Annotated in this window: 56 protein-coding genes and 1 other annotated feature (2 of these 57 cut by a window edge); of the genes, 5 read left to right on the top strand and 51 right to left on the bottom strand. The window is 32.5% G+C overall.

Annotated features, from left to right (window positions below; translation table 11 throughout):
* The 22 genes from B5D14_RS09070 to B5D14_RS08965 all read right to left on the bottom strand — a co-directional run.
* A protein-coding gene (locus B5D14_RS09070; RefSeq protein WP_425351963.1) for a pseudouridine synthase crosses the window boundary here: on the bottom strand, positions 1 to 385 show its 5' portion. It extends 311 nt beyond the left edge of the window; 385 of the gene's 696 nt are visible here — the first part of the coding sequence; it begins with the start codon at positions 383 to 385; its stop codon lies off the left edge, out of view.
* Positions 386 to 387: 2 nt separating this feature from the next.
* Positions 388 to 2,022: an oligosaccharide flippase family protein gene (locus B5D14_RS09065; RefSeq protein ID WP_078712311.1), complete on the bottom strand. Its 1,635-nt coding sequence runs from the start codon at positions 2,020 to 2,022 to the stop codon at positions 388 to 390.
* 3 nt (positions 2,023 to 2,025) lie between these two features.
* Positions 2,026 to 2,544: a hypothetical protein gene (locus tag B5D14_RS09060; RefSeq protein ID WP_078712310.1), complete on the bottom strand. Its 519-nt coding sequence runs from the start codon at positions 2,542 to 2,544 to the stop codon at positions 2,026 to 2,028.
* Positions 2,545 to 2,670: 126 nt separating this feature from the next.
* Positions 2,671 to 3,915, bottom strand: coding sequence for a tyrosine--tRNA ligase (gene tyrS / locus B5D14_RS09055; RefSeq protein WP_078712309.1), 1,245 nt, complete (start codon positions 3,913 to 3,915; stop codon positions 2,671 to 2,673).
* 40 nt (positions 3,916 to 3,955) lie between these two features.
* Positions 3,956 to 4,152: a binding site (T-box leader), on the bottom strand.
* 33 nt (positions 4,153 to 4,185) lie between these two features.
* On the bottom strand, positions 4,186 to 5,175 hold the full coding sequence (locus B5D14_RS09050) for a LacI family DNA-binding transcriptional regulator (protein WP_078712308.1): 990 nt from the start codon (positions 5,173 to 5,175) through the stop codon (positions 4,186 to 4,188).
* Entirely contained in the window at positions 5,153 to 5,821 is a 669-nt protein-coding gene (locus tag B5D14_RS09045; RefSeq protein ID WP_078712307.1) for a hypothetical protein, read from the bottom strand. The genes B5D14_RS09050 and B5D14_RS09045 overlap by 23 nt, the downstream gene beginning before the upstream one ends.
* A gap of 10 nt (positions 5,822 to 5,831) precedes the next feature.
* Positions 5,832 to 6,215, bottom strand: a complete 384-nt coding sequence (locus B5D14_RS09040; protein ID WP_078712306.1) for a hypothetical protein — start codon at positions 6,213 to 6,215, stop codon at positions 5,832 to 5,834.
* Between the two features lie 46 nt (positions 6,216 to 6,261).
* Entirely contained in the window at positions 6,262 to 7,569 is a 1,308-nt protein-coding gene (gene murC / locus B5D14_RS09035) for a UDP-N-acetylmuramate--L-alanine ligase (protein ID WP_078712305.1), read from the bottom strand.
* 12 nt (positions 7,570 to 7,581) lie between these two features.
* A complete protein-coding gene (locus tag B5D14_RS09030; protein ID WP_078712304.1) occupies positions 7,582 to 8,322 on the bottom strand; it encodes a hypothetical protein in 741 nt (246 codons plus the stop codon).
* A 25-nt stretch (positions 8,323 to 8,347) separates the two neighbouring features.
* Positions 8,348 to 9,136, bottom strand: a complete 789-nt coding sequence (locus B5D14_RS09025; protein WP_078712303.1) for a hypothetical protein — start codon at positions 9,134 to 9,136, stop codon at positions 8,348 to 8,350.
* Between the two features lie 50 nt (positions 9,137 to 9,186).
* A complete protein-coding gene (gene trmB / locus B5D14_RS09020) occupies positions 9,187 to 9,825 on the bottom strand; it encodes a tRNA (guanosine(46)-N7)-methyltransferase TrmB (RefSeq protein WP_078712302.1) in 639 nt (212 codons plus the stop codon).
* Between the two features lie 43 nt (positions 9,826 to 9,868).
* On the bottom strand, positions 9,869 to 12,070 hold the full coding sequence (gene pnp, locus B5D14_RS09015; RefSeq protein ID WP_078712301.1) for a polyribonucleotide nucleotidyltransferase: 2,202 nt from the start codon (positions 12,068 to 12,070) through the stop codon (positions 9,869 to 9,871).
* Between the two features lie 153 nt (positions 12,071 to 12,223).
* On the bottom strand, positions 12,224 to 12,607 hold the full coding sequence (locus tag B5D14_RS09010; protein WP_078712300.1) for a desulfoferrodoxin family protein: 384 nt from the start codon (positions 12,605 to 12,607) through the stop codon (positions 12,224 to 12,226).
* A gap of 31 nt (positions 12,608 to 12,638) precedes the next feature.
* Entirely contained in the window at positions 12,639 to 12,899 is a 261-nt protein-coding gene (locus B5D14_RS09005) for a GIY-YIG nuclease family protein (protein ID WP_078712299.1), read from the bottom strand.
* A complete protein-coding gene (locus tag B5D14_RS09000) occupies positions 12,899 to 16,198 on the bottom strand; it encodes an FtsX-like permease family protein (RefSeq protein ID WP_078712298.1) in 3,300 nt (1,099 codons plus the stop codon). The genes B5D14_RS09005 and B5D14_RS09000 overlap by 1 nt, the downstream gene beginning before the upstream one ends.
* A gap of 1 nt (position 16,199) precedes the next feature.
* Complete coding sequence (locus B5D14_RS08995) at positions 16,200 to 16,901, bottom strand: ABC transporter ATP-binding protein (protein WP_078712297.1); 702 nt, start codon at positions 16,899 to 16,901, stop codon at positions 16,200 to 16,202.
* 7 nt (positions 16,902 to 16,908) lie between these two features.
* Positions 16,909 to 17,502 carry a TetR/AcrR family transcriptional regulator gene (locus B5D14_RS08990; protein WP_078712296.1) on the bottom strand — a complete coding sequence of 198 codons (594 nt, stop codon included), beginning with the start codon at positions 17,500 to 17,502 and terminating at the stop codon, positions 16,909 to 16,911.
* Between the two features lie 251 nt (positions 17,503 to 17,753).
* A complete protein-coding gene (locus tag B5D14_RS08985) occupies positions 17,754 to 18,149 on the bottom strand; it encodes a Fur family transcriptional regulator (RefSeq protein ID WP_078712295.1) in 396 nt (131 codons plus the stop codon).
* Between the two features lie 76 nt (positions 18,150 to 18,225).
* A complete protein-coding gene (locus B5D14_RS08980) occupies positions 18,226 to 19,731 on the bottom strand; it encodes a catalase (RefSeq protein ID WP_078712294.1) in 1,506 nt (501 codons plus the stop codon).
* Between the two features lie 176 nt (positions 19,732 to 19,907).
* Positions 19,908 to 20,174, bottom strand: coding sequence for a 30S ribosomal protein S15 (gene rpsO / locus B5D14_RS08975; RefSeq protein ID WP_078712293.1), 267 nt, complete (start codon positions 20,172 to 20,174; stop codon positions 19,908 to 19,910).
* Between the two features lie 189 nt (positions 20,175 to 20,363).
* The gene (locus B5D14_RS08970; RefSeq protein ID WP_078712292.1) at positions 20,364 to 21,902 is read right to left on the bottom strand and encodes an ATP-binding cassette domain-containing protein; all 1,539 of its coding nucleotides are present in this window, start codon (positions 21,900 to 21,902) and stop codon (positions 20,364 to 20,366) included.
* Positions 21,903 to 22,066: 164 nt separating this feature from the next.
* On the bottom strand, positions 22,067 to 22,399 hold the full coding sequence (locus B5D14_RS08965) for an antibiotic biosynthesis monooxygenase family protein (protein WP_078712291.1): 333 nt from the start codon (positions 22,397 to 22,399) through the stop codon (positions 22,067 to 22,069).
* A gap of 102 nt (positions 22,400 to 22,501) precedes the next feature.
* Between B5D14_RS08965 and B5D14_RS08960 the strand changes: the two genes are divergently transcribed.
* The gene (locus tag B5D14_RS08960) at positions 22,502 to 23,353 is read left to right on the top strand and encodes an NAD(P)-dependent oxidoreductase (RefSeq protein WP_078712290.1); all 852 of its coding nucleotides are present in this window, start codon (positions 22,502 to 22,504) and stop codon (positions 23,351 to 23,353) included.
* A gap of 13 nt (positions 23,354 to 23,366) precedes the next feature.
* On the opposite strand, the gene hemW is transcribed toward B5D14_RS08960, so the two are convergent.
* The 13 genes from hemW to fmt form a co-directional block, all read right to left on the bottom strand.
* Positions 23,367 to 24,461, bottom strand: a complete 1,095-nt coding sequence (gene hemW, locus B5D14_RS08955; RefSeq protein ID WP_078712289.1) for a radical SAM family heme chaperone HemW — start codon at positions 24,459 to 24,461, stop codon at positions 23,367 to 23,369.
* A 39-nt stretch (positions 24,462 to 24,500) separates the two neighbouring features.
* Positions 24,501 to 26,612, bottom strand: coding sequence for a serine racemase VanT catalytic subunit (vanT, locus tag B5D14_RS08950; RefSeq protein WP_159443770.1), 2,112 nt, complete (start codon positions 26,610 to 26,612; stop codon positions 24,501 to 24,503).
* Positions 26,596 to 27,345, bottom strand: a complete 750-nt coding sequence (locus B5D14_RS08945; protein WP_078712287.1) for a M15 family metallopeptidase — start codon at positions 27,343 to 27,345, stop codon at positions 26,596 to 26,598. The genes vanT and B5D14_RS08945 overlap by 17 nt, the downstream gene beginning before the upstream one ends.
* The gene (gene vanG / locus B5D14_RS08940; RefSeq protein WP_078712286.1) at positions 27,332 to 28,381 is read right to left on the bottom strand and encodes a D-alanine--D-serine ligase VanG; all 1,050 of its coding nucleotides are present in this window, start codon (positions 28,379 to 28,381) and stop codon (positions 27,332 to 27,334) included. Before vanG ends, B5D14_RS08945 begins: the two co-directional genes overlap by 14 nt.
* Entirely contained in the window at positions 28,378 to 29,202 is an 825-nt protein-coding gene (gene vanW / locus B5D14_RS08935; RefSeq protein ID WP_200804795.1) for a glycopeptide resistance accessory protein VanW, read from the bottom strand. The genes vanG and vanW overlap by 4 nt, the downstream gene beginning before the upstream one ends.
* A gap of 123 nt (positions 29,203 to 29,325) precedes the next feature.
* The gene (locus B5D14_RS08930) at positions 29,326 to 30,468 is read right to left on the bottom strand and encodes a sensor histidine kinase (protein WP_078712284.1); all 1,143 of its coding nucleotides are present in this window, start codon (positions 30,466 to 30,468) and stop codon (positions 29,326 to 29,328) included.
* Complete coding sequence (vanR, locus tag B5D14_RS08925) at positions 30,404 to 31,099, bottom strand: VanR-ABDEGLN family response regulator transcription factor (protein WP_078712283.1); 696 nt, start codon at positions 31,097 to 31,099, stop codon at positions 30,404 to 30,406. Before vanR ends, B5D14_RS08930 begins: the two co-directional genes overlap by 65 nt.
* A 104-nt stretch (positions 31,100 to 31,203) precedes the next feature.
* Positions 31,204 to 31,818, bottom strand: coding sequence for an ABC-2 transporter permease (locus tag B5D14_RS08920; RefSeq protein ID WP_078712282.1), 615 nt, complete (start codon positions 31,816 to 31,818; stop codon positions 31,204 to 31,206).
* A complete protein-coding gene (locus tag B5D14_RS08915; RefSeq protein WP_078712281.1) occupies positions 31,815 to 32,654 on the bottom strand; it encodes an ABC transporter ATP-binding protein in 840 nt (279 codons plus the stop codon). Before B5D14_RS08915 ends, B5D14_RS08920 begins: the two co-directional genes overlap by 4 nt.
* A 1-nt stretch (position 32,655) precedes the next feature.
* Positions 32,656 to 33,024: a GntR family transcriptional regulator gene (locus B5D14_RS08910; RefSeq protein WP_078712280.1), complete on the bottom strand. Its 369-nt coding sequence runs from the start codon at positions 33,022 to 33,024 to the stop codon at positions 32,656 to 32,658.
* Between the two features lie 89 nt (positions 33,025 to 33,113).
* A complete protein-coding gene (gene lepA, locus B5D14_RS08905; RefSeq protein ID WP_078712279.1) occupies positions 33,114 to 34,916 on the bottom strand; it encodes a translation elongation factor 4 in 1,803 nt (600 codons plus the stop codon).
* Between the two features lie 95 nt (positions 34,917 to 35,011).
* Positions 35,012 to 36,340 (bottom strand): dicarboxylate/amino acid:cation symporter, encoded by a 1,329-nt coding sequence (locus B5D14_RS08900; protein WP_078712278.1) that lies wholly within the window; start codon positions 36,338 to 36,340, stop codon positions 35,012 to 35,014.
* A gap of 159 nt (positions 36,341 to 36,499) precedes the next feature.
* On the bottom strand, positions 36,500 to 37,435 hold the full coding sequence (gene fmt / locus B5D14_RS08895) for a methionyl-tRNA formyltransferase (protein WP_200804793.1): 936 nt from the start codon (positions 37,433 to 37,435) through the stop codon (positions 36,500 to 36,502).
* 94 nt (positions 37,436 to 37,529) lie between these two features.
* Between fmt and rpsT the strand changes: the two genes are divergently transcribed.
* A complete protein-coding gene (gene rpsT / locus B5D14_RS08890; RefSeq protein WP_078712277.1) occupies positions 37,530 to 37,796 on the top strand; it encodes a 30S ribosomal protein S20 in 267 nt (88 codons plus the stop codon).
* Between the two features lie 106 nt (positions 37,797 to 37,902).
* On the opposite strand, the gene pyk is transcribed toward rpsT, so the two are convergent.
* The 10 genes from pyk to radC form a co-directional block, all read right to left on the bottom strand.
* Entirely contained in the window at positions 37,903 to 39,324 is a 1,422-nt protein-coding gene (gene pyk / locus B5D14_RS08885) for a pyruvate kinase (RefSeq protein ID WP_078712276.1), read from the bottom strand.
* A 14-nt stretch (positions 39,325 to 39,338) separates the two neighbouring features.
* On the bottom strand, positions 39,339 to 40,301 hold the full coding sequence (pfkA, locus tag B5D14_RS08880; protein WP_078712275.1) for a 6-phosphofructokinase: 963 nt from the start codon (positions 40,299 to 40,301) through the stop codon (positions 39,339 to 39,341).
* A 60-nt stretch (positions 40,302 to 40,361) separates the two neighbouring features.
* Positions 40,362 to 41,285 carry an ATP-binding protein gene (locus B5D14_RS08875; RefSeq protein WP_078712274.1) on the bottom strand — a complete coding sequence of 308 codons (924 nt, stop codon included), beginning with the start codon at positions 41,283 to 41,285 and terminating at the stop codon, positions 40,362 to 40,364.
* Between the two features lies 1 nt (position 41,286).
* The gene (locus B5D14_RS08870) at positions 41,287 to 42,489 is read right to left on the bottom strand and encodes a DnaD domain protein (protein WP_078712273.1); all 1,203 of its coding nucleotides are present in this window, start codon (positions 42,487 to 42,489) and stop codon (positions 41,287 to 41,289) included.
* Positions 42,473 to 43,066: a dephospho-CoA kinase gene (gene coaE / locus B5D14_RS08865; protein ID WP_078712272.1), complete on the bottom strand. Its 594-nt coding sequence runs from the start codon at positions 43,064 to 43,066 to the stop codon at positions 42,473 to 42,475. Before coaE ends, B5D14_RS08870 begins: the two co-directional genes overlap by 17 nt.
* Position 43,067: 1 nt before the next feature.
* Positions 43,068 to 43,883 carry a DNA-formamidopyrimidine glycosylase gene (gene mutM, locus B5D14_RS08860; protein ID WP_078712271.1) on the bottom strand — a complete coding sequence of 272 codons (816 nt, stop codon included), beginning with the start codon at positions 43,881 to 43,883 and terminating at the stop codon, positions 43,068 to 43,070.
* The gene (polA, locus tag B5D14_RS08855; protein ID WP_078712270.1) at positions 43,883 to 46,486 is read right to left on the bottom strand and encodes a DNA polymerase I; all 2,604 of its coding nucleotides are present in this window, start codon (positions 46,484 to 46,486) and stop codon (positions 43,883 to 43,885) included. Before polA ends, mutM begins: the two co-directional genes overlap by 1 nt.
* A gap of 73 nt (positions 46,487 to 46,559) precedes the next feature.
* Positions 46,560 to 47,627, bottom strand: coding sequence for a metal ABC transporter substrate-binding protein (locus B5D14_RS08850; RefSeq protein WP_078712269.1), 1,068 nt, complete (start codon positions 47,625 to 47,627; stop codon positions 46,560 to 46,562).
* A gap of 29 nt (positions 47,628 to 47,656) precedes the next feature.
* Positions 47,657 to 48,757: an AI-2E family transporter gene (locus B5D14_RS08845; RefSeq protein WP_078712268.1), complete on the bottom strand. Its 1,101-nt coding sequence runs from the start codon at positions 48,755 to 48,757 to the stop codon at positions 47,657 to 47,659.
* Positions 48,758 to 48,807: 50 nt separating this feature from the next.
* Complete coding sequence (gene radC, locus B5D14_RS08840; RefSeq protein WP_078712267.1) at positions 48,808 to 49,485, bottom strand: RadC family protein; 678 nt, start codon at positions 49,483 to 49,485, stop codon at positions 48,808 to 48,810.
* 147 nt (positions 49,486 to 49,632) lie between these two features.
* Here radC and B5D14_RS08835 point away from each other — a divergent pair, with 147 nt between their 5' ends.
* Positions 49,633 to 50,949, top strand: coding sequence for a class II D-tagatose-bisphosphate aldolase, non-catalytic subunit (locus tag B5D14_RS08835; RefSeq protein WP_078712266.1), 1,317 nt, complete (start codon positions 49,633 to 49,635; stop codon positions 50,947 to 50,949).
* Positions 50,950 to 50,986: 37 nt separating this feature from the next.
* On the opposite strand, the gene B5D14_RS08830 is transcribed toward B5D14_RS08835, so the two are convergent.
* The 4 genes from B5D14_RS08830 to agaV form a co-directional block, all read right to left on the bottom strand.
* Entirely contained in the window at positions 50,987 to 52,147 is a 1,161-nt protein-coding gene (locus B5D14_RS08830; RefSeq protein ID WP_078712265.1) for a winged helix-turn-helix domain-containing protein, read from the bottom strand.
* Positions 52,148 to 52,278: 131 nt separating this feature from the next.
* On the bottom strand, positions 52,279 to 53,112 hold the full coding sequence (locus tag B5D14_RS08825) for a PTS system mannose/fructose/sorbose family transporter subunit IID (protein WP_078712264.1): 834 nt from the start codon (positions 53,110 to 53,112) through the stop codon (positions 52,279 to 52,281).
* Positions 53,102 to 53,905, bottom strand: a complete 804-nt coding sequence (locus tag B5D14_RS08820; RefSeq protein ID WP_078712263.1) for a PTS mannose/fructose/sorbose/N-acetylgalactosamine transporter subunit IIC — start codon at positions 53,903 to 53,905, stop codon at positions 53,102 to 53,104. Before B5D14_RS08820 ends, B5D14_RS08825 begins: the two co-directional genes overlap by 11 nt.
* Before the next feature lie 24 nt (positions 53,906 to 53,929).
* Positions 53,930 to 54,406, bottom strand: coding sequence for a PTS N-acetylgalactosamine transporter subunit IIB (gene agaV / locus B5D14_RS08815; protein WP_078712262.1), 477 nt, complete (start codon positions 54,404 to 54,406; stop codon positions 53,930 to 53,932).
* Positions 54,407 to 54,614: 208 nt separating this feature from the next.
* Here agaV and B5D14_RS08810 point away from each other — a divergent pair, with 208 nt between their 5' ends.
* A complete protein-coding gene (locus tag B5D14_RS08810) occupies positions 54,615 to 55,781 on the top strand; it encodes a helix-turn-helix transcriptional regulator (RefSeq protein ID WP_078712261.1) in 1,167 nt (388 codons plus the stop codon).
* A gap of 25 nt (positions 55,782 to 55,806) precedes the next feature.
* Here the strand turns inward: B5D14_RS08810 and agaF are convergent, their stop codons facing one another.
* Both agaF and B5D14_RS08800 read right to left on the bottom strand, forming a co-directional pair.
* Positions 55,807 to 56,241: a PTS galactosamine/N-acetylgalactosamine transporter subunit IIA gene (gene agaF / locus B5D14_RS08805; protein ID WP_078712260.1), complete on the bottom strand. Its 435-nt coding sequence runs from the start codon at positions 56,239 to 56,241 to the stop codon at positions 55,807 to 55,809.
* A gap of 9 nt (positions 56,242 to 56,250) precedes the next feature.
* Positions 56,251 to 57,423 carry an SIS domain-containing protein gene (locus B5D14_RS08800; RefSeq protein WP_078712259.1) on the bottom strand — a complete coding sequence of 391 codons (1,173 nt, stop codon included), beginning with the start codon at positions 57,421 to 57,423 and terminating at the stop codon, positions 56,251 to 56,253.
* A gap of 154 nt (positions 57,424 to 57,577) precedes the next feature.
* On the opposite strand from B5D14_RS08800, the gene nagA reads away from it, so the two are divergent.
* Positions 57,578 to 57,671: the 5' portion of an N-acetylglucosamine-6-phosphate deacetylase gene (gene nagA / locus B5D14_RS08795; RefSeq protein ID WP_078712258.1), read on the top strand. Its footprint extends 1,046 nt past the window's final position; 94 of the gene's 1,140 nt are visible here — the first part of the coding sequence; it begins with the start codon at positions 57,578 to 57,580; the stop codon falls past the right edge of the window.

Genomic DNA, 57,671 nt, shown 5'->3' with positions numbered 1-57,671 from the left:
CAACATGTTTCTTTGGAGATAACAATTCATGTGCTAATTGACCATCATTGGTAATTAAACATAAACCCTCTGTATCAATATCAAGTCTTCCAACTGGGAAGAGCCCTTTTGTTGTATCCTGGATACAATTCAATACAGTTTCATGTAATCCATCTTCTGTTGCACTAATTACTCCCTGTGGCTTATTTAACATGATATAAACAAATTTTTGATAAACAATTTCAACTCCTTGAATCATTAGTTCATCCTTATTTTCATCAAACTTAGTATCTTCTTTTTTGCATACAATTCCATTGATACTTACTTCGCCACTTCTTATTATTTTCTTTACATCTTTTCTTGAACCATATCCTAGATGGGATAAGCATTTATCTAATCTCATCATTTCTATTTACCTTTCTTTAATATTTTCTTCATCACTTGCGTTAAATTTAATCCTAAAATCGCTTTTGGTAATCCCAAACATGCACTTGTAAAATAATAAACACCCATACCTACAATTCCATAGATTCCCAAGATAAGAACTCCCATTAATCGGCCTTGTCCAACAGCATTTAATCCTGTCATTTGAAGTAATGCAAAAGATCCATTCATCGCAAATAAGCAAAGACATATTCTAAAGAATCGTTTGAATGTTCTACCATAATGAACATGATATTTATTTTGAATCAGTTGTAGATTTAAAAAGATAACTACAAATGAAGTTAGAATACTTGATGTTAAAGCACCTGAGTATCCAAACATATCAATTAATATAAAGAACGATACAAACTTAACAATAAATCCTACAAAGAGATAAAATATACTTTGTCTTCTTAAACGTAATGTCATCATCATTGAACTACATATTGGAGATAGTGTTCCTGTAATTGAAATAGCACTACTCCATCTCAATACTTCAGTTCCAATTGCCAAATTATCTGTACCATACATTACATAATAAATTGGTTCAGCAAGTACTAATAAACAAATAAATAGTGGCATCCCAATATAAAGAACAGTATCCAAACAATCTAATACATTTTTTTGTAATTCTTTCCAATTTTTATTTTCTAGTGAAATAGTAAGATAAGGTACAATTCCCGCACCAAATCCAATCGCAAGTACTTGCGGTATCGATGTCAACTTATTACAATTTGTTTGCATAATTCCCAAAACATCAGTAAAGTAGTTATAAGTTTCTGGTGTTGCCTTAACAGCATTCATAAAAAACATATTATTTACTATACTCATACTATTACCCAATACAGAAGCAAGTAAATAAGGTAATCCAAACATTAATAATTCTTTAAGTAATTCTTTTACAGGAACAGCTGGTTCTTGTTGGTAACGTGCTGCACGATTTAAATCACCAATATTTTTACGATCAAATCGATAATAATAAACAATCGCAATTAATGCAGCAATCGATGTAGCTACAACTGCCATATAAATTGCATAAATACTATCCATTTTCAAAATATAAATACAGAATGCACCTAGTCCTAAAAGTGTACCAACTCGTGTTACTTGTTCGATAACTTGAGATACTGCATATACTTTTAATTCTTTTAGACCTTGATAAAAACCTCTAAATACACTTAAAAACGGAACCAATACAATCGCAAGCGTTAAAATAATAAAACATGTTTGTAGTATTTTAATGTCCTCAATTGGAGCCTGTGGACCAAGACTTGCCTTTGCAAGTGGTGATGCCAATAAGCCAAATACAATTGCCACTGTAAATCCTGATGCTAACATCAAGGACATCGATAACTTACGAACTAACATTACTGTTTTAAAATCATTCTTGTTGGCATATCGAGCAACAAGTGCAGCAATTGCAAAAGGAAATCCCGCAGTACAGATATTTAGCAATAATTCATAATAAGTATATGCTTGACTATAAAAAACCATGTTACTTGATGTAGCCATCGCACTAAAAGGAACTATATAAAATAGTCCAATAGCTTTTGATATAAATATTCCAACAGAGCTCGTTAAAGCACCTGCCATAAAGGATTGCTTTTGTCTTTGTGTCATACGTTACTCCCCATTACCATTGTTTGCTTCAATATGAAGTAACAAAAATTCTTTATACTGCTTTGTATTTGTTTCATCTGACCAAGAAACCATTAACTTTACATCAACAGCGTCCTTATCTGTTTCACCACTCAAGACCAATCCCTTAGCAAAACCTTCTTCAATTGATACTTGTGAAGGGATTAAGTTATATTTTTCATCTTCCAATATTCCAATTGATGGAGCCATCGTTATCGAAGGTTCACTATCAACATCTAATGACATGATTTTAACATTGTACATGCATTGTAGAGCATTATCTACAATAATATAATAGCGATGAGTTCCATCTGGTAATGTACTCATCTCATAACTAATTGAAAAATATTTTGATGATAAAGCTGTTGAATTACTCGCAAGCAAAGTTGCAACATTTGATTTATATTCATCTAATTTCTTAGTATCGAGTTCATTGTCATTTTTACTTGAGCAACCACTTAAAAGAAGCAGCGAAACAAATAAAATCATAAATAAACGTTTCATGGAGTCACCTCTTGTGCTATTTTACCATAATTTAAACTAAATTCATATAAACCAAGTGTCTAAAAGCATAGATTTCACTTGAACTAAATTCATGTTGGATAAAAAAAGATGCTGACTCATCAGCATCTAAAACTCACAAATAAAGTAATTCTTTTTCCCTTTTTTAATAATTGTAAATTCTAAGTTCATGGCAGTTTCAACAGTAAGAATTGCTTCTAAGTCAGTTGTTTTTTCTCCATTAACTTGGATTGATCCAGCTTGAATTAATTCTCTTGCTTCACGCTTACTTTGGCAAATCTTAGAATCAACTAATGCATCAATTAAAAGGACACCATTTTCAATTTTGAATTTAGGTACATCTGCTAACCCTTGACGAATTTCAGTAGCTGTCAATTCACGAATATCACCTTTAAATAATGTATCTGTAATTTTTAATGCAGTAACTAGTCCATCTCCACCATGCACTAGTTCAGTCAATTCACATGCAAGTGCTTTTTGAGCTTCTCTTAAATGAGGTGCCTCTTGCATTGATTTTTCCAATGCCATAATTTCTTCAGGTGTTTTAAGTGATAAACGTTTTAAGTAATCTATGATATCACTGTCCGCTGTATTAACCCAGAATTGATAAAATTCAAATGCATTTGTTTTAGTAGGATCCAACCAAATGTTTTTTCCTTCACTCTTACCAAATTTTGAACCATCTGATTTTGTAATAAGTGGTGATGTAATTCCAAACACTTTTGCTTTGTCTCCACAAATTTTACGAATCAAATCAGTTCCAGATACAAGATTTCCCCATTGATCCGAACCACCAATTTGAAGTTCACATTGATGTTCAGTATATAATTTCAACCAGTCAATTGCTTGAAGAATAGTATAAGTAAATTCTGTAAATGAAATTCCAGTTTGAAGTCTTGATGCAATTGTATCCTTTGCCAACATATAACTTACATTAAAGTGTTTACCATAATCTCTTAACACTTCTAGTAATGATAGTTTCCCTAACCAATCATAGTTGTTTAATAAAACTGCTTTACCACTTTCAAAATCAATAAAGTGTGCTAATTGTTTTTTTAAGCAATCCACATTGTAGTTGAGTTCATCTACTGTAAGTAGTTTTCTTTCCGTAGTTGGACGAGGATCACCAATCATTCCTGTTCCTCCACCACACAATGCAATTGGACGATGCCCTGCATTTTGATAACGACGCAACAACATGATTTGTTGAAGATGACCCACATGCAACGAATCCGCTGTTGGATCAAATCCACAATAAGCTGTTACTGGTTGTTTTAACTTTTCTTCTAATCCTTGTAAATCTGTACAATCTTTAACTAAACCTCTCCACTTTAACTCTTCTAAAAAATTCATATTCTTTCCTCCTATTAAAATAAAAAAAACGTCCTTAATACAAAAGGACGTTAAATAACGCGGTACCACCTTAATTCATAGATTGCTCTATGCACTTTAAACTCTTAACGCGAGTTACGTCTTATCTTTGCAATAAGAAGCTCCAAGGTGTATTTCTTAAGTGTTATAAGTTCTTCACATCTACCAGAACCTTTCTTGATATAACAGTTTAAGCTCTTTTCTTATCATCGCTATAGTGACAATTATAATCAGTTACTCCTCTTGTGTCAATTACTTCGTAGATTGACGTGGAGTAAATAAATAACTTAACTCAATTTCATCTTCATCAATTTCATCACTTTGTAACATTTTAGTCATGACACGCATGGATACCATCCCTAAATCATATGAAGGTATCGCAAATGATGATATTTGAGGACGTACCATTGAATTGTATTTTGTATCAATAACACATACAACTTCCATTTCTTTTGGTATTTCAATTCCATTTTCCTTTGCTGCATTGCATACAGCCATTGCTTGTGAATCACGATTAGCAATAATCAAATCATGTTTATGATCTTTTAAATAATCTTTCAAATAATTGTAAGATGTACGATAAGATTCAGGAATTTCAAGGTAGTTATTAAACTCCATTCCCTTTTCTTTATACGCACGTGTTACACCTTTTATCATTTGACTAATTGCATATTCATTTTTTCTATCTTGAATGATTGCAATATCTTTCTTACCATTACTTAAATATTTCATTGAAAGCTCATATACCGCTTTCTCAATATCCACATACACTGAACAAATATTATGTCCAGACATTTTATTACCAATAATGACAATTGGAATATTGTATTTAGATAATGTGTCCATTTCATCCACTAAGATTTTGTCATTATAAATAACAACTCCATCAACGTGTGATTTAATAATTGTTTCGATAATATCACTAATATCGGTAACCCCTTCTGTTGTTGTGTGCAACATAATATTGTAGTTATACATGCCTGCAACTGCAATCACACCATTGATAATTTGCCCAGTATACGTAAAACTCGCTTCTGGAATTACTAAACCAATTGTCGTTGTTTTTTGTAACGCCAATCCTTGCGCTATCGCATTTGGTTTATAACCTAATTTTTCAATTGCTGCCTCTACTTTATCACGAGTAGGACCTTTCACCACATCAGAACCATTGATTACACGAGATACTGTCGCTAGTGATACACCTGCATCTTTTGCAACATCATATATCGTTACTCTTTTCATCTTCAGTTCCTTTCTCCTCTGTATTATTCTCCTCAATCTTGTGTACTACCTTCGATTCAGGTTTTAACCAATCTCTAATTTTATCTGCAGCTTTATCTGCCAAATCAATTGTTGCATCCTTTGCCTTTTCAATTTTTTCATTTACTTCCGGTGATGTAACAAAATCATTAACTGCTTTTTTAGCTTTATCTGTTTCTTTCGCTACAAAATCAACAGCTTTATGGACATTTTCATTTTCAATGACTTTTTCAAAGCCATCCGTAATTTTTTGACCTAAATCTGATGCTGATTCTTTTACATTTTCAATTGTTTCTTTCAATTTATCATTATTCTTGATTTCATCAATCTTTGTAACGGCTTCATCATAAACTTTTAAAGCGCCATCCTTAATTCCTTGAATTGTTTCTTTCAGTTTTTCACTATTTTGGATGTTTTCTAGCGCTTCTTTTGCTTGTTCATATGCTTTTTTCAATGACTCCAATGTCTTAGAACGAATTGTTTCAATTCTTTCTTTAGAATTTTTATCCATATCAAAAGGAATTACAAAATTAGAATTTTCATCTTTATCTGCAGTTTCAATCTCTTCGATTTTCTTCTTCAAATCATCTACTGTCTTTTCAATAGAATCTACTGTTTTGTTTTCCATAAGTGTCCTCCTAGAAATTTACGATATCATCGTCTTCTTTAACTTCTTGATTCCCTGTTTTCTTATTTAACTTTTCATTAATATAATTCTTTACAACGCCCATATTTTCAGATACATACTCGCCTGCTTGTTTAACTGCTGCATAACTCTTGTCATGTACTTCATCGACAGTATGGCTAAGTTTAACTGCAGTATCTAATGGTACTTGTACCTTCTCTATACTTTTATCGACTAACTTCATCGTTCCACTTAAATCTTTAACAGAACCATCAAGTGTTTTCACAAAATTAATTAGTTTTACTAATAAAACGCAAAGAAAAATCAGTACAATTATCCCTAAAACAGGAAGCAACTGAACTGATAAGTTTTGCGCTGCTTCTATAAATTCATTCATAAAATGTCCACCTCACATGTATATTATAACAAGAATGTAACATTTTTCAAGAATTTTGATAGCGCTTTACTTTGTTTGCTAATCCATAAATGTCTTTACTCGACATAAATAGGTAAACTGCTGGTTCCTCTTGAGCTAAAATTTTAGCACCAGCATCATCTTCTGTAAGTATTTTTGATGCAGGAATTCTATTTTGAAGGTAGCTTATATTGATATCAATACCATCTTCTTTATCATCAATACTTGTAAAATCACAAAGATAAACTTCATCCGCTTTTTCTAGTGCAGTAGCGAATTGATCCGCAAAATGGAAAACACGAGATACACGATGAGGTTTAAAAATCGCAATTAATTTTTTATTAGGATATCTTTTTCGTGCTGCATCAATTGTAATTGAAACCTCTGTTGGATGATGAGCATAATCATCGATAAACACATTATTCCCAACTTCTTCAACTACAAAGCGACGTTTAACTCCTTTAAATGAACTAAGACCCTTTTCTATTTGCTCAGGTGTTAATTCCTCTAACATACCAATACCAATTACCGCAAGTGAATTCCACAGCAAGTGTCTTCCAACAAAAGGGAGTTGATAACGATATTGAAATTCACCTTTAAAGATTACGTCAAATTCAATACCTGTTGTACTTTCAACAACATTGATAGCTCTTAAATCATTATCTTCACCCTCACCATACCAAAGGTGATCACACGCTAAATCTAGCTTTCTAGCTTCTTCATCATCACCATAGATCATGCATGTTTTTTTGATGTTATTTGAAAACTGCTCATAAGCAAGGCGATAGTCTTCTGTCGATTTAAAGTAATCGACATGGTCAATTTCAACATTTGTGATGATTGCATAATCAGGTTTATATGCTAAGAAATGGCGTCTATATTCACATGATTCAACACACAAGTATTTACTATCTTCATGAATCACTCCAGTTCCATCACCAATTAAGTATCCTGTTGGAAACACAGTATCCATCATCGCAGACAACATCCCTGTCGTTGTTGTTTTACCATGACTTCCTGCTACACTAATTGAAATATATCTAGACATTAAACTACCTAGATATTCATGATATCGATAACAGGTAATAGTTGGATTACTTCGAGCTGCGATAACTTCTTCAAAGTCTTCACCAAAAGCATTTCCAATAATTACTGTCATATTATCCTTTATATTATTTTGATTGAATTCATCGATTTGAATATTTCTAGCGATTAAAGGTTCTTCGGTAAAGAAATGTTTCGATAAATCACTTCCCGCTACTTCTTCACCTAAGTCATGAAGAATACACGCTAATGCAGACATTCCAGTACCTTTAATCCCTATAAAATAAATCATAGTCAATTTCTCCTATTCTTCACCATCATCAAATAAACTCATATTGCGGTTATTAATGACTTTTTTCTCAGTATATTCAACTTCTTCAATTTCTTCCATCTCATTTTTTCTGCCCGATAAAGCTGCTGTTCTAGCTAAAATATCATCAAGTGTTAAATTGATCACATCTCTTTCAGCTTTTATTTCAGTTTCAGTTGCTTTGTGAGTTTTGCTTGTTTCTAATTTTGTTGTATCTGGCTCAGCTGTTTTATCCACACCATACATTGGTGAAATAATTGTACCAATGCGACTATCTCCTATTTTCTTTTTAGGAGCTGTTGGAATAACTGCTTCAGCATCTTTTTCATCCACCCCAAAAATAGGACTAATGACAGGTGTAAATTCATAGCCCGTTTGCATTTGTTTCTTTTTAGATACTTGTGCTGGTGCTTCATGTTGTTTTACAACTGGTTTAACTTCAACTAAATCATCAATTGTCATACTAATTTTCTTTGATTCTGGCTTAGGTTCTTCGACTAATACTCTAGCATGAGGATTAGGAATATTTAAACCATCTACCGATTCACTTGATAATAAAGGCTTAGGTTGTTGAACAACTTGTTGTGCTTGAGGTTGTACTTGTCTTTTAGGTTGTTGAACAACTTTCTTTTCTTCTCTTTTTAATGGTAAAGGTGTCGAAATTTGTTCTTCAAATACTTCTTCCTCTTCAACTACTTCTTCCTCTTCAAATAATAAGCCCATTAACTTTTTCATAGTGTTTTCTCCTTTTATTTATTCATTACTCAGTTCCAAAATCATCTGAGGCATAATCTCCATTTGGATCTTGTGTTGGTGAAGCAGTAGGAATCTTACTTCCAAAATCATCCGATTGATAGAAATCATCTGTCATACCACCTGCATTATCACCCGTACTATCACCCGTATTTGTTTTATCAGTTATCATTTCATCAACTCTACCATTTTCAGGAACAGCTACTTCAAATAAGTTCAATGCTTCTTTCTTATACTGTATAGCTTCCTTAGAAGAATAAGCAGAAATAATCTCTTCTTGATTTACACGAATTGTACGTGCAATTTTCAACATTTCTCCTGCAATGGTCGGTAATTGATTCGCATTTGCAACAGTATAGAAATTCATATACTGTGTTTCTAGCAATAACATATACATATTTTCATATTGATAAACTTGACAACGATAATCATAACTATTCAATAAACTATCATCATACTGACCTTCAATTTCAAATAATAAATTATCTTTTGTAGCAACATCATTACCCGTAAGTGCATCGGTATAATACTTCTCGCTAATAATCTTTGAAACATTTAAGTTCATGACAAATTGAACTCCATCTTTCAAAAAGATATTATTACTTGGATTTGATGATACTCTACCTACACTTGGTTCAATATAATAAGAATAAAAATCTTTTCTATTATCACCATCTACTGTCTTTAAAGTATTAACAAATTCAAATTCGCTTTGAATTCTTTCTTCTAGTGGTTGAGTGGATTGTGCACAGCCAAATAAAAGGCATGCCACAAGTATTAAACAAAATCGTTTCATTTGCATCCTCCTACTCTTTATATAGTTTACCACAATCTATCTTTTGATTGCTACTTTTTACAAACAAAAATAGCACGATAAATAGGTTGTCCTAAACTCATAAATTTAGCCTCATATTCACTAATCGCATCCTCTGGATGCTCATTTCTTCTAAAGTCTACACTAACATCTTCTAGTAACCATCCATTTTGGCTAAATTCGACTAAAGAAAACTCGAAAAGTCCTTGATTATCAGTTTTCATGACAATTTGACCATGATCTTTCAACAGTGTTTTATACTTATTTAAAAAATTACCGTGAGATAGTCTTCTTTTTTTATATCCGCTTTTTGGCCAAGGGTCAGAAAAATTCAAGTGAATTGTATCAATTTCACCTTCCTTAAACCAACTATCAATTTGTTCTGCATCAAGTGCAATCATACATCGATTTGATGTAGTTACCTCTAATGCTTTCTTAGCAGCTACCGCTGCAACATTGCGATCTTTTTCAATGCCAATCCATCCAACGCTTGGATCCATTGTTGACATTTGTATGAAATAATCACCTTTTCCACACCCAATTTCAACATGCAATGTATCACATTTTAATACTTCTTTCCAATGTCCTGAATTATTTTGTGGTTCTTGAATTACAAAATGATCATTCTCCATAAGAAATGGCTCAGCCCAAGATTTTTTCCTCATTCTCATATAAAATTCTCCTTGATTTGAAAAACCCCATACGGGGTTTTACTTAGTCTTTCTTTTTAAATACTCTTCTTTCTCCGCCTTCAGCATGTCTTCTTTTATCAAAAGCCTCTTTCTTTGCTTTTTGAGCTTCATCCCATCCTTCAGGTTTTTCTAGTAAATCACGTGCTGATACATTCACACGACCTTTATCATCGATTTCAGTAACAACAACTTTCACGATATCGCCAAGTTTTAATACATCTTCTGGTTTTTCAACACGATCGTAAGAAATCTTAGATACATGCAATAAACCATCAGTTCCAGGGAATAATTCTACGAAAGCACCGAATTTTTCAATACGTGTTACTTTTCCTTCATAGATTTCACCAACTTTAGCATCGCGAATAATATTTTCAATCATTGCTTGCGCTTTGTTTAACATTTCTCTATCAAAGTGATAAATTACACAACGTCCATCATCTTCGATATCCACTTTAACATCATTGCATTCTGCGATAATTTGATTAATCATCTTACCACCAGTACCAATAACATCTCTAATCTTATCTGTTGGAATCATCATTGATACAAGTTTTGGAGCGTATTTTGATACATCTTCTCTTGGAGCACTAATTGCAGTCAACATGTTTTCCATGATTTGAAGACGTCCTACACGTGCTTGTTCAAGAGCTTCTTCTAAAATTTGTTTATTGATTCCATCAATTTTAATATCCATTTGTAATGCAGTGATACCATCTTTAGTACCAGCTACCTTAAAGTCCATATCACCATAATGATCTTCCATACCTTGAATATCAGTAAGGATTGAATAATGATCACCAAATGTAATTAATCCCATTGCAACACCTGCAACTGGAGCCTTAATTGGAACACCTGCAGCCATTAATGACATAGATCCTGCACAAATACTAGCTTGAGAACTTGATCCATTTGATTCAAGAACTTCTGCTACAGTACGAATTGCATAAGGGAATTCTTCAACTGTTGGTAAAACTTGAGCTAAAGCTTTTTCACCTAAAGCACCATGCCCAATTTCACGACGACCTGGGTTACCCATACGTCCTGTTTCCCCTACTGAATAAGGAGGGAAATTATAGTGGTGCATAAAGCGTTTTTCTTCAACTTCAGTTAAATCATCAATGATTTGATTATCACCAAGAGCACCAAGTGTTGTCACAGACAATACTTGAGTTTCTCCACGAGTAAATAATGCAGAACCATGAACACGTGGTAATAAGTCAATTTGGCTATCTAGTGGACGAACTTCATCTAGTTGACGACCATCTGGACGAACCTTTTCTACTGAAATTAAGCGACGAACTTCATTCGCAACGATTTCTGTACAATATTCTCTAGCTTGTTTAACTGTTTTCTCTTTTTCTTTTTCATTTGCATATTCTTTAGCTTCAAAGATAGCTGCCATTTCATCTGTAATGTCATCAATTTTACCATAACGTTCAAGTTTTAATTTAATAGAAACAGCTTCTTCTAAACGTTTCTTACCTTGTTCATCAATGATTGATTTGATTTCTGGATTAATTTCATACAATTTAACTTCCATTTTTTGTTTAGCTACTTTCGCAAGAATTTCTTCTTGGAATGCACATAGCATTTTAATATGTTCATGACCGAATAATAATGCTCCTAACATTGCTTCTTCCGAAACAATTTTAGCACTAGCTTCAACCATGTTAATTGCATCTTTTGTACCTGCAACAGTTAAATGAATATCAGATTTTTCTAATTGTTCAACGGTTGGATTAATAATATATTCCCCATCAATACGCCCTACGATTACTCCAGCGATTGGTCCATTAAATGGCACATCAGAAACACAAAGTGCACATGAAGCTCCAAACATTGCAGCCATATCAGCTGAACAGTCTTGATCAACTGAAAGCACTGTATTAACAACTTGAACTTCATTTCTGAACCCTTCTGGAAACAAAGGACGAATTGGACGGTCAATCATACGAGCAGTTAATGTCGCATGTTCACTTGGTCTTCCTTCTCTACGTAAAAATCCTCCTGGAATTTTACCTACTGAATATAACTTTTCTTCAAAAGTTACTGTTAGTGGGAAAAAGTCAGTATCCTTCGGTGTATGATTTCCTGTTGCAGCCGACAATACTACTGTATCCTCATAACGTACGATGACAGACCCTCCAGCCTGTTTCGCAATTTCTCCTGTTTCTACGGTTAAATTTCTACCGCAGAAATCCATACTAAAGATTTCTTTAGACATTTCTTTACCTCTTCTTATTTTCTTCTCTCTCTATATTAACTTAGTTATTTTACCACAAACTCGCTAAAAGGAATAGATACAAATCGTTTCAAAAAGGCAAAGAAAAAGTGGTTTTAATCACTTAAAACCACTCAATTACTCATTTTAATCTAATTATGCTTCAGTTTTCCATAAACCATGAAGATTGCAATATGCATAAACTGCAATTACTTTTTCATCATTTAGGAATTCAACATAGTTGTGTTCACCTGGTGCTAAATGTTGAACACGGAATCCACCATCTGTTTCCAAAAGGATCCATTCAATATAGTGTTTTTCTTCCATAGGATGATCAACACTTCCTACACGTACTTCAATTCTGTTGTTTTCTAAACGGTTAATAACAGGTAAATGTTTTTCTTGAGAAGCTTCAACCGTATTAGGCATGATTTCCTTCATTGGTTCCCCGCAACAAGATACAGGTACCCCAGCGTCAGACAATTTAACGATTACGTTATGACAATGTTCACAAATATAGAATTTTAGCTCTTTTTTCATAAAATTCCCTCCTCAATTGTATTATGTCGGTTTATTCATTACTTTTCAAGTTATTTGCACTTATCAACATTAGTTTTTCGCTTCTTGTAAGTTGTTTAATTTCATATTCTCTTCTCAGCGCTTCACTTTTATCCTCAAATTCTTCCACATACACTAATTTTACTGGTAAGTGTGCTTTGGTATATTTAGCACCTTTTCCTTCATTATGTACCTGAACTCGATGCTCCAAATGATTGGTCCACCCTGTATAAAAAGAACCATTGCCACATTCTAAGATATAAACGTAATTCATTATTCAACACTCTTCAGTGATTCTACCATTTGGATTTTTCTCAATTTAAATGTCATAAAGAAATTAACCACTAGAGCAAAGAACATAGTAATTAAGACAGATAGAATTAAACTAAATACACTTACATCACGCCCAAACATAATATAATCCATCTCAACCATTAAGATAATGAATTTATGTAAAACAACACCTAAGCCTAAACCAAAGATTGAACCAATAAATGTGAGAATTAAATTCTCTTTATAAATATACATATTTACTTCTTTACGATTAAATCCCAATACCTTCAAGGTAGCGATTTCTCGCTGACGCTCACTGATATTTACATTTGTTAAATTACTTAGTACAACAAACGCCAATAATCCTGCGCAAACAATCAATACAACAACAACGACATTTAATCCATTAATCATATTATTGAAGTTTTCAATAAGTGAGCCATAGAATGAAACCGATTGAACGCCATCAATATAGCTTACCTTTTGTAGAAAATCACTTGTTTCATAATCGAGTACAACTTGAAGTATATTTGTGGTTGGTTTAATACCAAATGCATTTTCATAAGCAGTCGGTGTCATAAACACACTATGATTTACATACATTTCATTGATATCACTCACAACAAAATCTTTGATGATTTCATTTTCACTTTCAATTGAAATCGTATCACCAACACTTAGATTCAATAATTCCGCAAGTTTTTCATCGATAATAACACCACTATCATCCAAGATAATTTCTTTTGAGTCTTTACGATGACGAATATCGTTCATTGATTTTAATTCTTCATCATTTTTATAAACATAAACAGTCGCAACTTGTTCATCATTGTTAACCATAGTTTTAGCTTGATAACTTGTGAGTTGAAGTGAATTGGTAACACCTTCCAAATTGTTTATTTCAGTTTGTACTTCATTTATTTTAGATTGTACCAAGTCATCATCTAAAGCAACTTGTCCATCATATTGGTAGATTTGATTAAACTGTTTATCAACAATCGTTGATATGGAATCTTTGATTCCAAAACCTGCAACAAGCAATGCTGTACAGCCCGCAATCCCAATAACTGTCATAAGGAATCTTTTCTTATAACGAATAATATTTCTAGCAGTTACTTTTGATGTGAAAGAGAAGCGATTCCAAATAAGAGGAAGTCGTTCAAGAATAATTTTCTTACCCATTGGTGGTGATTTTGGTCTAAGTAGTTGGCTAGGTACTTCATTCATGGATTGTCTAGCCGCAAACCATGTAGTTAACGCCATGACCGATACAAATAAACCATTTGATAGTATGACCAAATCCCATGGAACAAAGAGCTGTATTGGTGGTAATACATACATCATACCCCATGCTGTATAAACAACCCCAGGGAAAATAAGTAATCCAAAAATAGTCCCTACAAATCCACCAAGTAAAGTCGCAAGAATTGCATAAATCAAATATTTAGATGCACACGCTAATTTACCATAACCCAATGCTCTTAATACACCGATTTGTCCACGTTGCTCATCCACCATTCTTGTCATTGTTGTCAAGCACACAAGTGCTGCAACAAGAAAGAAGAAAACAGGGAATACTGCAGCAATTGATCTCATTTGAGCAATTGTATCTTTAAATGTCTTTGACGAATAATTCATATCGCGATCAAGAACAGTCCATTCAGCTTTTTCAATTTTACTAATGTCTTCTTTTGCCTTGACTAAGTCTGCCCATCCATCATCTAATTCTTTCTGTCCTTTTTCTTTTTCTTCTGCAAATTTCTTTTCAGCATCAGCTAACTCCACCTTACCATCAGCAAGTTCAACTTTTGCATCTGCAATTTTTTGTAGAGCATCTTTCTTTGTTTCTTCAAGTTCTAAACGTCCTGCCCAAACTTTTCCTGCCCCCTCATCAAGCAATTGCTTCGCACTAGTTAATTGTGCTTCACCACTTGCGATTCCAGCATCAATTTGATTGATGCCATCACGTGCCTGAGTTAGTGGCACTAAGGTAGCAGTAGCAGTAGCAAGATTTGTTTGTAAAGTTTGTAACTCTGCATTAATTGCTTGTTTCTCTGCATTAAGGGTTGCAATTTCAGTTGGATCTGTTGTTGTATTCAACAATACTTCAATTTCTTGAAGTCGCGTATTTTTATCATTTATCTTTGTTTGTAAGTTAGTAACATTACCTTGAACTTGTGTTATCAATCCATTTAGTTGATCAAGGCTACTCACTCCAACTTGTACTAAAATACTATTCTTTTGCGAAAGTAAAGCCGGTTTAGTTTCTTCATCAAACTTAGCCTTCTGAGCCTTCCATTCAACCAATCCTTTTTCTAAATCTTTTTGAGCATTATCTAAATCAAGAAGCGCTTTTGCACTCTCTGTTTCTAATTTTTCTTCATTATCTTTGATTTCTTGTTCACCATCAACAAGTTTTTGTTTAGCATCATTGATTTCTCTTTGTGCTTTTGCGATTTCATCATTGAATTCTTTTTTACCATCTTCATACTCTTGCAATCCATCATTGTACTCCTCCATCGCTTCTTGATAGATTCGATCTCTTCTTACTTGCGATTGAGTAGTTGCTAAAGTTTCTATTCTCTCTTGAACTGGATCAATAAAATCAGTATATGCTTGAGAGAATCCATTTAATTCTTTTGCACCATCAACAGTTATAATTATTGAAGAATAATAATCTGTACTAAAACTTTCTTCAGGTACAAATAAAAAAGTTTGAATTGCTTGATTACTTAAAGTGCTATTACCTTTTTCTTCATTAACATATTCAGGTGTATCAACAAGGCCAACAACTGTTAATTGATTTACATCCAAATAATCATCTGTATCATTTTCCGGACGTGTAACATCAATAACTGCACCCAAAGGTACTCCTGTTCTTAATGAGCCACCTTTTTCAGCAAGGCATTCATTTTTATTTTTAGGCATTCTACCTTCTTTTAAAACAAAATTATTCAAATTTTGATTGGGTTGATAGCTTTCCACACGAATAACCCATAGCTTATTTTCATATTTCCCTATCACATCGACAAACTTTGTTCCAACTACTTCTTCAATTCCATCAACAGTTTCAAGTGCTTCTATATCACCTTCCTCAAAACCAAATGTTGAATAGATTTGAAGATCCATAAATGAATTCTCATCATTGTATTTATCAACACTTACACTCATAATTGGAGCCGCAGCTGATACACCAACAAAGAACGCTACCCCTAGTGCTACAATCGCAAACAATGTGACAAATTTAGCGAACGTTTTACGAATTGTCCGTAATGTATCTTTTAATAAATTCTTTGACATATTACCATTCAATCATTTCTACATTTACTGGATTTTCATTCACAGTGATTGATGAAATTTTTCCATTCTTAACTTTAATTACTTTATCCCCCATTGGACATAGTGCAAGGTTATGTGTGATGATGACAACCGTCATCCCCTGTGTACGACATGTATCTTGTAATAATTTTAATACTTGTTTTCCTGTATTGTAATCTAATGCTCCTGTTGGCTCATCGCACAACAAAAGTTTTGGATTTTTAGCCAAAGCACGTGCTATTGCTACACGTTGTTGTTCACCACCTGATAATTGAGATGGAAAGTTATTCTTACGATCTTGTAGTCCTACTTGCTCCACTGTTAAATTAACATCCAATGGATTTTTACATATTTGTGTAGCTAGTTCTACATTTTCAAGAGCAGTTAAATTTTGTACAAGATTATAGAATTGAAACACAAATCCAATATCATATCTTCGATAATCTGTAAGTTGTTTTTCATTCATTTGATCAACACGTGCACCATCGACAATTATCTCTCCAGTTGAACATGTATCCATGCCACCTAAGATATTTAAGATTGTACTCTTTCCTGCACCTGATGCTCCTGCTACAATCACAAACTCACCTTTGTCAATTGAAAAATCAACACCTGCAAGTGCTTCTATATCTACTTCCCCAACATGATATATTTTCTTTACACCTTTAAATTCAATATAACTCATATTTTCCTCATTTCCATAATACAATTTGTAGATATTTTAAAATTACTCGATCTAAGTTTTTCGCTTTTTCAGGACTCTCTAAAGCAATTCTAAAACACTCTTGCATTCCTTTTACTACTGAAATTGAGATCAAAGAACATAGAAAATCTAAATCTTCTTCACTCATATCTGACTCTTTAAATCTTAATCCAACTCGAAGAACTTCTTTAATCCAAATTAAAAATGCTTTCAATTCATTTGTACTAGAGATTAAAAGCATTGCACATTGATGACGATTAAAAATATCAGCAAGGCCCATTGCACAAATTTCTAAATTTAAATAAATTTTATCCATATCTAGATCTGATGTTTCTTTCAATAAGGATATTTGCGAATTACTTATTCTTTTTAGTAATTCGTCCAAATCATAGAGCGCTGGTTCAACAATAGCATTGATTAAAGCTTCTTTGTCTTCAAAGTAACGATAAAGATTTCCAACCGTCATATTTGCTCCCTCAGCAATTCGACGCATTTGGATACCTTGGATACCATTCGCCATAATCTCAGCATCGGCAGATTTTAAAATACTATTTCTTACTTCTTCTTTAAGTACTTGTGCCATTAGTAAACCTCCGTTCACTAATAAATAGTAAACCCACGTTCATTATTTGTCAACATAATTACTAAAAAAATAAAACCAAGACTAAAATCTTGATTTTATGATTTGTTATTCACTCTTCTATACTACTTATTTAACGAAATTTTTATTTGCTTCATTGTTTAATTTCAATTAATTTTTAAGAGATTCAGCTCTTATAATGCTTTTTTAACCACCACTATATTGTTAACACAAAATAAAAAGATAGTTTATTTCTAAACTATCTCATGATTATGTTTTTTTAAACATTCAGGACATATCCCATAAAATAATGTTACATGGTGATCAACTTTGAATTCTGGATCAATAGTATCCAATCCATTATCATAAGGAATACTTGTATCAAATACCTTATGGCATTCATTGCATTTAAAATGATAATGATCATGTTTTCGGTAATCGAAACAATCTGCACCATCTGCTATTTCAATATGTCCTATTTCATCTAATTCTACTAACCTCTTTAGATTTCTAAAAACCGTAGCTCTGCTTATTGATGGCATGTGCTCTTTTACCATTTCATATATTTGATCACCTGTTAAATGATCTTTATTATTCATAATAACTTGTTTTATTATTTCTTTTTGGTTGGTATTTCTAACTTCTTTCATAGAATATCACCTCGTTTTCAACACTAAGTATATTCATATAATAACGAGAAGTTCACTTTCTTTCAAGTAATATGAACTATTTACAAGTGGCTTCAATTAGCTCTGCATTTGATAATTTGCTTAACTCTTTGACTTTATCTAAATCCAAATTACATGCGTTTACAAATCTTGTTCCATAATCCTCATCTGCTAAATAGCAATGTACAGCATGACGATATTTAATATTTTCAGTTACTGACATGATATTATTTTTTGTGTTTTCAATTAGAACTTGTTTTTGTTCCTCACTCATAAGGCGATATAAATCTCCTCCTTGATGGAAGCAATCATCTGTCGTATCATCCTTTGGATCGTAATGATAGATTTCTCCTTGAGCTACTTGCATAGGTTCGCGTACAGAAGGTTGATCAGCCCATACACCCATGCTATTTGGATGATATGCTACTGTTGAACCATAATTTCCATCCACTCGCATAGCACCATCACGATGAGAACTGTGAACATCTACACGTGCTTTATTAACAGGAATTTGATCATGGTTTACACCTAAGCGATAACGTTGTGTATCTCCATAGGAGAACAAACGTCCTTGAAGTAATTTGTCAGGTGACAATCCAATCCCTGGCACAAGATGTGCAGGACTAAATGCTGCTTGTTCAACTTCAGCAAAGTAATTTTCTGGATTTTTGTTTAGTTCCATAACACCTACTTCAATTAATGGAAATTCTTTTTGACTCCAAACTTTTGTGATATCAAATGGATTTTCAGGATGTTTATTAGCTTGTTCTTCTGTCATGATTTGGAAGTACAATGTCCATTTTGGATACTCTCCCTTTTCAATACTTTCGTATAAGTCACGTTGATGACTTTCGCGATCATTGGCAACGATTTGTGCAGCTTCTTCATCTGTTAAGTTCTTAATGCCTTGTTGTGTTTTAAAGTGAAACTTAACCCAGATTCTTTCATTTGCTTCATTAAGTAAACTATAAGTATGACTTCCAAACCCATGCATGTGACGGTAGCTATAAGGAATACCACGATCTGACATAGTAATTGTGATTTGATGGAATGCTTCTGGTAATAAAGTCCAGAAATCCCAGTTATTTTGTGCAGAACGCATATTAGTACGAGGATCACGTTTTACTGCACGATTTAAATCCGGAAAATTGAGTGCGTCTCTTAAGAAGAATACGGGTGTATTGTTTCCAACTAAATCCCAGTTTCCCTCTTCGGTATAGAATTTAATTGCAAAACCTCGTATATCTCTTTCTGCATCTGCAGCTCCACGTTCTCCAGCCACTGTTGAAAAACGTACAAACACAGGTGTTTCATTGTCTTGTTTAAACAATTTTGCTTTTGTGTATTTTGAAACATCATGAGTAGTTTTAAATACTCCAAATGCTCCACTTCCCTTTGCATGCATTCTTCTTTCAGGGATAACCTCACGGTCAAAATGTGCTAGTTTTTCAATTAACCAATTATCTTGTAATACAATTGGGCCTCTTTCTCCTACTGTTTGTGAATGATTATTATCACTAACAGGTGCTCCAACTTCATTTGTAAGCTTTTTATGATCTGACATATTTGTCTCCTTCTAGATATCTGTTAGATATCTTGTATCTTTACTTTATCGATACTTTGTATTATTTACAAGACATATGCTCTTTTAACTAGATAAATAAAAAAAACGATGAACACATCGCTTAATCATATACGACAAAACAAAGAAAAAAAGAAGCCGAAGCTTCTTTTGAATGATTATTTTCTTAATCCTAAGCGTTGAACTAATTCACGGTAACGATTTACATCATTTTCACGTAAATAAGCTAAGAAATTCTTTCTACGTCCAACCATTTTCATTAATCCACGAGTTGAATGGTAGTCTTTTTTGTGTTCTTTCAAGTGTTCAGTTAATTTGTTGATTTGCGCAGTTAATACTGCTACTTGTACTTCAACAGAACCTGTATCACCTTCAGTACGAGCAAAATCTTTCATGATTTGAGTCTTTTCAGCTTTAGTTAACATTGTTTTTCCTCCTATTTTCACTGACCTAATGAACCGAGAGTATCGACGAGGAGTCTAGTATCCCAGTACAAAAGCTTTATAAATATATCATGAATCAGCCTCTTACGCAAGACTTATCGCTGATATTCTTATCTTGATAGTTCATCATTCTTTGGATATTGTAAGATACTTACTTTTATATTTATCTTCCTAATCTAATTTTGTTAGATGATAATCTTTAATTTCATACACTGTATCACACACTTCATCAATGAATTTACGATCATGGGACACACTAATGATACACCCCTTAAATTCACTAAATATTTTACGTATGACGGGTGTAGATAAAGCACTCATATTTCGTGTAGGCTCATCGAGAATAAGCACATCAAATTGATGTATCACTAAATACACTAACAATACCTTACACCGTTGGCCATAACTCAAATTGTGTAAAGGATGTTCCATTTCATCGGGTGTAAATTTTAACGAACCCAAATAAGTTTGAATCTTTGACTTCATTGTGTACTCTAGATCTGTAAGTAAAAATTCAATTGGCGTTTTATCCATTGGAAGAAGTTCTCCATAATACTGTGGGCAATAACCGACTTTAACATCCGTACGCATTTTTAGTATTTCAAGTATCTTCTTAATTAATGTTGTTTTCCCAGTACCATTTTGACCAATGATGACGATATGTTCATTTCCCTTAACATACAAATCAAGATCTTTGCACAACACCTTATTTTTCATTTCTAAAGTATCTAGGTGTATATCTAGAATAACTTTATTCGCATTGAGTGAAATAGGTTCAAAGAATAAATCAATCGCCTCTTCTGGTTCTACCTTACTTGTTAATTCCTTATTTTCTAGACGACTACCCAGTGCTTTAACACTTTTCATTTTCTTTTTAAGTAATTGTCCACCATGTGGATTTTGCCTAGAAACTGAATTTAATTCATGATCAACTCGTTGATATAGTTTACGATAGCGTTCTAACTGTTGATTGTATTCTGCTTTTTCTTTTGATGCGATTCGATTTGTGCGTTCCACATGATAACTTCTCTTTTCACAATACGCTCTATAGCCAATGTGTTCCACTGTCCACGAACTTTCTGTTTTGCGTTTCAATTGCTCCAAATGAATGATTCCATTAGCGCAATTCTCCAATAATGTTTCATCATGTGAAATAAATAAAATTGGCATGGGTTGATTCTTGATGAACTCTTCTAACCAAATCAGTGTTTTCAAATCGAGATCATTTGTTGGTTCATCCAACAAAAGGAAATCGGGTTTCTTATACAACAACTTTGCAAGTTGAAGTTTTACCTTTTCACCACCACTGCATGTTTTCACTAATTTACTATCTTGTAGAAATGTAACATTTAAATCAACCTCGGCTAAACATCGTGTTAACTCTGGGTAATCATTGTATTGTTCTAATTCAAGTTCATCAATTGGATTTTCTTTTACAAGAAATTCAAAAAAATCACACTCATTCCATATAGGACTAAGTGATTGTGCTAAGTAACCACATTGTGCATTATTTTTGTTTATATGACCTTCGACATTTACATAATCTTTTACTAAGTTCAGACTAACGATTGCTTGAAGAAGCGTACTTTTACCATTACCTTCTTCTCCAATAATCGCAATTTTATCATTTTTATTTAACACAAAACTAAAATTCTTTAGTAAGCATCGATCTTTATGTGTTGTGATAGTTAAATTCTTTAGTTCAAGCATGAAATCACCTCCTAATGAAGGTTTACAAAAATAAGCACTATTTAATTTTCCTTATTTTTGTATATTGCTCATGCTCTCACCTCGCTGTGTTGATTATATCTATTAAACACGGAAAGTTCAAGCATTAAAAATTGAATTATCGTAATTCGTAGTTTTTAACATCACTATTCAATGATAAATTGCTTATCATTTTCAGTTACACCATTCACATCTTCTAGATAACGCTCAACTTTCATATGTAATTCATATTTACTTCTAAGAGCTGTTATTGTATCCATCATTGGTGTATTGTGATGTGCATCAATTGCAGCTTGATCACGCCAACTATCGATCAACAATATCGTTTCTTCATCATGAAAAGGAAAATAATACTCATACTTCAAGTTACCCTCTTCATTTCGTATAGCTAACGCAGTTCCACTACTCTCCATTTCCTCAACGAATTTTCTCGCATTACCATTGATTCCTGTATAATATATATTCACTGTAACACTCATACCTAGTACTCCTTTTATGAAACAGTATACCATAGTCACCTTATAGAACAAGCTCTTCATTTACTCCTAAAATGCAGTATAATAGTGATGAGGTGACAAAATATGAAAATTGGTTTTATTGGAACAGGTTTGATGGGCGCATCCATGGTACGCAACTTACTAAAAAACAATCATGAAGTAACCGTATATAATCGCACAGTATCAAAAGCAAAAGCACTTGAAACAGATGGCGCAATTTTTTGCGAAACGATTGAGGCATGCGTTGCTGAGCGTGATGTGATTATCATGATTGTTGGTTTACCTAGTGATGTAGAAGAAGTTTCAAATCAAGTATTTAAATTTGCAAAAACTGGAGCTATTTTAATTGATATGACAACATCAAGTCCAAAACTTGCAGAGAAATTAACAACTGAAGGTCTTGCTAAGGGAATAGCTGTTCTTGATGCTCCTGTTTCTGGTGGAGATATTGGAGCAAAAAATGGAACTTTATCCATCATGGTTGGTGGAGAACAAGATGCATTTACTGCTTGTCTTCCCATCTTCGAATGTATGGGAAAAAATATTGTTTATTGTGGTCATGCAGGTTGTGGTCAACATACAAAAATGGCAAATCAAATTGCGATTGCAGGAACTGTAAGTGGTGTAGCGGAGGCTATTGCTTATGCCAATAAAATGGGACTTGATTCTCAAATCATGCTTAATGCAATTAGTGCTGGTGCTGCCGGTAGTTGGCAAATGAGTAACAATGGTCCTAAGATGATCTCTAAAGACTATGATCCTGGTTTCTTTATCAAACACTTTGTAAAAGATATGAACATCGCAATACAATGTGCTGATGAGGAAAAACTTGATTTACCCATCCTAAAAATTGTACGCGATCTTTACCAAGATATGATGATTCAAGGTGATGAGAATCTTGGAACTCAAGCTATCATCAAACAATATGAAAAATAGACGGTTGATTTAATCAACCGTCTTTCATAAACATTTCAATGACTGTATTACAAATTCTATAACCCATATCACTGCATTTTACTCGATCTTGATGAATTACAAGATAGCCCTTCTCTTGAGCTAATTGTAATTCATTTTTATATACCTCACTAAAATCGTAGGCAAATTTCTTTTGAAATTCTTGCATACTGAATCCATCTTTTAGTCTTAACCCCATCATGATAAATTCGAACATTTGTTCTCCTTTGGATAAAGGAATAATTTCTTTAAAGTAATTATGTCGAAAGTATTCCACAAAATTGGTTGTACAATCATAACGACAATTCTCTTCTTTCCCACTTGCACCTAAGGATAACCCCACAAAATCATCATATTGCCAATAATGTAAATTGTGTAAAGATTGATATCCTGGCTTTGAGAAATTACTTATTTCATATTGCATAAACCAATGATTCTCTAAATATTGAATGATGAATTCATACATATCCGCTTCTATCTCATCATCTAAAGCTTGATAACCATCTCGATTAAACTGACTGTTTTCTTCAATCGTCAAACTATAAATTGAAATATGAGGTATATCCAAGCTACAAATGAAAGATAACGTATCCTCAACATCTTGAATCGTTTGTGTTGGTAAGGAATACATACAATCACACGAGATATTTGTAATATCTTTTTTCTTTAACCATTTGATACATTGGATGACATCTTCTTTTGTATGCTTACGACCAATAAGTTTCAATAAATTATCACTTATCGTTTGAACACCAATACTTGCACGATTAATACCATATTTTTTTAATATACTGCATTTCTTTTCGTTTAAAGATTCAGGATTTATTTCAATTGTATATTCAATGACATTACGTGTGTAAGGATAGATAAGTGATAACATTTTTTCCAATTGTTTTTCATTTAAACAAGTAGGTGTCCCACCACCAATATAGACAGTATCATATTTATCTTTTATTAAACGATCCTCAACTTCAATAGCAAAAGCATCTAACCACTTATCTATGATGGTTTGATTACTCTTTACTCTACAAAAATCGCAGTATGCACAAATAGAGTCACAAAATGGTACATGAACATATAATGCCTTCATCAATAACACCTCGACATTATTTTACCATAGAACAACCTGTCAATCGATTAATATTCGTGGAAGTCTCCCTTTTAACTGCACTAAAGTTTCATTGGGTATTGTATCTGTCTCTCTTGCAATATCCATGACTGTAATTTCATGATTTTCAGATTTTCCTATTAAAATCACTTCATCCATTACTTGTACATTCGGTATCATCGAAACATCAATCATACATTGATCCATACAAATTCTACCAATGATTGAAACCATTTTATCATGTAAGATTACTTTACCTCTTCCACATGATAACTGCCTTGATAACCCATCTGCATAACCTATAGAAACAATAGCGATATCCATATCTTGATTTGCTTTAAAGAGTTGTCCATACCCAGCTCCTTCACCCTTTTTTAATCTTTTAATTGCTACAACTCTTGATTTTAAAGATAATACAGGTTCTAAATCAATCTCTTTTTTTGTCTTATCTACTGCACCATAGAGTGCAATACCTATGCGAGCATAACTCATTTGACTCAGTTCATAATTTAATAAACCATAACTTGATTGAACATGTAATTTAGGTAACTCAATTCCTTCATTCTTAATTAATTCCATACAATGATTAAAACGATTAATTTGAAGTTCAGTATATACCTTTCCCTCTTCACTTTTTTCATCTGCACAGCACAAATGAGTAAAGATTCCTTGAAGTTGAATACTCTTCATATTTATCACATCTATGATTTCTACCATCTTATCTGAAGGAATTCCTAATCGATGCATCCCTGTATCAATTGCAAGATGAATCTTTATCTTTTTCCTTAATGCATTTAATTGCTTTGCATACATGTAATCTACAATCGTTTGGGTTAATCTATACTTTTTTAATTCATCCACTCTATCAATTGCAGTGTATCCCAGTATTAAGATATCTCCTTGTATAAATGCTTTTCGAAGTTCAATACCTTCATCTATTGTAGCGACACAGAATGTTCTTATATTCATTTTTTGTAAACACTTCGCAATCATCACCGCATCATGTCCATAAGCATCTGCTTTTAATACTGGCATAAGTTCGCAACCTTTAGGTAGGGATAAAATCAATTCTTTTACATTGTGTTCTAATGATTCTTTACTGATTTCTATCCATGATCTCGATTGATTATTGTTTTTTGATTTGTAATTCGTGAAGTATGTAATACATGAAGAAATAATAAGTGTTACACCCGTGCAGACTAGAAATAAATTTAAGTTATTTTCTACTATATGATCAGTAAGTCTAGTAACTTTCGCAAATCCTCGAACCCCAATCAAAACCATCGGATGTAAAATATAAATCCAAGTTGACATTCCTCGCAAAAATTGATGTTGATTCATGTTAATATTCTTCAAATACTCAAATAAGAAAAACATGGTTGGAAGTAATAAAATATACATACTGTTGTGACGCGTAAGTTGTTGGCTCTCCAAGTATATTCCTTCGATAATCATGCAACAAAGAAAAACTATGAAAAATAGCAAATTGTGTTGTTGTGCTGATTCTCTATTTCTCAGTTTCGAATAAGCACCTAGCATTAAAAATAGTGGTGCAAAAAACAAACCGTTTCGAGTATAGGTAAATAAGTTGAATCCAATATCATAAATCGATGAGATAAAATTTTGATTCGCAATGTAACCATAATAACTATCTCCAAATAGTCCAATTACAAATAAAAGAACACTGATGGCTAAACTCATTTTTATTGATGTTTTAGTACTTATCCAATAAGTAATAACCAAGCCAATGATTAGCGCTGGAAAATACCAGAGATGATAAAATGTACCATCCATGAAGATAAAGCGTATCCACTCTAGAAAATTAATACCAGGTAATTGATGTGCATAAATATTGATAGGTAAATAAATCAAGATCGCGATTAAATAATAAAATGCATATTTCTTCAATAATGAACTTAATTTCTTTTCTCCCTTAATTACAGGTGCTAGAGCAAAGAAACCAGTGGTCATAAAGAAAAATGGGACTGCAATTCTTGCGATAATACCTGTCAATACAAAATCAAGTTGAGAGCTTAATTGTAATAAAGGTCCAATGTGAACCGTAATAACAAGAATAGCGGCAATGAATTTAAATACATCCAATGCTCCATATTGATTATTTCCATTTTGCATAAATAAAACCTTCAACATTATCTCCAGATAATGACCATTTCATATGTTCTTCAACCTCTAATTCAATTGTGTTTGATGTAGAATTAATTGTCCCAACTTCATATTCTTTGTCATTATAGATTACGTGAAGCGGATTCTCATTTTGCTTAAATTGTTTTATCCATTCACAGTATTCTTCTAAACAAAAATTCTTTTCACAAATTAAAAGTGAATGTGGTAATCCCACGTAACGGAAATGCCATGGTTCATGCGATATTGATGTAATCTTCTCCTTGTTCTTCCCATATCTTTCAATAAATCCATAGTGAGGTGCCATTTCTCTAAATGCTTGACAGATTCCCTCATAAGGAAAATCCGGGCAAATGAAATCAACATCATTTGATTTCAATGCTAAATCAATTGCGAGTCCTGTTTGGTGTTCACTGCATCCAGGTAATGCCACAAAGCTTTCAGTAAACGTTTGACCATTCTCTATCAAAGATTGATTATAAAGCTGTGTCTGATCACTTTTGGAACGATATCCACTCACTGTTTGAATTTTGCTCCAACCATCGATTTCTTTCATTAATTGATTCAACGCTTCATTTGTTTGGCTATTTAAATAAATCATCGAATTGTCATTTACTTGTACTAAATCAAGTAAACTAGAATTCTCATGAAAATAATGATTTGGATTAACCAAAATCAAATAACCATCATGGATCATATCCTTTGTAAACTTAATTGTTTTCATTTGTTAGTGCTCCTTCAATAATGGTTGTAATAATTTCTTTGAAACTATACCCAACATGTTTTAACATCGTTGGAAATCGACTATGACTTGTAAACCCTGGTATAGTATTCACTTCATTGAATATGACTTCACCCTTTGTATTAATAAAACAATCTACTCTTGCAAATCCACTACATCCTAAGATTTTATATATTTTTTTTGATAATTCTTTTACTTCTTCTGCCTTCTTTTCATTTATTCTTGCAGGCACATGAATCTTAGAAGATTTCAATGTGTATTTTTCTTCATAATTGAAGAAGCCATCCGATAGTTCTATTTCATCTACCTCACCAACTACAAGATGTTGTGTACCCATAATTGCACAACCTACTTCGAATCCATCAATAAATTCCTCTATGAGTAGTTCATGATCATATTCAAAAGCTAGATTTATCGCTTCATCTAAATTAAGTGGACTTTCAACTTTTGTAATACCAAAGGATGAACCTGCACGTAGTGGTTTTATAAAGCATGGATAACCAATTGTATTACAGAATTCCTTTATCTTTTGTTTATCACGTTGTGTAAATACGCACCCTTTAGCACATTTAATTCCAGCTTCTTCCACTAACAAGTGCGAACGATATTTGTCCATACACAAAGAAGAGGCTAAAACACCACAACCAATTAGAGGAATATTGGAAAGTTGAATGTACCCTTGTATTGTCCCATCTTCTCCATAAGCACCATGCATCACTGGAAATATCCCATCTAAATGAATCGTTTCCATTCTATTTTGACCAAACACAATTAATTTAAACTCATTAGCATTAGGAGACAGCATGGCTTTACTACAATCATTTGTAAAGTGCCATGTATCTTTTTCAATATTAGAAATACTCCCTGTATACAAATACCATGTACCCTCTTGTGTAATACCAATCATTATGGGATTGTACTTGTTTCTATCTATTTCTTTTAAAATAGATGATACTGATTCTAAAGATACTTTGTATTCTGGTGAATTACCACCAAATATCACACCTATATTCTTCATATTTTTTGCCCCTCTATTTCCAAATTACTTGGTAATTCATATCCAATAATGCATTTGTTTGTGTAGAGTTTTTCTTTACTCAAAACACACTTCAATTTATGATCTCTGGTTATTCTTACAACATCAACTTCCTCTATACATTGATTGTTTGCGTAGTAATACCTCAAATTCTCATTTTGAATTTCATAATCAAATTCTATTTCTTTATCACAATACAATGCAGCGATGATTTGACCCTCTTCCATTGATAGCCCAACTTGAAATGTACGATTTGTATCATTACACACTTTCAAATCCAACCATCCCTCTGCAATTGTTGCATCTACACCTTTTAATGCATCATTTGAAATCTCTGGAAACTCTTTAATGCGATGTCCATGTCTTTCAGTAATTGTTAATGGTGAATGTAGAAATAAATAAAACAATAAATTACTTAATTGGCATAAACCACCACCATAGGCTGGTATTGTTTCTCCATTGACTACAGTTAAACCTTCTTTATAAGGTGTTACTTTATCTGCAAAGCGAATAAGGTTCCACAAAGAAAATGTTTCATTTGGATGTATCAAAATGGTATTGATTGATTCACTAGCAAGTAATAAATTAAATACTTTATTTTCTTGATAGATGATATCAAATCCAGTATTCTCATTAATTAATGTTGAACTTGTTGAATAGTATTTATTCTTTAAATAATTTGCACTAAACTCTTTTGAATATGTTTTAGAGTCAAATATCATTTTCGTATAGAAGCAAAAGAGTTTTTGTTTCTTACGGATAGGTAATAAAAATGGAAATATTTGTGTTAGTCGTTTTCTCATCATTCACCTCAAGAGGAAAAAAACCTCAACTTTCTACCTATATGGTATAAAAATTGAGGTTAAACTACTTAAATTATCTATGACTCTTATTGACGAAAATCTATCAAGATTCTTACGAAAACCTTACGCCTGCTTAGGTAATGAAACTTTGAACTCAATCATTTCATTTTCACTCTCAAGTTCAATTGTTCCTTGATGCAATTCTACGATCTCTTTAGCAATTGCAAGTCCAAGTCCCGTACCCCCTGATGTTGATTGTCGCGATGAATCCAATCGAAAGAATTGTTCAAACACACGTGATTGAATTTCTTTGGGTATTGTTTTTCCTTTATTTATAACTTTTATTTCAATATTAGTTTCATATTCTTTTAAATATAACTGTATACTAGAATCTTGATAACTATAATTAATTGCATTACGAATCAAATTATCGAAAACTCTTTCTAATTTGTTTGCATCACAAATGTATTCAACAAAAGGTTCAATATGTAAATCAAATTCCAAATTCTTCTCCTTTAACACTGGTAAAAACTCATAACTAATTTGTTCAATCATAACACTTAGATTTGTCTTCTCACTTTGCAAAATTTGAGTTGTTAGATTAAATCGAGTAATATCAAAGAATTCATTAACTAGATATTCTAATCGTTCTGCTTTATCAAGTGCTATATTTGTATACCGTGCACGTGTATCAGCTGATAAATCAGGTTCATCCTTTAATAAAGACAAATACCCTAAGATACTGGTAAGTGGTGTTTTTAAATCATGAGCTAAATAAATAACAAGGTCATTTTTACGCTGCTCTGATTCTTTTGCAACCATTGAATTACGCAAACCCTGAACGCGGGCTAAATTCAATTCATCTTCAATACTTTTTAAAGGTTTAGATAGTTTTAAAATTTCATCCGTAGGATTCACTAAAGTACTTGCAGCATCAACTACTTCTCCCATATAATCAATTGGTTTTTTCATATAATAAACCGTAATCCCAATGATTCCCATTGCATAAACAAAAATAATGATAATAACAAAATAATCAAGTAAACCTCTTAACAATTGGTAAAGTGGATCATTTGCATACCACACTTTGCTTGATGCAATGACAATCGCAATAAATATAAGCAAGGGTATCCCTAAAATAAAAGCAAGAAGAGTTACGATATAATGAAGTATTATTTGATTCGCAAGTTGACTATTTTTCTTATTCAATTGTATACCCCACTCCCCATACCGTTTTAACGTATTTTGGTTTTCTTGTAGTTTCATCCATTTTATCTCGAAGTCTAGCAATATGTGCCATAACTGTATTATTGCTATCGAAATACTTTTCTTTCCATACCTGTTCAAAGAGTTCTTCTGTTGGAATTACTTTGCCCTGTCTTTCAGAAAGATACCAAAGAATATCGAATTCAATTGGTGTTAATGATAATTCTTTATTATTCAAATAACACTTCCTATTAGATTTACAGATTTGTAATGCTCTAATACTAATTTCATTATTGTCTTTTTCTTTATCATTTTGATTATAACGATTGTATCTACGTAATTGTGTTTTTACCCTAGCAACAAGCTCCAATGGATTAAAAGGTTTAGTGATATAATCATCAGCCCCGAGTGTAAGACCTGTAATTTTATCTAGATCTTCTATTTTAGCTGTGACCATCATAATGGGAAACAAATAATTTTCACGTATTTTCTTACATAATGAAAAGCCATCCATATCTGGTAGCATAATATCAAGTAGCGCTAAATCAACTTGATTATCTTGAATAAACTCAAGAGCTGTACTTCCATTATAAAACTTATGGATTTCATAATTTTCATTACTTAAGTAAACCTCAATTAAATCAGCAATTTCTTTTTCATCATCAACAACTACAATTATTTCTTTTTCCATATTCATCCCTCCATTCTATTTTAAACTATATACACAATAAATTCTTACTTAAATTCTTACAAATTACTTAAGATAATAAAAGAAGTTGTTAAATTTAACAACTTCTAGTAATCTTTTTTACTTACTATTTTAATAGAAAGAAAATAGGATCCAATTAATAATACAATAAATAAGACAACCACTATTGCAGTTAATAAACCAACATGAGTAACAATAGCGTTAAAATCAATAAAACCTAATGATGAAATACCAAGGATTAATCCTGCCGGTATTACAAGAATCAACATCATATAAATTCTTGATTTCTCTGCACCAAATTTAAACATGAGTGGTGCCATAAAACAGAGATAAAATATAGAGATAAAACCAAAAGTTGAACTTGTGATTAATGCATCAATGAAATCTTTATTTACTAAAAGAATAGAAATAAAATTAAGTAAAATCCCAATAAAAATTAAGATAGAACCAAAAATGTATTTTGAACTCACTAAATCTTTACGATTTAGTGATGAGCAAAGTGCTAATCGTTCCCATTTTGAAGTTTCATCCAATGCAAATGTTGATACCAAACACATAACAGGTAATATCATGAAAATTCCTGATGCATAAAATGGATTGGCAGATATAAATCCTAAACCCATGAATACAAGTGCAAAGATTGCATATGTTCTTAAATAAAGCCTACATGATAAGAAATCTTTAATTATTGCTGCTTTCATAAATTTACCCCCTTACTAGCAAACACCATAATATCTTCCATGCTTGCATTGTCACTCTTCATTCCTTCAGGACATGCCTTGCGAAGCATACATACTTCAATACCATAAGGATTTTTTCTAACCCCTATCATATCTTTTTTATCTATCGTACTGAACACTGTTTCATCACATTTAATAATGCAATATTTGTATTCTAAATCATCTTTTGTTTCGCTAAATTTTACTTTTCCTTTTGAAATAAAAGTAATCGTATCACAAATCTTTTCTAAATCACTTAAAATGTGAGAACTGATTAAAATCGAGTGATCTCCCTCTTTGACAAAATCAAAGAAGATATCTAATAATTCATCTCTTGCAACAGGATCGAGTCCAGACGTTGCTTCATCAAGAATAAGTAATTTAGGGTGATGAGCTAAAGCAACTATAATACTTAGCTTCATTTGCATACCCTTTGAAAAATCCTTGATTTTTTTATTCATCGTTAAGTTATGTTCATTACAAAAGTTCATGTAATAAGTTTCATCCCATTTTGTATACATTGCTTTCATAATTGTATTAATGTCTTTACAATTCAATAAACCATTGAATGCAAAATCACTTAGCACAACTCCTATATCTTCTTTTTCTAATCGCGTTAATGTTTCACTATTTTTATTAAATATTTTCACTGTTCCTGAAGTCTTTATCATACTTCCAAGAATACAAGATATGAGCGTTGATTTACCTGCACCATTTTCACCAATCAATCCCATAATGGAACCTTCTGGTATATTGATACTTATATTGTCTAGTGTAAACCCTGTAAATTCTTTTCTAACATTTTCACACACTAACATGTTATTTCCCTCTCTCCTTTAATTTTTCTACAATTTCATCAAATGAATATTGTAGTGCTTTACCATGATTTAATACTTCATCTACTGCTTTGTTGAATTCTCGTAGATGTTCATCACTAATTGCATTCACTGTTTTATCTGTTACAAATGTTCCTTTGCCCAGAACTGTAACAATAAATCCTTCTTTTTCTAATTCTTCATATGCCCTCTTTGTCGTTATTACACTAATTCTTAGATCACTTGCCAGCATGCGCATTGATGGTAAGCCATCTCCTGCAGAGAGTGTATGATCCAATATCTGCAATTTGATTTGCTTCACAATTTGTAGATAAAATGGATCTTTATCTTCTTTGTATAAATGTATCTGCATCATTCACCTCCATAGTGTATATATACAATATATACACTATTGTTATTTTTGTCAACACATAATAAAAGATTAGTGATTTTTCACTAATCTTAATCTTCATCCATTGAAAGTACAGCCATGAATGCTTCTTGTGGAATTTCAACTGACCCCACTGCCTTCATTCGCTTCTTACCTTCTTTTTGCTTTTCTAATAATTTTTTCTTACGTGTAATATCTCCACCATAACATTTCGCTAATACATTTTTACGAAGTGATTTGATGTTGGTACGTGCAATTACTTTACCATTTACTGCAGCTTGAATTGGAATTTCAAACTGTTGCTTCGGAATTAAATCTTTAAGTTTAACTGTAATCGCATTACCACGATTGTAAGCAAAATCTTTGTGAACGATTATACTCAATGCATCAATAATTTCTCCATTAAGTAGTATATCCATTTTTTGAAGTTTGCCTGGTTGATATCCAATTAACTCATAATCAAATGATGCATATCCTTTCGTTACTGATTTCAATCGATCAAAGAAATCAAAAACAATTTCACCAAGTGGAATTTCATATTCCAATTGATTTCTACCATCATCAATATAGTGCATTTCTTTATAGACACCACGTTTATTTTGACAAAGTTCCATTACTGGGCCTACATAATCATTTGGTACCATAATCTCAGCTTTAACATACGGCTCTTCGATACGTTCAATTCGTTGTACCTCCGGCATATGGGCTGGATTATCAATTGTTAGCATTGATCCATCTGTTAGATAAACATGATAAATAACACTTGGAGCTGTTGCGATAAGTGTTAAATTGTATTCTCTTTCAAGTCTTTCTTGAACAACATCCATATGTAGTAACCCTAAGAAACCACAACGGAAACCAAATCCTAGAGCTTGTGATGTTTCTGCTTCATATTGAAGTGATGCATCATTTAGTTTAAGTTTTTCAAGCGCATCTCTTAAATCATTGTATTTAGCAGCATCGGTTGGATACAATCCACAATAGACCATTGGATTCATTTTTCGATATCCTGGTAATGGTTCGCTTGCTGGGTGACTACATGAGGTAACAGTATCTCCAACATGAACATCTTGAACTGATTTAATAGAAGCTGCAAACCATCCAACGACTCCACAAGATAATTCTTGAAGTTTAACTTCTTTTGGATTTCTTACACCACATTCTAAAATTTCATATTCAGCACCTGCAGCCATAAAACGAATCTTATCGCCAACCTTTAGCATACCCTCTTGAACACGAACAAATACAATGACTCCACGATAAGAATCATAAATCGAATCAAAAATTAATGCTTTTAATGGTGCCTCAGGATTTCCTTTAGGCGCTGGTACATGCTTCACAATACTTTCAAGTACTTGATCTACATTAAGTCCACTTTTAGCAGAAATTAATGGTGCATCTGTACAATCAAGACCAATTACATTTTCTACCTCGTGTTTTACTCTCTCTGGATCAGCACTTGGTAAATCAATTTTATTAATAACAGGAATAATTTCTAAATTGTTATCTAAAGCTAAATATACATTCGCAAGTGTTTGTGCTTCAATTCCTTGAGCAGCATCTACAACTAAGACAGCTCCCTCACATGCTGCCAAAGAACGTGATACTTCATAAGTAAAGTCAACATGCCCTGGAGTATCAATAAGATGAAATAAATATTCTTCCCCATCTTTTGCTTTGTATTTAAGTTGAACTGCATTTAATTTTATTGTAATTCCTCTTTCTCTTTCTAAATCAAGAGAATCAAGAATTTGGTTTGTCATATCACGTAACTGAACAGTTTGTGTTAACTCTAATATACGGTCAGCAAGTGTTGACTTTCCATGGTCAATATGGGCAATGATTGAAAAATTACGGATTTTAGATTGATCCATGAAAACACCTCCTATTCATGTGCTAGACTATTATAACAAAACTAGAGTCAACAAGAAAGAAAAACAGTTGAATTTTCAACTGTTTTAATCAACATCTATGCATTGTAGATACTTTCATCAAACATATTTTCACTTTTTGATACGATGATCGCTGTTGTACTATCTCCTACTACATTAAGTGATGTCACAAGCATTTCAATTGGACGATTAATCGCAAGAATTAATGAATATGCGAGGATAGCAGCATCATTTGTAAAGCCCATACCACTTAATACTGTAAACAAGATGACAGCCCCAGCACCTGGTGCTGCAGGTGTTCCTACTGATGCAATAAGTGCTAATAGACCAATTACCATGATACTGATGAAGTTAATCTCATATCCTGCACAGGCAGCGATAAAGATAGTTGCGATAACTTGCATAATTGCAGTACCATTCATATTCACTGTCATACCTAGTGGTAATACAAATGAAGCAACTTCATCTTGTACACCTAATTCTTCAACTGTTGTTTGAATATTCATCGGTAGTGTTGCAGCACTCGATGAAGTTGAAAATCCAAACACCGATACTTTTGTAATCTTTTTTAAATAAGGAATTGGATTTAACTTTGCCATTGTTGCAATATAGATAGCATACCCAAAGATCAAATATGCTAATAAACAAAATACAGTTGTGACAACATAGGTTAATGCTGGTCTTAAATGTTCAATTCCATAGATTGCAAATGTTCTTGTAAGTAATGCAAAGATAGCAATTGGACCAAATTTTGTAACAACAAATGTTAAGAATGTTGTTATGATTTCATTTACTTCTTCACATATTTTCTTTAAGATTGTTACTTTACCATCCAATACATTAATGCAGAAACCAATAACTACTGCAATAAATACAACTGATAATACTTTTCCATTTGAAGAGAAGGCAGTCATTAAATTATTAGGGATAATACCTAAGAAGATATTTAATGGGTTGCTTCCAGTCGTTCCTGCTTGAGCAGCAACACCATCAATTGAAACATTGAATAGCCCCATCTCATAAACTGTCATTCCAATAATTCCTGCAAAGATAATTCCAATAACACCTGTTAATGCAAAGATTCCAATTGTTTTATAGGATATTCTTCCTAATTTCTTTGTATCTGTAATACGACACATCGCAATAACGATTGATGTAAATACCATTGGAACGATAATAATTTGTAATGCATTCACAAACAATTGTCCAACAATATACAATAGACCAACTGCTTGTGTTGCCCCTTCTTGACTTATATCTTGAAATAATAAATTATTGATTGTTGCCCATAAACTTGCATTTCCATTAGCGAGTAGATTTTCTCTTAAAAATAAGAAACTCCCTCCTACGACTAATCCGCAAATCATACCGATAAACATGTTTCTTGCTAATTGATTTTTCTTCATTGTACCCTCCTATAATGGATACCTATAGAAAAAAAGAGCCTTTTTACCCTTAAGTAAAAAGACTCGTAATTCAACATTACTTTGCTTCCTTCATAGTATCTCGTACTATCTTAAAGGTATCCTTGAAGATAATACTCTATTTCTAAGTTGAAGTCAATGTTAGTCAAAGAATTTTCCAACTAAATTTTTGCCATTTCCATGATAGAAATCTTTTGCTTTTGTTTTGGCTTTTCCTTCAAGTTGAAGCTCATCTATATAGATATAACCTCCATTGCACGCAACAACAAATGAATCATCAATTAATCCGATACATTTACCCGATTCATCATGATGTTCTTTAATTTCATAGTGAACTTTATGCAACTTAATTTTCTTACCTTCAATAATACCATGCCCAACTGGCCAACTAATTAATCCACGAATATGATTGTATACAGTCCAAATGTCACGTTTGAATGAAACAAATTCTTCTTCTTTTGTAATATTCCAAGCAAAAGTTACTTCCTCTTCAATTTGAGGAATCGCTGTGCATTTTCCTTCATATAAAAGTGGTAGTGTTTTTTTCAACAAGTCTTTGCCTACTTTCTCAAGTTTATTAAACATTGTCTCAGTTGTATCATTATTTTCAATCGCTATACTTTGTTGCGTTAATATATCGCCAGCATCCATTTTCTTGGCCATGTACATAATCGTAATCCCTGTTTCTTTTTCACCATGGATCAGTGCCCAATGAATGGGTGCACCTCCTCGATACTTTGGTAACAAAGAGGCATGCACATTAATACAATGATAGCGAGGTGCATTTAAAATAGATTCTGGTATGATTTGTCCATAAGCACATGTAACAATAATATCTGGCTTATACGCTAATACGTCTTCTACAGCTTCTTTTATCTTCTCAGGTTGAATAACTGGTAATTCATAAGCCAAAGCAGCCTTTTTAACTGGTGTTTCTTGTATTTCTTGTTTTCTACCTACTTTTCTATCGGGTTGAGAAACTACAGCGACTACATTCTCACCCATTTCCATCAAAGTATCTAAAATCCCACATGAAAATTGTGGTGTCCCCATAAATATTACCCTTGGTTTTTCCATAAACTTCACCTCTTGCATGATTATAACATGTTTGTTTGCATTTTAAGCGATGTTTTGTTATAATTCTAGAGGTTAAATAACAGGAGGTGTACAAATGGCAAATATCAAATCTCAAAAGAAACGTGCGATTACGAACTTAAAGAGAAACGTTGCAAAGGCTGGGGAAAAAACTGCACTTAAAACTGCAATTAAGGATGTTCTTGCAGCTGTAGCGGCTAATGATAAAGCAACTGCAACAACTGCTTTAAACAAAGCTAATTCTTTATTGGATAGAGCAATTACTAGTCATATTAAACATGGTAATTATGTTGCTCGTCAAAAAGCTCGTTTATCTAAAGCAGTTAATTCAATTCAAGCTTAAGACAATAATGTTGTAGCTAAAGAAGAGAAATCTTCTTTTTTTTATGCATTGACAATACAAGATGAAAAAAAAGCATCAGTTCATTGTGAACTGGTGCTTTTATTCGTTATTTAACTTCAATGACTTTCATCATGTTTGCTGATCCCTCACCTGTAGGGTAACCAGCAGTAATGATAATAAGTTGTCCTGGTTTGATTCCATGAGCTTTAGCGATTGTGCATGCTAATTCGTCATCGTTTGTTAATTCATTGTGAATATCTGAAAGAATTGGTGTAACCCCCCAATAGCTTTCAAGTTTTCTTTGTGTACTCTTAGTAAATGTAACTGCTAAGATAGGTACACATGGTCTGAATTTAGAAATACGACGTGCTGTTGTACCACCTTGAGTAAAGGCAACAACTGCACCAACATTTTCAAGAGTTAATGTAGCATCTGATACCGCAATACCAATTGCATCTTGAACTGTTTTCTTGCTTGAAATTTTAGAATAATCTAATTTTTCACGATAAGGAATAATTTTTTCAACTGCTTCAGCAATTGTAGCCATCGTAGTACATGCTTCAACAGGATATTCACCTGCAGCACTTTCAGCCGATAACATAACTGCATCACTACCATCCAAAACTGCATTAGCAACATCACTTGCTTCAGCACGTGTAGGACGTGGATTTGCTGTCATTGAATCTAACATATGTGTAGCTGTAATAACTGGTTTACCAATCTTATTTGCTACTTTTATAATTTGTTTTTGATAAATTGGTACAAATTGAGTTTGAACTTCTACTCCTAAATCTCCACGAGCAACCATAACACCATCAGCAACTTCTAAGATTGATTCAAGGTTATCAAATCCTTCTTGGTTTTCAATTTTTGCAATGATATTAATTGTAGGTTTACCCATTTCAATTAAGATTTTACGAATAGCTTGAACATCTTCTGCACGTCTTACAAATGAAGCTGCAATGAAGTCATAGTCATTTTCACATCCAAAACGAATATCTGAATCATCTTTTGCTGAAATAAATGGCATAGATAATTTAACACCTGGTACATTACAACCTTTTTTAGTTTTGATAGGACCAGATACTTCAACACGGCAAGTAAGTTCTTCACCATCATTGCCAAGTACTGTTAATTTCATCTTACCATCATCAATAAGTATAATATTTCCTTCTTTAACATCATCAAATAACTCAGGACATTGAATATGGAAATGTTCATGATTTCCCATCAACTCCCTTTTACAAACTTTAACGATATCCCCTTTAGTAAATTGACAAGCACCACCTTCAAATTCGCCTAAACGAATTTCAGGTCCTTTTGTATCTAGCATACATGCCAAGTTAATTCCAATACGGTCTGAAACTTCACGCACCATATCTAATCTACGTTTGTGTCCTTCATAAGTGTCATGAGAGAAATTAAAGCGAACAATGTTCATTCCACATTGTGCTAATTTTTCTACCATTTCTGGTGTTTCACTTGCTGGTCCAATAGTACATACTATCTTTGTTTTTCTTCCGATCATATCCTTACTCCTCCTTATATTAGACGATCAAATAATCGATACAAATGTTTTCTTGAAGCTTTAGGTCTATTTAGTGCTTCATCAATTGGCATAGAGATAATCTTATTGTCAATGATTCCTACACAATGACCACCAATATCATTCATCAGTAAGTCAACTGCCTTTTCACCCATTCTTGAAGCAAGAATACGATCTGTAGGAGAAGGACTTCCTCCACGTTGTATATGGCCTAAGACAGTAGCACGTCCAGAAAACCCAGTATTTTGAGAAATCTTTCTTGCTAATCCATCTGCATCAGTAATTTTTTCTGAGATAATCACAATTGCATGATTCTTATGCACTGCTGTATCTAAGTATCGTAATTTTTCTAAAATATCTAATTCATCATATCCTGTTTCTGGGCTTACAACAATTTCAGCTCCGCAAGAGACTGCGGTATACACTGCTAAGTCACCACAGCGATTTCCCATTACCTCTACGACTGAACAACGATGATGTGAACTCGATGTATCTCGAAGTTTATCGACTGCATCCACACATGTTCTAAGCGCTGTATCAAACCCAATTGTAAAATCTGTTCCTGGAATGTCATTGTCAATCGTTCCTGGAATTCCAATACAATTGATTCCTAACTTTGTAAGAGCTTGTGCTCCACGATAGCTTCCATCTCCTCCAATAACAACAATCGCTTCAATGCCATTTGCCTTGAGTTGATTTACTGCCATCTCTTGAACTTCTGGATCTTTAAATTCTGGAAGTCTTGCAGAACCTAATTTAGTTCCACCTCTATCTAAAATGTCAGATACACTGGTTTTGCTATATGCTTCAAATGTTCCTTCAACTAATCCTCTATATCCATCACGAATACCCACGACTTCAATACCATTAGCTAAAGCAACACGAGTAACCGCACGAATTGCAGCATTCATTCCTGGTGCATCACCACCTGATGTTAAAATACCAATTTTTCGTACCATAACTGCCTCCTAATTAACCTTATTAATTCTATCATTATTATCCTACAAAGTGAAATGAATTTATACTGTATTGCGCCTATTTTTACCCGGAAGTTTGAATTCTTGACTAAGTGTTCGTATTCTTTCCATAATTCGAACCGCTTTCATTTCTTCTTGGTCATTTTGTTTGGTATTTTTAAAATGATTTTCTAAACTTGCAAAGTCTTCATTTGATGTAAACCATGTCATTTTTTTATCTTCCATCCGCTTATTTAAGATAGGAAATAACAATTCATCTCTTACCCATGGTGTTACACTCTCAGCTCCAATATCATCAAATACAACAAAATCAGCACGTTTAATCTTACTTAATTCATTACTCATAGCAGCGGGATCATCAAAACTATTCTTCATTCTTGAAATCCAATCTGGCACATTAATAAAAGCCACTTTCATATTTCTCCTTGCAAAATAATTCGAGACACAAGCAGCTAAATATGACTTTCCAATACCCACGCCACCATAGATATAGTAACCCTTTTCTTTTGGGTTTCTAATCCATGCCGCAACATTGAGTAAAGCATTATAATATGTTTTATTATCTTCAGTAATTTGAATTGCTTCAATTTTGATAGGATAAAAAGATCTAGGCAAATCATTAACAATGTAATTTTTGATGTGATTAGTTTCCTTATCACTATCTAATTTATACTTGCATGTTCTTAAAATTGGAGTTAAAAGTCCATTCCATTCTAAGTCTGTAAATTGTCCTCTAACAGGTTGCCCACAGGTAGATAAACCTTTACAATTTTCACATTTCATGATGACTTCTAACCACTTATTGAATTTGATAGGATATTTCTCAACTAATTCAATTGAACAGTTGTTCTTCTTTAAAAACTCCAATACATGTTCATTTTTCTTTAGTTGCTCAATTAAAAGAGTGGTTTGTGGTTTATTTTGATTTTTAGTAAATGCTGGAATATCAAATTGTGCTTTTTTCATGTTATTCACCCAACTCCTTTAATTTTCTTAAAAGTTCTGACTTTTCTTCCTCAGTCATTGTTTCAGTTACTTCTTCTTCACCAGCTTTCATTTTTTCATAATAAGCTGGTAATATATCCTTCTTCCTTGTCACTTGTTTTGTTATTGGATTTTTCTTTGTTTGTGCAATGGCTTGTTCTTTTGTTGTAACATTTTCTCTTACCCAAGTTGATGCAACTGCCTCAACAAAGCGTTTCGTCAAACGGTTTTGATTTACTGACAAAACATAATCAACTAAGACATTAACAACCTCAGCTGGTAATTTTAATTCTAAATTTAAATATTCAAGTAAACGACGATCAACAGAAGCAACTGGCACACCATGTTGACGAGCTTGTAAAAAAGATACAGGTGGTAACATATATGGATCTTTTGATGTAACTACAGCATCAGGATTTTGTGTTGAACATAACTTTTTGAATTTATCAACATCTAATGTACTTGTAGGTAAATCCATACAACGTCCAATTAAAATACGAACTTTACTTGCAGATAAGCCATATAGCGTTGCATACTCACCAATTATTTGTAAGTTCTCTTTTGTTCTTGCTTCTACTGGAAACACCAAGGTAGATGTTGTATCAAATAATTCTTCATAATTAAAATTTATATTTAGTTTTTCATGATCTGTAAAATTAAAACTTGGTTGTACTTTTGTAAATTGCACTTCGTTTTCAGCATCCCAATTTGCAAGTAAATTCTTATCAAACTGATCAGATATATCTTCATAACCATTCTTGTTTGTCTCAGCTCTACATACTTTTGCAATCGTTAATTCATATTGCTTTTGACCTAAAACTTTTAGTAAGAGTCTTGAGTATAAATCATGTTTTACAAAAGCTTGTATTGATAAGGGTGGATTTACTACATAGATGTATGTACTTTTATCATTATCTACTTTGAAGTAAGTTCTCATTAAATAGAACTGCTCACATTTTTTTCTAGCTCTTTCCATTGTAGGGATATCCATATTCATTATCTTAGATAGACGTTGATGATTTTCTAAGCTTTTTTGATTGGTTCCTTCAATAGAAATTGTAAAGTAAAAATTCAATGCATCTCTTCCTAAAATCGGTTGATACAAAGCAACCAAAGATGTCAAACTATTAAAATTAATATTCTCGATAAGCTCTACTCGATATGTATCTTTATCTCTTAACTCCATCTTTGATTATCTCCTTATCTAACCACATTTCAATCTGTTTCTTTAAATCTAACACATTAGTATTATTATAAATTATTTTAGTAGCTCTTTCAATTTTGATTGGATTTTTTTGTTGATGAAGAAGTCTTCTTTTTGCATCCAACTCACTCATCCCTCTTTTTGTAACTAACCGTTGTATTGCTACCGCATCATCACAAGTCACTACAAGTATTTCATCAAAATACTTATCCCAACCAATTTGAAAAAGTAGAGGTACTTCTGCTATAAAAATATCCTTCTCTATTTCCATCGCTTCTTTCATTTCTTCAAGTAGCACTGGATATATTATTGTTTCAAGTTTCTCTTTCTTCAATGAATCTTGAAATATTTCATTCGCGATTTCTTTTTTATTCCACTTACCCTTTTGATAACTGGTTGGAAAAATTGATTTTAGCTCTTGAATTCGTTTATCATCTTCAAGATAAAGTTGATTTACTCTTTCATCACAGTTAAAAACAGAATAACCTAAATCTTCTATAATTCGGCTACATTCTGTTTTTCCAGATCCAATTGTTCCAGTTATCGCAATTTTAATCATATTACCTCTTTTGACAATGAGGACAATAATAGGTTCCTCTTGTTGCAACTCTAATCTTCACAATTTCTGTATCACATTGTGGACAATGCTCTTTAAGTCGTCCATGTACATTTACTTCTAGTTGAAAGCGTCCTGTAATTCCCAATGATGATGTATAGCTTCGAATCGTTGTACCTCCCAATTCAATAGCTCGTGATAATGTTTCTCTTGTTGCTTGTACTAAATCTTCACAATTTTTATTCGTTATCTTCTTACAAGATTTTCTTGGATCAACACCCATCTTAAAACAAATCTCATCCGCATAGATATTTCCAATTCCAGCTACAAAACTTTGATCCAACAATGCTCCTTTGATTGGGCCTGTTCTCTTCTTTAGGAATTGTTTGCAATATGCTGGAGTAAATGACTCATCCCATGGTTCAGGTCCAAGGTTTTTAAACTTTGATAAATCAATTTCTTTATTTAAAATTTCCATACGACCAAATTTACGCGTATCTTGATATCTTAATTCCATTCCATTACTTAATTTAAATATCACATGAATGTGTTTATTTATTGCCTCATCGCTTGTTGAGTAAAAGTATTTTCCTTCCATTCTAAGATGAGAAACTAAGATGAAATCATCCAGAATAAATAGTAAGTATTTTCCTCTTCGCTTAAAGTCTCTAAAGTGCTGACCTATACATTTCTTTTTGAATTCAGCAACATCACCAACAATAATTTTGTTCCATAAGACTTCAATCTCTTTTATTTCTTGATTCTTTATTTGGAATTCGAGTGTTCGAAGAACAGTTTCTACCTCAGGAAGTTCTGGCATTATTTTGCCTCATACCAGGTAGAACCCACTTGGCATTCAGCAACCAGTGGAACTCTTAAATCCATCGCTTTCTCCATACCGGTTTGAATCAAGTTTTTCATTAACTCAATTTCATCCTGTACAACATCAAAAATAAGTTCATCGTGTACTTGCAAAATCATTTTAGATTTTACTTTTTGTTCGGTCATTTCACGTTGAATGTGAATCATTGCAATTTTAATCAAATCTGCTGCTGAGCCTTGAATTGGTGCATTCATTGCAGCTCTTTTACCAAATTCTCTAACCATGTGATTTTTATCATGAATCTCTTTAATTTCTCTTCGACGATTCAATAAAGTTGTAACATAACCATTCTCTTTACAATCTTCAATAACTTTATCCATATACGCATGAATACCTGGGTATGCTTCAAAATAATTATCAATGAATGATTGCGCTTCTTTTCTTGATATTCCTAATTGTTGGGATAAACCAAAATCTGAAATACCATACACAATACCAAAGTTAACTGCTTTCGCTTGTCTACGTAATTGACTTGTTACTTCATCTTTACTTACTTTGAAAACATCCATTGCTGTTTTAGTATGAATATCTAAATCCGAATTAAATGCATCAATCAATCCTTTTTCATTCGCCATATGTGCTAACATTCTAAGTTCAACTTGCGAATAATCAGATGCAATCAATACATTGTTTGGACTTGGAATAAATGCTTTACGTATAATGCGGGCTTGTTCATCACGAACGGATATATTTTGTAGATTTGGATCACTACTTGATAATCTACCAGTTTGAGTAGCACATTGATTATAAATTGTATGAATACGATTATCTTGTCCTATATATTTTTTTAAACCTTCTGCATAAGTACTATATAATTTTTGAACTTTACGATATTCCATTAAGTCATCTACAATTGGATGAAAACCTTGTAATTTTTCTAATACATCGACGGATGTACTTCTTTTTTTATTACCTGGTAATCCTAACTTATCAAATAAAACTTCAGCTAATTGTTTTGGAGAATTCAAATTAAATTCTTCCCCAACATAGCCCATAATTCGTTTTGAGTATTCTTCTATTTTTTTAAGTGTATCACTTGCGATTTCATCTAATACTGGACTATCAATCAATATACCTTCTTGTTCCATATTGAATAAAATCTTCGCCAATGGCATTTCAAGTTCATAAAACAATTCATTCATTTTATACTCTTCAATTAATGGTTTACAATTCATTTTCAATTGTTTTGAAAAATGAGCTTGTTCACACGTAAATTTAACTTGTTCATTAAAATCCGGTAGTTTTGGTTTTACAATTGTTCCATAAACTTCTTCTTTTCTAAGTGTTTCATTGAAGTCATAAGCAGTACGAATTCTTTCCCAAGAAGTTAATGTACTATCACATAAGAAAGGTGCAATCATTGTATCAAAAGCGATTCCTTCAATATCAATCTTACTTGATGCAAATGTATGGTATACAAGTTTTGAATCATAGCATATTTTAGTATGCTCTGATTTTAACCAAGTTAATAAATCCTGGTCCTTCCTCATATGTTCAATATCCATATAGACACATTGATTATCTTTAAGTAATGCAATACCAAAAAGTTCTGTATAAACTGGATGTGTATTACTACAATCAAGTGAGATTACAACATCGTCACTTAATAATTCCTTTGGACATGTTTCTACTACTTGATACATCATCTTCTTTTCTTCATTTACTGAAGGTTCATTGGTAACAAGTTGTTCATATTTCTTTACCAAACTTCTCATTTCCATCTCATTAAAGAATGAAACTAAGGTTTGATAGTTTGGATCATACTTACAATCATCTGCCGTTATTGGTAAGTCCACATCTATTTTAATTGTCGCAAGTGTTTTACTTAATCTTGCTTGATCTTCAAACTCAACAACTTTTTCTTTAAGTTTACCTTTTAATTCTTCTTTATGTTCTAATAAATTTTCAACAGTTCCATAATCCGCTAACAATTTAAGTGCTGTCTTTTCTCCAACACCAGGAATTCCTGGAATATTATCTGAAGCATCTCCCATTAATCCTTTTAAGTCAATGATTTGCTCAGGTGAAATACCCATGGTTTCTTTTAAAGAATCCACTGTGTTTTCTTCAATATCGCTTATTCCTTTTTTCATTAACCACACTGAAGTTGTATCATCCACAAGTTGAAGTAAGTCACGATCACTTGATAAAATATTGATATCCCAATCAGGGTATTTCTTACTCATTGATCCAATGATGTCATCTGCTTCAATTGAAGGTATTTCAAATCGTGTAATATGAAAAGCATCTAGATAATCACGAATTAAACTAAATTGAACAATTAACTCTTCAGGTGTTTCTTTTCTTCCACCTTTATATTCAGCATATATGTCATGTCGAAAGGTATGTTTGCCTGAATCAAATGCTACTAAAACTGAATCTGGTTGAACAATGTCCAAAGCTTTTTGAAACATAGAAGCAAATCCAAAAATAGCGTTTGTGGGTATTCCTTTTGAAGTTGTCATTGGTCTACCATATATCGTTGCATAATATGCTCTAAATAGCATAGAATTTCCATCTACTAATAATAATTTTTTCATAAAATCCTCCATTCTTATTTTAACATGAAACACCCTTCAATTATAGAAAAATGAGAGCAGTACGCTGCTCTCACTAGTTTGTTGCAATATCGTCGTGTGGATTGCCACTTTCAACTGTTTTTTCATCAAGTTGCTCAGTTACTTTTGTCGATGTAACAACTGGTATTGTTGTAGCCATCGACTCTAGACTTGATAAATTTTCATACATAATAGAAACATAATCTTTATTTTCTTCTTTTTGTGTGGTTGTTAGTGATGATAAATTATTCATTGTTACACGTTTTAACCCTAATTCTGTTTCTAATTGTTCTAGTAAAGCTATCATATCTTCAGGTAAATTTGGTTCATAAACAATATATTGAACATTATCTGCTAAAATACGATTCTTAATAACTTGTAATTGTTCATCTGTTGGTAAAGCACCAAACTTTGATAAAACAACTGGATACACTTGGAATCCATACGCTTTTTGCCAGTTTCCAAAACTTGGAGTCATCGATACAAATTTGATTTCTTTTCCTTCATTTGCTAACTTCGTCGCTAATTTTTGATACTCTGCATCCAATTGAACTAAATCTTTCTCTAGATTCACTAAGTTTTCGTTAAAATACTTTGAATCTTCTTCATAATTTGTAGATAACCATTTTGTAATATCCTTTGCCATACTCAACATTGCAATAGGATCCATCCATAAATATAAATCTTTTTCATAGGAATCGATTGTTTCAAATGTTTCTCCTTTATAGTAAGAAGATTCAATATAAGTCGTTGTTCCATCAACATTGACTGGTGTATAACGTTGAAATTTATAAATTGCGTTTAATACAGACAAATCATTTGTACCCACTTTTGTTTTCTTTATTTGTTCACTATTTACTGTTAAATAAGGTTCCAAAGTACCGATATGAAATAGATTTTGTGATAATTCTAATTGATTTTCATAGTCATCCACAAGTGTTGCACGTTGTACAATCTCATCATTTTGGATAGAAACTACTTGAAGTTTATCACCAATGATACGATTCGCTAAATATCCAACTGGATAGACAGTGTACGCAACTTGATTTTTCTTAACAGCACACCCCGAAAGTGATGCTATAAGTAATCCTAATGCTAGGACAAGATATATTTTTTTCTTCATGTACTTCCTCTTTTCTCTTCAAGATTATATCACATTCCATCTACGACTTCATTATTACTTTTTTCTCGATAAAAATTGACGAGTACTTTACAAATCATAAATACCGGTACAGATATCATAACACCTAGTGACCCCAAACAAATACCCCCTGCGATTATGCTAAATAGCGTCCACAATGGCTGTATTTGACTGTTTTTCAGATGTACTAATGGACCAATAATATAAGCATCAAAGTTAGACAAAATCAAAATACCGATAATAAGAATAACGACATTGCTTGTTGGTAGCGTTAATGCAGTTAATATACCTATTAAATTCGCAACAGTTGCACCAAAATATGGAATAATTAAACCAATTGATGTTAACAATGCAATGATAATCCAATCTTTGTGTCCTACCATATTATAAAGAATACTATATTCGATAAATTTAATTATCATTAAAATAACTAAACCATGCAAATAGGCACCAATTCGATTATCAATCAAATTGTATATTTTTGGTAAATCAGGATTAAGTCCTTCACTCATATAATCAATATAAGATGTAATCTTTTCATAATCAAATAAGAAATAAAATGAAATAATTACCGTTAAAATCATATTCGTTAAAAATCCAATGAATCCGTTAAATACTTGCGGAATAAGTGTACTAAAGTTAGGTAACCATGTTTTTGATTCATTCATCAATAAGTTAAATTGTTGAAGCATCGCTTGAAGTAAAGGTGATGGATCACTTTCACTTAGATTTTTATAGATATCAAATAAAGAGTTAACACCCTGTCCAATGCTATTAATAAAACTTACCACACGATTGTATATGGTTGGACTAATTGTAAAGATGAGCGTGCTTAGTGCCACAATAATGATTACAAACAAAACAGGAATTACCAATTTTCTGCTAATACCAAATTTTTCCATTTTTTCAATTAATGGATGCAATAAATAAGCAATGATAAATCCAATAATAAATGGTAAAGCAATTTGTAGTATCGTATGAGCAATTGACATCCACACATAGGATGTTACTGAAAGTAAGTAAACAATTAATAAAATTGCTACAACTTTAAGTATAGCTGTTAATGATATATTATTTTGAATTTTGTCCCTAAAATTAATAACCCATTTCATAGATATCTCCCTATATTATCATACCATGCTTGTATCTTATTTAAAAGATTTCATAATAGTCCTTTCGCTCTAAAACTAAGATGTGAATGATTTGATACGATGATATGATCGAGTACAATAATGCCCATCATATCACCACATTCAACAATTTGTTGTGTCATTTCAATATCCGCAATGGATGGTTCAATATCAGAGGATGGATGATTATGCACAAGTAGAATTTTACTTGAGGAATGTAGCAATGCTTCTTTGAAAATCTCTCTTGGATGGACTAAACTACAATCCAATGTTCCCTTAAATAAAATACGATAGGTAATCACATGATTTTTAACATTTAAATAGACAACTAAAAAATTTTCTTGTGTCTCACTTCCTATTTCATTTTTTAGCCATTCAATTAAATTACTTGGATCTTTAATCACATCCTTTTTCTTAACATCCTCATATGATATTCTTCGTGCAAGTTCGATGCACGCGATTAACTCCAATGCTTTTATTTTTTTAATACCCTTGATTGAAGTTAATTCATGATTCGAGAGTTTAGTTAATCCCCCAATTCCGTTTGCTTTTTTTAATAACTCTTCTGCAATTTTTAAACTTGAATATCCTTGATATCCATTTCGAATTAGAATAGCTAATAGTTCAACATTCGTTAATGTTTTTACTCCAAAACTCATTGCTTTTTCTCTTGGTCTTTCATCAATGGGTATTTCTCGAACAAGTGCCATATTTAATCACCTCAACTGATTATTAAAAAAAATAGTTTGAATTCCTAAGATGTTACCAAAATTTACAAATGATTTAATGGTTTAGATAAGGTAAATTAAATAAAATATGATAAACTTGTAGTATAGATTGAAGGGAGATATCTCACTATGAAACATCCTTTATTACAAATGATTAATTTACAAAAGAAAGGTTTACCTGTTGGAATTTATTCAGTATGTAGCGCTAACGAATTTGTTATTGAAGCTGCTCTTGAAAGAGGCAAACAAACTAAATCAGTCGTATTGATTGAAGCAACAAGTAACCAAGTTAACCAATATGGTGGTTATACTGGAATGAAACCAAAAGACTTCTTGAAATTCGTTGAAAAAATTGCGAAAAAAGTTGGCTTTCCAATGGAACGCATCATTCTTGGTGGAGATCATTTAGGCCCATTAACTTGGACTCACCTCAATGAAAAAGAAGCCATGAAAGAGGCTAAGAAATTAATTGAATTATATGTATTAGCTGGATTTACAAAAATTCATATTGATACTTCAATGAGAGTGGCTGATGATGATCAACAAGCAATGCTATCAACTGAAGTCATCGCACGTCGTGGTGCTGAACTTGCTGAAGTTGCAGAGTTAGCTTTCGCAAAACTTCAAGCAAAAAATCCGAATGCTTTACATCCTGTATTCATCGTAGGTTCTGAAGTACCTATTCCAGGGGGGGCACAAGAGGAAGAAGATGGTGTAGCAGTTACAAAAGTAAAAGATTGCAAAACAACAATTGATACTTTCAACAAAGCATTCCTTGCAAAGGGATTAAAAGATGCATGGAAACATGTAATTGCTGTTGTAGTTCAACCTGGAGTTGAATTTGGTGATGCTACTGTTATTGAATACAACCGCAAAGAAGCTAAGAAACTGACCAATTCATTAAAATCATATAAGAATTTGGTATTTGAAGGACATTCTACAGATTACCAAACTAAAATTGCTTTAAAACAAATGGTAGAAGATGGTATTGCTATTCTTAAAGTAGGTCCAGGCTTAACCTTTGCAGCACGTGAAGGAATGTTTGCTCTTGCTAAAATTGAAGAAGAATTATTTAAAGGAACTAAAACAAAAACTTCTAAATTTATTGAAGTATTAGAAGAAGTTATGGTCAATGAACCAGGTAACTGGCAAAAACATTATCATGGTAACGCACAACAATTAGCATTTAAACGTAAATACAGTTTCTCTGATCGTTGCCGTTATTACTTGCCAAATGAAAAGGTACAAGCTGCTCTTGAATTATTAATTACAAATATCAATACTGCAGGTATTCCTTATTCATTGTTAAGTCAATACATGCCAATCCAATATACTAAAGTACGTGAAGGAATCATCCCATGCACTGCTGAGGCTTTAATTAAAGACCGCGTTGCTAACTGTATGGATGAATATTTATACGCTACACAACAACAAAAACTAGGTTAAACATGAAACGACAGTCAATGGCTGTCGTTTTCTTTTCCTATAATTCTTCTTGATTAAATTTTTCCAATTTCTTAATATGTTTTGCTATTTCTGATTCTAATTTTTTGCTTGGCTTTATGCTAGATTCAAACCAAATATTCTTGACTTCAAGTAATTTATTTTTCTTTGTATATCCTGCTTCTATTCGCCCTACAAATATATCACCATACAAAATAGGTAAAACATAGTATCCATATTTTCTTTGTGATTGTGGTGTATAAATTTCCCATTTATAATCAAATTCAAATAGTTCTCTAATTAAGTTACGATCCCACATCATGTTATCAAGTGGAGCAATAAACTCACACCTTTTCTTAAGCTTAGGATTTTTTATTACTTCCTTTATTAAATACAAATCAGTGGATAAGCAATAAAGACTTTCTTTGCACCCTTCAACTTCAAATTGAATTATTTTTTTATCCTTAAGGAGTTCTTGATACACTTCATTTCTTTTATTCGCTTTCAAATTTTCTATACATAAGTAAGCATCAGATGCTTTATTCCATAACATTCCAACTGCACTAATTCTACGCAATACATTCCATTTTAAATAATCTATTTCTGTTTTATTGGGATCGGGTTTATTGAGTATTTTGATTGATATGCAGTTTTCAATCAAATCATAATACTTTATTGTCCCCTTCTTATGATGTATGCCTAGTTCACCAATATAATATAAATGTTCAAGACAAGCACGTGACAAACTAGATTTATTACCCCATGTCCATGTAATTTGTTCCTTATTCTTAAAATCAGATGCTGACATTGGACCATTTTCTTTAATTGTTTTCTTTACTAAATCGCATGCCATTTCAACATTTTTGTTATGCCTAGTTAAAAAGTCATATGTCTTCTTCTTGCGTTTTAAATAGATCCAATCATTATCACAAAAAATAGCTAAATTCTTATCAAAATAGTCTATTAATTTTCGATCTTGATATAGCAATTCATCAAGCATTTTTTTCTTATACCCTTTAACTTTAGATAATAAAACCAAATCTGCATTTTTACCACAAGCATCAATTGGATCATATTGTATACACCCAACTTGTTTTGTATAATTAAGAATTCCTTCTTTTCCTACAAACTTATAATCACCGATTAAGCCATGCTTAATCAATAAAAACTGTCTTGCTTGTTTCTTAGTGAGTTTAATCATTTTCATAGGTCACCTTTTCTTACTATTAGTATAATCTAAATTGTGAAAAGAATACAAAAAAGGTGCCGCAAATGCGAACACCTTTTCATATGAAGGTTGTGGATTATTGTACTCTACTTGTATTTACTGAATTAAGCGAATAAACCAATAAATGGAATAGCTCCAATAATACCAAGAGCTAATAGAAGAAGGATACATTTAATAACTGTAAAGTTCTTCTTAGCGATTAGCCAATACATTAACATTGTTAATCCAAGAGGGATTAATTTAGGGAAAATACTATCTAATACAGTTTGTAATACGATAGGAGAATCTCCATTAGGAATTGTTAATGCAATTGTAGTACCACCCATGTTAGAAATTAAAGCACCTACAACGAAGATACCTAATAATGAAGCAGCATGAGTGAATTCTTTTGCGTTTTTAGTTAAAGCTTCAATTGCTTTGCTTCCTAAGTCATATGACCAATACATTAATCCGTAACGAACTCCGAATTGAACTGCATTGAATAAAACTAAGAATAGGATAGGTCCTAAAATATTTCCTTCAAGAGATAAGTTAGCACCGATACCAGCAGCGATTGGAACTAATGTTAACCAGAAGATTGCATCTCCGATACCACCTAAAGGTCCCATTGCAGCTACACGTACAGCACGAATTGTTGTAACGTCAGCTTTTTGTTGTTCTAATGAAAGAACGATACCCATAACGAATGTTACTAAGAATGGGTGAGTGTTAAAGAAGTCTAAGTTATGTTGCATTGAAAGTGCAAGATCTTCTTTGTCAGTATGGATTTTTTCCAAACCTGGAAGAATTCCGTATAACCAACCAGCAGCTTGCATACGTTCAAAGTTGAAAGACATTTGTAAGAATAATGAACGCCAAACCATCTTGTTAAGAGTTTTTCTATCAAGAGGTTGCGCAGGCGTAGTATTTTTATAGTTATTTGCTAAATTAGATGCCATCACTATAATCCTCCTTTGCTGAACCAGCATTTGCTTTGATCTTCGTATTGATTTGGAAGTCATAGTAAGCTAATGCTCCACCAAGAATAGCAACGATAACTAATGTATAAGCACCAGTACCCATTGCTTTGTCGATTAATGTTGCTGAAGCGAATCCAGCAATTAAGATTGTCCAGAATTCTCCAGAAATCATAACTTTCATTAATACAGCGAATCCAACGAAACGCATCATTCCACCTGCAGCTCCAAGACCTGCCCATACCCATGCAGGTACAGCTTCAGATAATGTTTGACCTACAGCTTGACCAGCTCCAGCACCGATCATTGCAAGAATACCGAATAGACATCCGATACCTAGCATTAACATAATGTTAAGACGTTCGATACCTTTTGCATCACCTTTTGCAGCCATACTATCAGCTTTAGCCATAGCAGGAGCAGAAACAGTGAACCAAATGTTAACAGCTTGTTGTCCAAGAAGTCCGAAAGGAACTGCAAGAGCAAGAGCAGATTCAAAATTTGGTTGGTTTAATGCGATTGCGAATACAACCGCCATAATTCCTCCAAGTACAGCATTAGGAGGTTGAGCTCCACCGATTGGCATACTACCAATCATAAGTAGTTCATAAGAAGCACCAATTTTAAGACCTAGATCGAAGTTACCAAGAATAGCACCTACGATAGGACCCATAACAATTGGACGATACAATGATTCAAGGAAACTAAATTGGTCGATTCCTCCAAGGAAACCGATAACTCCAACTAGTAAAATTTGAATAATATTAAATTCCATGTTTTACTATCACCTTTCTTTAGATTATTTGAATAGTTTTTCTGTGTCTTCTGCAGACATAGATGGAACTTTACGAATTTCAAGTTCAACACCTAAGTCGCGTAGCTTTTTGAAAGCTTCAACATCAGCATCATCAACAGCAACTGAACCAGCTACTTGCTTTTTACCTTCTGACATATGCATGTTTCCAATGTTTAACTTTTTGATAGGCACTCCACCTTCAACTAGTTTTAAAACATCCTGTGGATTCTCACATACGATAAAGATTTTTTGAGCATCCGAAGCTTTGTGAATTGTGTCGATTGTTTTTTGAATTGTCCAATAACGAGTTTGTGCATAGCTAGGTGCAGCCATATCCATCAATCCTTGACGGAATGTGTTTTCAGCAACATCATCATTTGCAACTAATAATAAATTAGCTCCGATAGAACTAGTCCATTGCGTTGCAACTTGCCCATGAATCAAACGATTGTCAATTCGAGTTAATAAAATGTTTGGCATTTTCTTATCCTCCCCTTCATTTTAAGAACGCATCTATCCCCTTCCCAAGAAGTAAACGCTTTCTATATCCACATTATAGTTCAATTTACATGAAAATGTTTTATAATTTTCAATATTGCATTTGCACTTTTTAGTACTAATTTTCAAGTTTGATAACAAATTGTGATGATTTAGTGAAAAATAGTGTATAATTTGACCGGGTGATACTATGTATAACAAAACAACGAGTGCTTACTTTCTTAAATTTGGTAAGATAACTGATTCATTTAGAACAAATAAAGACTTAAAAAAGAAAAAATTTAAAGTTACAAATAAGGTTATTTCTACACTTTATGCATATAGTCAAGATGTTTACGTTGAAACAGTTGATGGTATGGCAATCGTCGCTATCGCAGATAAAGACAATTCCTACATACCCCAATTATTTGTTATTCATCGTAATTTCAAAATTTATGCAGGAGAATATTTTTCTTTTATCACGCTCACTTCTTCATCTACCATTAACTTATATACCCCCACAAATACGACTCGAACTACTTTGGATGCTTCTAGTCCTATCATCTACGAGCCAATTCAACCAAAACTAATGGTGAGCGAAATCTGTGCTTATTATTACATGGTAAAATCTCCTGGTTATAAATTTTATGGTGAATCACATCGCTATTTCGAATTAACCTTTGTCGATTCTGGTGAATTAGAAACTAATGTTGAAGGTACTGACTATACCTTAAAAAATTATGATTTACTTTTATATGGACCCAATCAATATCATACACAGGAAATTACATCCAATGAACCTTGTAGTTACCTAACAATTATATTTGAATCCAATATTCAAGATTATTCATCAATTATTAATCGTGTATTCCATTGTCCTCGTGAGTATTATCAAATCTTAGATAAATTTGTAAAAATGACAACATCACCTTTACCTTATGCAAAGGACTTGATGATTTCTTTTATACAAGAATTAATATTACATCTACTTCAATATGATTTAGAAGAACACATCACCAAACCATCAACCCCTATTCATCAACATTTCGAAAATGAATTGTTGGAAGAAATACTTGCTTATATTAATCAAAAGATTTATGAGCCATTACCTGTTGATGATATTTGTGATCACTTTTCAATTAGTCGATCAAGTCTACAAAATCTATTCAAGGATAATTTAAAAGTAGCACCAAAACAATACATTAATGAAGCAAAACTTGCAAAGAGTAAAGTACTGATTAAAAAGTCTGAAAACACCATCAGTGAAATCTCTTCAATGTTAGGATTTAATTCCATTCACTACTTCTCAAGAAAGTTTACTCATCGATACAATATTACACCTAGCGAATACGCAAAGAAGATTTATGATGATCAATAAAAAAACGAAGATTTCTCTTCGTTTTTTAAATACCATCTCCATCAATTATTTCTTCAGTTTTTTCAACGTAAGCATATTTGATAACTTGATCTTTACCTGTATTAACAGCCATATCTGCAAGTGCTTCAGCATCTTCCATAAACCCTCTAGCCATTGATGTTTCAATAATCATTCCAAGGTTTGTACCACCTAGAACGATAATTTTTTCTTCTCTTTTCATTGAGATTTCTACAGATGTTTTAAATGGTGATCCACCAACTAAATCAGTAAACATCATGATGCTTTCACAATCTTTTAAGTTATCGATTGCTGCATTCAATTTGTTTTCTAAATCTTCCACTGAGTCTTCTTGAACAAAGTCAACAGCTTCATATTTTTCAGGTAATCCAGCTATTAATTTAACTGAACTTGTTAAGCCAGTTGCAAAATTGCCATGGCCAGTAATAATAATTCCGATCATATTTTCCTCCTATTTAGAATATTGATATAAAGTTACGCCTTTTACTACACGATTAACTTCTCCACTTGGACATGGATTATCTGGTGTAATATCCAATGATAAAGATTTGAATAGTGCAAGTATTTGTGCAACGACAATATATTCTAAACCTAAGAAAATATTATCATGATTTGAACCATTATAGCAATAATAGAAATCTGTAAGTGCCTTAACTTCTTCACAAGGTGTATTGCATACTGCAAATATTTTGTTTCCTTTGCGTTGACCACTCATCTCTTTAATTAAATCAATTTCATATTGACGAGTATATGCTTCATCACTTAAATAAATCACAGTTAATGTATCATTATCAATAATAGATTTTGGTCCATGTCTAAATCCAAGAGGTGTATCATACATAGTTACAATTTGACCAGCAGTAAGTTCGAGTAGCTTTAATGATGATTCTTGTGCAATTCCTTTTAAAGCATTGCTTCCTAAATAAACAATACGTTTGAAGTCATAAGCTTTTACTACATCTGCACACACTGTATAGTCAGTTTCAACCATCTTTGTAGCACATGCGATTACATCTTCTACTGCTTTTACAGTTTCATCTAAATTTGTTAAGTTGAAACTTAATAATGTAGCTAAGTACATGTTTGTGAATGATGAAGTCATTGCGAATGATTGGTCATGAGTTTCATCAGTAAGGTTGATTGCTAAGCAATTTGATTTTCCTTCTGCACGTTTTGATAAAGCACCATTTTTGTTACATGTAACAAATAAATGGTAAATATTGCTAGTAACTGCTTCAGCAGCATCTACTGCACCAATTGATTCTGGTGAATTACCTGAACGACCAAAGCTAATCAATAATGTAGGCTTTGTTTGAGAAATGTAGTTTTCAGGTGTAGCAGTAATATCTGTTGTTGCATATGATTTTGTTTTATAATTAGTGCTCTTGTTTAAATAAGAGAATAAAGTATTCCCTACAAATTCACTTGTGCCAGCACCTGTTAAAATGATGTCATAATCCTCTTGAGTTAATACTTGATTTAAAAATGTTTGAATTTGATCTTTCATTTCTTTTACTTGGTTGATTGTTTTTTTCCAAGTAGCAGGTTGTTGATGAATCTCAGTTGCAGTAAATGTTGTAGATTTTGCTTGTAGTTCTTCTTGTGTGAATCCGAAAATAGTCATGGTAATTCCTCCTTTTTTACATCCTCATTATAGACACCACCCATCCAAAGTACAACATTTTAGTTAAAACATGTAATTTCATTGTTAAAAAGTATAAACATAGACATTCAAAAAGGACTAAAATATAATTAAACAATAAAGGGAGGATTATTATATGATCATTCAAAGTAAAAGAGTTTGGGTTTCAGGCCAATTTATCCCAGCTCAAATTGAAGTAGTAGATAAAAAAGTAAAGGCCGTATTACCTT

The sequence above is a fragment of the Anaerorhabdus furcosa genome, from assembly GCF_900167375.1.
GTDB classification, from domain to species: Bacteria; Bacillota_I; Bacilli_A; order Erysipelotrichales; family Erysipelotrichaceae; genus Anaerorhabdus; species Anaerorhabdus furcosa.
The sequence above is the reverse complement of the archived record's forward strand: the minus strand, read 5'-3'. Positions and strand labels throughout refer to the sequence as shown.

What these genes read in the sequence shown, in the direction of transcription:
- B5D14_RS09065 (WP_078712311.1), bottom strand. Translation starts at nt 2,022, where the DNA reads ATGACACAAAGACAAAAGCAATCCTTTATGGCAGGTGCTTTAACGAGC.
- B5D14_RS09060 (WP_078712310.1), bottom strand. Translation starts at nt 2,544, where the DNA reads ATGAAACGTTTATTTATGATTTTATTTGTTTCGCTGCTTCTTTTAAGT.
- tyrS (WP_078712309.1), bottom strand. Translation starts at nt 3,915, where the DNA reads ATGAATTTTTTAGAAGAGTTAAAGTGGAGAGGTTTAGTTAAAGATTGT.
- B5D14_RS09050 (WP_078712308.1), bottom strand. Translation starts at nt 5,175, where the DNA reads ATGAAAAGAGTAACGATATATGATGTTGCAAAAGATGCAGGTGTATCA.
- B5D14_RS09045 (WP_078712307.1), bottom strand. Translation starts at nt 5,821, where the DNA reads ATGGAAAACAAAACAGTAGATTCTATTGAAAAGACAGTAGATGATTTG.
- B5D14_RS09040 (WP_078712306.1), bottom strand. Translation starts at nt 6,215, where the DNA reads ATGAATGAATTTATAGAAGCAGCGCAAAACTTATCAGTTCAGTTGCTT.
- murC (WP_078712305.1), bottom strand. Translation starts at nt 7,569, where the DNA reads ATGATTTATTTTATAGGGATTAAAGGTACTGGAATGTCTGCATTAGCG.
- B5D14_RS09030 (WP_078712304.1), bottom strand. Translation starts at nt 8,322, where the DNA reads ATGAAAAAGTTAATGGGCTTATTATTTGAAGAGGAAGAAGTAGTTGAA.
- B5D14_RS09025 (WP_078712303.1), bottom strand. Translation starts at nt 9,136, where the DNA reads ATGAAACGATTTTGTTTAATACTTGTGGCATGCCTTTTATTTGGCTGT.
- trmB (WP_078712302.1), bottom strand. Translation starts at nt 9,825, where the DNA reads ATGAGAATGAGGAAAAAATCTTGGGCTGAGCCATTTCTTATGGAGAAT.
- pnp (WP_078712301.1), bottom strand. Translation starts at nt 12,070, where the DNA reads ATGTCTAAAGAAATCTTTAGTATGGATTTCTGCGGTAGAAATTTAACC.
- B5D14_RS09010 (WP_078712300.1), bottom strand. Translation starts at nt 12,607, where the DNA reads ATGAAAAAAGAGCTAAAATTCTATATTTGTGAACATTGTCATAACGTA.
- B5D14_RS09005 (WP_078712299.1), bottom strand. Translation starts at nt 12,899, where the DNA reads ATGAATTACGTTTATATCTTAGAATGTGGCAATGGTTCTTTTTATACA.
- B5D14_RS09000 (WP_078712298.1), bottom strand. Translation starts at nt 16,198, where the DNA reads ATGTCAAAGAATTTATTAAAAGATACATTACGGACAATTCGTAAAACG.
- B5D14_RS08995 (WP_078712297.1), bottom strand. Translation starts at nt 16,901, where the DNA reads ATGAGTTATATTGAATTTAAAGGTGTAAAGAAAATATATCATGTTGGG.
- B5D14_RS08990 (WP_078712296.1), bottom strand. Translation starts at nt 17,502, where the DNA reads ATGGCACAAGTACTTAAAGAAGAAGTAAGAAATAGTATTTTAAAATCT.
- B5D14_RS08985 (WP_078712295.1), bottom strand. Translation starts at nt 18,149, where the DNA reads ATGAAAGAAGTTAGAAATACCAACCAAAAAGAAATAATAAAACAAGTT.
- B5D14_RS08980 (WP_078712294.1), bottom strand. Translation starts at nt 19,731, where the DNA reads ATGTCAGATCATAAAAAGCTTACAAATGAAGTTGGAGCACCTGTTAGT.
- rpsO (WP_078712293.1), bottom strand. Translation starts at nt 20,174, where the DNA reads ATGTTAACTAAAGCTGAAAAGACTCAAATCATGAAAGATTTTGCTCGT.
- B5D14_RS08970 (WP_078712292.1), bottom strand. Translation starts at nt 21,902, where the DNA reads ATGCTTGAACTAAAGAATTTAACTATCACAACACATAAAGATCGATGC.
- B5D14_RS08965 (WP_078712291.1), bottom strand. Translation starts at nt 22,399, where the DNA reads ATGAGTGTTACAGTGAATATATATTATACAGGAATCAATGGTAATGCG.
- B5D14_RS08960 (WP_078712290.1), top strand. Translation starts at nt 22,502, where the DNA reads ATGAAAATTGGTTTTATTGGAACAGGTTTGATGGGCGCATCCATGGTA.
- hemW (WP_078712289.1), bottom strand. Translation starts at nt 24,461, where the DNA reads ATGAAGGCATTATATGTTCATGTACCATTTTGTGACTCTATTTGTGCA.
- vanT (WP_159443770.1), bottom strand. Translation starts at nt 26,612, where the DNA reads ATGCAAAATGGAAATAATCAATATGGAGCATTGGATGTATTTAAATTC.
- B5D14_RS08945 (WP_078712287.1), bottom strand. Translation starts at nt 27,345, where the DNA reads ATGAAAACAATTAAGTTTACAAAGGATATGATCCATGATGGTTATTTG.
- vanG (WP_078712286.1), bottom strand. Translation starts at nt 28,381, where the DNA reads ATGAAGAATATAGGTGTGATATTTGGTGGTAATTCACCAGAATACAAA.
- vanW (WP_200804795.1), bottom strand. Translation starts at nt 29,202, where the DNA reads ATGAGAAAACGACTAACACAAATATTTCCATTTTTATTACCTATCCGT.
- B5D14_RS08930 (WP_078712284.1), bottom strand. Translation starts at nt 30,468, where the DNA reads ATGAAACTACAAGAAAACCAAAATACGTTAAAACGGTATGGGGAGTGG.
- vanR (WP_078712283.1), bottom strand. Translation starts at nt 31,099, where the DNA reads ATGGAAAAAGAAATAATTGTAGTTGTTGATGATGAAAAAGAAATTGCT.
- B5D14_RS08920 (WP_078712282.1), bottom strand. Translation starts at nt 31,818, where the DNA reads ATGAAAGCAGCAATAATTAAAGATTTCTTATCATGTAGGCTTTATTTA.
- B5D14_RS08915 (WP_078712281.1), bottom strand. Translation starts at nt 32,654, where the DNA reads ATGTTAGTGTGTGAAAATGTTAGAAAAGAATTTACAGGGTTTACACTA.
- B5D14_RS08910 (WP_078712280.1), bottom strand. Translation starts at nt 33,024, where the DNA reads ATGCAGATACATTTATACAAAGAAGATAAAGATCCATTTTATCTACAA.
- lepA (WP_078712279.1), bottom strand. Translation starts at nt 34,916, where the DNA reads ATGGATCAATCTAAAATCCGTAATTTTTCAATCATTGCCCATATTGAC.
- B5D14_RS08900 (WP_078712278.1), bottom strand. Translation starts at nt 36,340, where the DNA reads ATGAAGAAAAATCAATTAGCAAGAAACATGTTTATCGGTATGATTTGC.
- fmt (WP_200804793.1), bottom strand. Translation starts at nt 37,435, where the DNA reads ATGGAAAAACCAAGGGTAATATTTATGGGGACACCACAATTTTCATGT.
- rpsT (WP_078712277.1), top strand. Translation starts at nt 37,530, where the DNA reads ATGGCAAATATCAAATCTCAAAAGAAACGTGCGATTACGAACTTAAAG.
- pyk (WP_078712276.1), bottom strand. Translation starts at nt 39,324, where the DNA reads ATGATCGGAAGAAAAACAAAGATAGTATGTACTATTGGACCAGCAAGT.
- pfkA (WP_078712275.1), bottom strand. Translation starts at nt 40,301, where the DNA reads ATGGTACGAAAAATTGGTATTTTAACATCAGGTGGTGATGCACCAGGA.
- B5D14_RS08875 (WP_078712274.1), bottom strand. Translation starts at nt 41,285, where the DNA reads ATGAAAAAAGCACAATTTGATATTCCAGCATTTACTAAAAATCAAAAT.
- B5D14_RS08870 (WP_078712273.1), bottom strand. Translation starts at nt 42,489, where the DNA reads ATGGAGTTAAGAGATAAAGATACATATCGAGTAGAGCTTATCGAGAAT.
- coaE (WP_078712272.1), bottom strand. Translation starts at nt 43,066, where the DNA reads ATGATTAAAATTGCGATAACTGGAACAATTGGATCTGGAAAAACAGAA.
- mutM (WP_078712271.1), bottom strand. Translation starts at nt 43,883, where the DNA reads ATGCCAGAACTTCCTGAGGTAGAAACTGTTCTTCGAACACTCGAATTC.
- polA (WP_078712270.1), bottom strand. Translation starts at nt 46,486, where the DNA reads ATGAAAAAATTATTATTAGTAGATGGAAATTCTATGCTATTTAGAGCA.
- B5D14_RS08850 (WP_078712269.1), bottom strand. Translation starts at nt 47,627, where the DNA reads ATGAAGAAAAAAATATATCTTGTCCTAGCATTAGGATTACTTATAGCA.
- B5D14_RS08845 (WP_078712268.1), bottom strand. Translation starts at nt 48,757, where the DNA reads ATGAAATGGGTTATTAATTTTAGGGACAAAATTCAAAATAATATATCA.
- radC (WP_078712267.1), bottom strand. Translation starts at nt 49,485, where the DNA reads ATGGCACTTGTTCGAGAAATACCCATTGATGAAAGACCAAGAGAAAAA.
- B5D14_RS08835 (WP_078712266.1), top strand. Translation starts at nt 49,633, where the DNA reads ATGAAACATCCTTTATTACAAATGATTAATTTACAAAAGAAAGGTTTA.
- B5D14_RS08830 (WP_078712265.1), bottom strand. Translation starts at nt 52,147, where the DNA reads ATGATTAAACTCACTAAGAAACAAGCAAGACAGTTTTTATTGATTAAG.
- B5D14_RS08825 (WP_078712264.1), bottom strand. Translation starts at nt 53,112, where the DNA reads ATGGCATCTAATTTAGCAAATAACTATAAAAATACTACGCCTGCGCAA.
- B5D14_RS08820 (WP_078712263.1), bottom strand. Translation starts at nt 53,905, where the DNA reads ATGGAATTTAATATTATTCAAATTTTACTAGTTGGAGTTATCGGTTTC.
- agaV (WP_078712262.1), bottom strand. Translation starts at nt 54,406, where the DNA reads ATGCCAAACATTTTATTAACTCGAATTGACAATCGTTTGATTCATGGG.
- B5D14_RS08810 (WP_078712261.1), top strand. Translation starts at nt 54,615, where the DNA reads ATGTATAACAAAACAACGAGTGCTTACTTTCTTAAATTTGGTAAGATA.
- agaF (WP_078712260.1), bottom strand. Translation starts at nt 56,241, where the DNA reads ATGATCGGAATTATTATTACTGGCCATGGCAATTTTGCAACTGGCTTA.
- B5D14_RS08800 (WP_078712259.1), bottom strand. Translation starts at nt 57,423, where the DNA reads ATGACTATTTTCGGATTCACACAAGAAGAACTACAAGCAAAATCTACA.